At 37.9% G+C, this 56065-nt stretch carries 51 protein-coding genes and 3 pseudogenes; 39 read left to right on the plus strand and 15 right to left on the minus strand.

The genetic code is table 11. The features are described 5' to 3' along the window. Position 1: 1 nt before the first annotated feature. From M5A78_RS25030 to M5A78_RS21070, 10 genes are all read left to right on the plus strand, one after another. Positions 2 to 115, plus strand: coding sequence for an IS3 family transposase (locus M5A78_RS25030; RefSeq protein WP_406603730.1), 114 nt, complete (start codon positions 2 to 4; stop codon positions 113 to 115). A 946-nt stretch (positions 116 to 1061) separates the two neighbouring features. Beyond that, the gene (locus M5A78_RS21030; protein ID WP_248737243.1) at positions 1062 to 1694 is read left to right on the plus strand and encodes a helix-turn-helix transcriptional regulator; all 633 of its coding nucleotides are present in this window, start codon (positions 1062 to 1064) and stop codon (positions 1692 to 1694) included. 23 nt (positions 1695 to 1717) lie between these two features. Next, positions 1718 to 2533, plus strand: a complete 816-nt coding sequence (locus tag M5A78_RS21035; protein WP_248737244.1) for a pyruvate, water dikinase regulatory protein — start codon at positions 1718 to 1720, stop codon at positions 2531 to 2533. Positions 2534 to 2535: 2 nt separating this feature from the next. Beyond that, positions 2536 to 5205 carry a pyruvate, phosphate dikinase gene (gene ppdK / locus M5A78_RS21040; RefSeq protein ID WP_248737245.1) on the plus strand — a complete coding sequence of 890 codons (2670 nt, stop codon included), beginning with the start codon at positions 2536 to 2538 and terminating at the stop codon, positions 5203 to 5205. A gap of 282 nt (positions 5206 to 5487) precedes the next feature. Next, positions 5488 to 5679, plus strand: coding sequence for a YbxH family protein (locus tag M5A78_RS21045; RefSeq protein WP_248737246.1), 192 nt, complete (start codon positions 5488 to 5490; stop codon positions 5677 to 5679). A gap of 78 nt (positions 5680 to 5757) precedes the next feature. Then, complete coding sequence (locus tag M5A78_RS21050; RefSeq protein ID WP_248737247.1) at positions 5758 to 8340, plus strand: helicase-related protein; 2583 nt, start codon at positions 5758 to 5760, stop codon at positions 8338 to 8340. Between the two features lie 107 nt (positions 8341 to 8447). Further along, a complete protein-coding gene (locus M5A78_RS21055; RefSeq protein ID WP_248737248.1) occupies positions 8448 to 8735 on the plus strand; it encodes a hypothetical protein in 288 nt (95 codons plus the stop codon). Positions 8736 to 8835: 100 nt separating this feature from the next. Next, positions 8836 to 10104, plus strand: coding sequence for a LysM peptidoglycan-binding domain-containing protein (locus tag M5A78_RS21060; protein ID WP_248737249.1), 1269 nt, complete (start codon positions 8836 to 8838; stop codon positions 10102 to 10104). Between the two features lie 226 nt (positions 10105 to 10330). Next, positions 10331 to 11791, plus strand: a complete 1461-nt coding sequence (gene dacB / locus M5A78_RS21065; protein ID WP_248737250.1) for a D-alanyl-D-alanine carboxypeptidase/D-alanyl-D-alanine endopeptidase — start codon at positions 10331 to 10333, stop codon at positions 11789 to 11791. A 146-nt stretch (positions 11792 to 11937) separates the two neighbouring features. After that, positions 11938 to 12666, plus strand: a complete 729-nt coding sequence (locus tag M5A78_RS21070) for a CBS domain-containing protein (RefSeq protein WP_248737251.1) — start codon at positions 11938 to 11940, stop codon at positions 12664 to 12666. 39 nt (positions 12667 to 12705) lie between these two features. On the opposite strand, the gene M5A78_RS21075 is transcribed toward M5A78_RS21070, so the two are convergent. Continuing rightward, positions 12706 to 13428 carry a hypothetical protein gene (locus M5A78_RS21075; RefSeq protein ID WP_248737252.1) on the minus strand — a complete coding sequence of 241 codons (723 nt, stop codon included), beginning with the start codon at positions 13426 to 13428 and terminating at the stop codon, positions 12706 to 12708. Between the two features lie 349 nt (positions 13429 to 13777). Here M5A78_RS21075 and M5A78_RS21080 point away from each other — a divergent pair, with 349 nt between their 5' ends. The 5 genes from M5A78_RS21080 to M5A78_RS21100 all read left to right on the plus strand — a co-directional run bounded on the left by M5A78_RS21080 (position 13778) and on the right by M5A78_RS21100 (position 18695). Continuing rightward, positions 13778 to 15208, plus strand: coding sequence for a sensor histidine kinase (locus tag M5A78_RS21080; RefSeq protein ID WP_248737288.1), 1431 nt, complete (start codon positions 13778 to 13780; stop codon positions 15206 to 15208). Then, positions 15198 to 15797 carry an ANTAR domain-containing response regulator gene (locus M5A78_RS21085; RefSeq protein WP_248737253.1) on the plus strand — a complete coding sequence of 200 codons (600 nt, stop codon included), beginning with the start codon at positions 15198 to 15200 and terminating at the stop codon, positions 15795 to 15797. Before M5A78_RS21080 ends, M5A78_RS21085 begins: the two co-directional genes overlap by 11 nt. A gap of 108 nt (positions 15798 to 15905) precedes the next feature. Beyond that, complete coding sequence (locus M5A78_RS21090; protein ID WP_248737254.1) at positions 15906 to 16046, plus strand: hypothetical protein; 141 nt, start codon at positions 15906 to 15908, stop codon at positions 16044 to 16046. 20 nt (positions 16047 to 16066) lie between these two features. Then, a complete protein-coding gene (locus M5A78_RS21095; protein ID WP_248737255.1) occupies positions 16067 to 17602 on the plus strand; it encodes an amino acid permease in 1536 nt (511 codons plus the stop codon). Between the two features lie 370 nt (positions 17603 to 17972). Beyond that, positions 17973 to 18695 carry a DsbA family oxidoreductase gene (locus M5A78_RS21100; RefSeq protein WP_248737256.1) on the plus strand — a complete coding sequence of 241 codons (723 nt, stop codon included), beginning with the start codon at positions 17973 to 17975 and terminating at the stop codon, positions 18693 to 18695. A 147-nt stretch (positions 18696 to 18842) separates the two neighbouring features. Here the strand turns inward: M5A78_RS21100 and M5A78_RS21105 are convergent, their stop codons facing one another. Together M5A78_RS21105 and M5A78_RS25035 are read right to left on the minus strand one after the other, a co-directional pair. Then, on the minus strand, positions 18843 to 19121 hold the full coding sequence (locus M5A78_RS21105) for a hypothetical protein (RefSeq protein WP_248737257.1): 279 nt from the start codon (positions 19119 to 19121) through the stop codon (positions 18843 to 18845). 22 nt (positions 19122 to 19143) lie between these two features. After that, positions 19144 to 19218, minus strand: a pseudogene (locus M5A78_RS25035) (CotG/ExsB N-terminal domain-containing protein); the annotation flags it as partial. Between the two features lie 199 nt (positions 19219 to 19417). On the opposite strand from M5A78_RS25035, the gene M5A78_RS21110 reads away from it, so the two are divergent. Continuing rightward, a complete protein-coding gene (locus tag M5A78_RS21110; protein ID WP_248737258.1) occupies positions 19418 to 20509 on the plus strand; it encodes a CotH kinase family protein in 1092 nt (363 codons plus the stop codon). 358 nt (positions 20510 to 20867) lie between these two features. Here the strand turns inward: M5A78_RS21110 and M5A78_RS21115 are convergent, their stop codons facing one another. After that, on the minus strand, positions 20868 to 21458 hold the full coding sequence (locus M5A78_RS21115; RefSeq protein WP_248737259.1) for a CotG/ExsB N-terminal domain-containing protein: 591 nt from the start codon (positions 21456 to 21458) through the stop codon (positions 20868 to 20870). A 269-nt stretch (positions 21459 to 21727) separates the two neighbouring features. On the opposite strand from M5A78_RS21115, the gene M5A78_RS21120 reads away from it, so the two are divergent. Continuing rightward, positions 21728 to 22192 carry a GNAT family N-acetyltransferase gene (locus M5A78_RS21120; RefSeq protein ID WP_248737260.1) on the plus strand — a complete coding sequence of 155 codons (465 nt, stop codon included), beginning with the start codon at positions 21728 to 21730 and terminating at the stop codon, positions 22190 to 22192. A 281-nt stretch (positions 22193 to 22473) separates the two neighbouring features. Here M5A78_RS21120 and sda read toward each other — a convergent pair whose 3' ends face one another. Continuing rightward, a complete protein-coding gene (gene sda / locus M5A78_RS24750; protein WP_264760476.1) occupies positions 22474 to 22623 on the minus strand; it encodes a sporulation histidine kinase inhibitor Sda in 150 nt (49 codons plus the stop codon). A 210-nt stretch (positions 22624 to 22833) separates the two neighbouring features. Between sda and M5A78_RS21125 the strand changes: the two genes are divergently transcribed. Together M5A78_RS21125 and cyoE are read left to right on the plus strand one after the other, a co-directional pair. Next, positions 22834 to 23358, plus strand: a complete 525-nt coding sequence (locus tag M5A78_RS21125) for a hypothetical protein (protein WP_248737261.1) — start codon at positions 22834 to 22836, stop codon at positions 23356 to 23358. A 198-nt stretch (positions 23359 to 23556) separates the two neighbouring features. After that, positions 23557 to 24498: a heme o synthase gene (cyoE, locus tag M5A78_RS21130; protein ID WP_406603732.1), complete on the plus strand. Its 942-nt coding sequence runs from the start codon at positions 23557 to 23559 to the stop codon at positions 24496 to 24498. A 270-nt stretch (positions 24499 to 24768) separates the two neighbouring features. Here the strand turns inward: cyoE and M5A78_RS21135 are convergent, their stop codons facing one another. Next, positions 24769 to 25077, minus strand: a complete 309-nt coding sequence (locus M5A78_RS21135) for a hypothetical protein (protein ID WP_248737262.1) — start codon at positions 25075 to 25077, stop codon at positions 24769 to 24771. 465 nt (positions 25078 to 25542) lie between these two features. On the opposite strand from M5A78_RS21135, the gene M5A78_RS21140 reads away from it, so the two are divergent. The 7 genes from M5A78_RS21140 to M5A78_RS21170 all read left to right on the plus strand — a co-directional run bounded on the left by M5A78_RS21140 (position 25543) and on the right by M5A78_RS21170 (position 32896). Beyond that, entirely contained in the window at positions 25543 to 26733 is a 1191-nt protein-coding gene (locus M5A78_RS21140; protein ID WP_248737263.1) for a glucose-1-phosphate adenylyltransferase, read from the plus strand. Positions 26734 to 27134: 401 nt separating this feature from the next. Next, the gene (locus tag M5A78_RS21145) at positions 27135 to 28787 is read left to right on the plus strand and encodes a M4 family metallopeptidase (RefSeq protein WP_248737264.1); all 1653 of its coding nucleotides are present in this window, start codon (positions 27135 to 27137) and stop codon (positions 28785 to 28787) included. 169 nt (positions 28788 to 28956) lie between these two features. Then, positions 28957 to 29676 (plus strand): DUF421 domain-containing protein, encoded by a 720-nt coding sequence (locus tag M5A78_RS21150; protein WP_248737265.1) that lies wholly within the window; start codon positions 28957 to 28959, stop codon positions 29674 to 29676. A gap of 229 nt (positions 29677 to 29905) precedes the next feature. Further along, positions 29906 to 30700: an HAD family hydrolase gene (locus M5A78_RS21155; RefSeq protein ID WP_248737266.1), complete on the plus strand. Its 795-nt coding sequence runs from the start codon at positions 29906 to 29908 to the stop codon at positions 30698 to 30700. A 123-nt stretch (positions 30701 to 30823) separates the two neighbouring features. Then, positions 30824 to 31702: a LysR family transcriptional regulator gene (locus M5A78_RS21160; RefSeq protein WP_406603733.1), complete on the plus strand. Its 879-nt coding sequence runs from the start codon at positions 30824 to 30826 to the stop codon at positions 31700 to 31702. Between the two features lie 133 nt (positions 31703 to 31835). Continuing rightward, a complete protein-coding gene (locus M5A78_RS21165) occupies positions 31836 to 32204 on the plus strand; it encodes a CidA/LrgA family holin-like protein (RefSeq protein WP_248737268.1) in 369 nt (122 codons plus the stop codon). Continuing rightward, complete coding sequence (locus M5A78_RS21170; protein WP_248737290.1) at positions 32204 to 32896, plus strand: LrgB family protein; 693 nt, start codon at positions 32204 to 32206, stop codon at positions 32894 to 32896. The genes M5A78_RS21165 and M5A78_RS21170 overlap by 1 nt, the downstream gene beginning before the upstream one ends. Positions 32897 to 33012: 116 nt before the next feature. Here M5A78_RS21170 and M5A78_RS21175 read toward each other — a convergent pair whose 3' ends face one another. Further along, positions 33013 to 33777, minus strand: coding sequence for a polysaccharide deacetylase family protein (locus tag M5A78_RS21175; protein WP_248737269.1), 765 nt, complete (start codon positions 33775 to 33777; stop codon positions 33013 to 33015). Between the two features lie 622 nt (positions 33778 to 34399). On the opposite strand from M5A78_RS21175, the gene M5A78_RS21180 reads away from it, so the two are divergent. The 4 genes from M5A78_RS21180 (at position 34400) to M5A78_RS21195 (ending at position 40310) form a co-directional block, all read left to right on the plus strand. Beyond that, positions 34400 to 35752: a S8 family peptidase gene (locus M5A78_RS21180; protein WP_248737270.1), complete on the plus strand. Its 1353-nt coding sequence runs from the start codon at positions 34400 to 34402 to the stop codon at positions 35750 to 35752. 273 nt (positions 35753 to 36025) lie between these two features. Continuing rightward, a complete protein-coding gene (locus M5A78_RS21185; protein ID WP_248737271.1) occupies positions 36026 to 36994 on the plus strand; it encodes an ABC transporter ATP-binding protein in 969 nt (322 codons plus the stop codon). Further along, on the plus strand, positions 36987 to 38504 hold the full coding sequence (opuFB, locus tag M5A78_RS21190; protein WP_248737272.1) for an osmoprotectant update ABC transporter permease/substrate-binding subunit OpuFB: 1518 nt from the start codon (positions 36987 to 36989) through the stop codon (positions 38502 to 38504). Before M5A78_RS21185 ends, opuFB begins: the two co-directional genes overlap by 8 nt. 441 nt (positions 38505 to 38945) lie before the next feature. Then, positions 38946 to 40310: an Nramp family divalent metal transporter gene (locus tag M5A78_RS21195; protein WP_248737273.1), complete on the plus strand. Its 1365-nt coding sequence runs from the start codon at positions 38946 to 38948 to the stop codon at positions 40308 to 40310. A 75-nt stretch (positions 40311 to 40385) separates the two neighbouring features. Here the strand turns inward: M5A78_RS21195 and M5A78_RS21200 are convergent, their stop codons facing one another. Further along, on the minus strand, positions 40386 to 41213 hold the full coding sequence (locus M5A78_RS21200; RefSeq protein WP_248737274.1) for an HAD family hydrolase: 828 nt from the start codon (positions 41211 to 41213) through the stop codon (positions 40386 to 40388). Between the two features lie 150 nt (positions 41214 to 41363). Here M5A78_RS21200 and M5A78_RS21205 point away from each other — a divergent pair, with 150 nt between their 5' ends. The 4 genes from M5A78_RS21205 to M5A78_RS21220 all read left to right on the plus strand — a co-directional run bounded on the left by M5A78_RS21205 (position 41364) and on the right by M5A78_RS21220 (position 44954). Further along, positions 41364 to 42464 carry a threonine aldolase family protein gene (locus tag M5A78_RS21205; RefSeq protein WP_248737275.1) on the plus strand — a complete coding sequence of 367 codons (1101 nt, stop codon included), beginning with the start codon at positions 41364 to 41366 and terminating at the stop codon, positions 42462 to 42464. 309 nt (positions 42465 to 42773) lie between these two features. Beyond that, positions 42774 to 42974: a cold-shock protein gene (locus M5A78_RS21210; RefSeq protein WP_007083691.1), complete on the plus strand. Its 201-nt coding sequence runs from the start codon at positions 42774 to 42776 to the stop codon at positions 42972 to 42974. A gap of 385 nt (positions 42975 to 43359) precedes the next feature. After that, positions 43360 to 44673 carry a hypothetical protein gene (locus M5A78_RS21215; RefSeq protein WP_248737276.1) on the plus strand — a complete coding sequence of 438 codons (1314 nt, stop codon included), beginning with the start codon at positions 43360 to 43362 and terminating at the stop codon, positions 44671 to 44673. Further along, entirely contained in the window at positions 44670 to 44954 is a 285-nt protein-coding gene (locus tag M5A78_RS21220) for an EscU/YscU/HrcU family type III secretion system export apparatus switch protein (RefSeq protein WP_248737277.1), read from the plus strand. The genes M5A78_RS21215 and M5A78_RS21220 overlap by 4 nt, the downstream gene beginning before the upstream one ends. Before the next feature lie 76 nt (positions 44955 to 45030). Here M5A78_RS21220 and M5A78_RS21225 read toward each other — a convergent pair whose 3' ends face one another. Next, a complete protein-coding gene (locus M5A78_RS21225) occupies positions 45031 to 45714 on the minus strand; it encodes a Dph6-related ATP pyrophosphatase (RefSeq protein WP_248737278.1) in 684 nt (227 codons plus the stop codon). A gap of 169 nt (positions 45715 to 45883) precedes the next feature. On the opposite strand from M5A78_RS21225, the gene M5A78_RS21230 reads away from it, so the two are divergent. After that, on the plus strand, positions 45884 to 46222 hold the full coding sequence (locus M5A78_RS21230) for a hypothetical protein (RefSeq protein WP_248737279.1): 339 nt from the start codon (positions 45884 to 45886) through the stop codon (positions 46220 to 46222). A 236-nt stretch (positions 46223 to 46458) separates the two neighbouring features. Here the strand turns inward: M5A78_RS21230 and M5A78_RS21235 are convergent, their stop codons facing one another. Beyond that, positions 46459 to 47442, minus strand: a complete 984-nt coding sequence (locus M5A78_RS21235) for a ring-cleaving dioxygenase (RefSeq protein WP_248737280.1) — start codon at positions 47440 to 47442, stop codon at positions 46459 to 46461. A gap of 724 nt (positions 47443 to 48166) precedes the next feature. On the opposite strand from M5A78_RS21235, the pseudogene M5A78_RS21240 reads away from it, so the two are divergent. Then, positions 48167 to 48433, plus strand: a pseudogene (locus tag M5A78_RS21240) (formyltetrahydrofolate deformylase); the annotation flags it as partial. A 277-nt stretch (positions 48434 to 48710) separates the two neighbouring features. Next, entirely contained in the window at positions 48711 to 49244 is a 534-nt protein-coding gene (locus M5A78_RS21245; protein WP_248737281.1) for a chloramphenicol phosphotransferase CPT family protein, read from the plus strand. A 224-nt stretch (positions 49245 to 49468) separates the two neighbouring features. Here the strand turns inward: M5A78_RS21245 and M5A78_RS21250 are convergent, their stop codons facing one another. The 5 genes from M5A78_RS21250 to M5A78_RS21270 all read right to left on the minus strand — a co-directional run bounded on the left by M5A78_RS21250 (position 49469) and on the right by M5A78_RS21270 (position 54326). Then, on the minus strand, positions 49469 to 50422 hold the full coding sequence (locus M5A78_RS21250) for a hypothetical protein (protein WP_248737282.1): 954 nt from the start codon (positions 50420 to 50422) through the stop codon (positions 49469 to 49471). A 19-nt stretch (positions 50423 to 50441) separates the two neighbouring features. Then, positions 50442 to 50870 (minus strand): hypothetical protein, encoded by a 429-nt coding sequence (locus M5A78_RS21255; RefSeq protein ID WP_248737283.1) that lies wholly within the window; start codon positions 50868 to 50870, stop codon positions 50442 to 50444. Between the two features lie 256 nt (positions 50871 to 51126). Continuing rightward, the gene (locus M5A78_RS21260; RefSeq protein WP_248737284.1) at positions 51127 to 52188 is read right to left on the minus strand and encodes a hypothetical protein; all 1062 of its coding nucleotides are present in this window, start codon (positions 52186 to 52188) and stop codon (positions 51127 to 51129) included. A gap of 123 nt (positions 52189 to 52311) precedes the next feature. Beyond that, positions 52312 to 53655, minus strand: coding sequence for a HAMP domain-containing sensor histidine kinase (locus M5A78_RS21265; protein WP_248737285.1), 1344 nt, complete (start codon positions 53653 to 53655; stop codon positions 52312 to 52314). Beyond that, positions 53652 to 54326: a response regulator transcription factor gene (locus tag M5A78_RS21270; protein ID WP_248737286.1), complete on the minus strand. Its 675-nt coding sequence runs from the start codon at positions 54324 to 54326 to the stop codon at positions 53652 to 53654. Before M5A78_RS21270 ends, M5A78_RS21265 begins: the two co-directional genes overlap by 4 nt. Positions 54327 to 54774: 448 nt before the next feature. Here M5A78_RS21270 and M5A78_RS21275 point away from each other — a divergent pair. Next, a pseudogene (locus tag M5A78_RS21275) lies at positions 54775 to 55537 on the plus strand (tyrosine-type recombinase/integrase). A 75-nt stretch (positions 55538 to 55612) separates the two neighbouring features. Next, the coding region (locus M5A78_RS21280; protein WP_248737287.1) for a DJ-1/PfpI family protein at positions 55613 to 56065 on the plus strand (453 nt) is incomplete at its 3' end.

Raw genomic sequence — 56065 nt, forward strand, 5'->3', positions numbered from 1 at the left:
AGTGGAGATACGACAAGCGATTGAAGATTATATTTATCACTACAATTACAAACGTATTCAAAAGAAACTAAAACAACGCGCGCCGATTGAATATCGACACGCGTTGGCAGCTTAGCTTTTTATGTTGTCTACTTGACAGGGGTAAGACCACAATAAAACCAAGAACATATTCCATAATGTGCAAACCTCCATGTTTTTTACTAATACCAGATAGTGCAATTATAAATGAAAAATATGGATTTTTTTTAAAGGTTTCACAATTATTATTATTAGCTTAAAAATTTGGAAACAAAATGATAGTTCTGTAAATAAAAAAATAAATGTTTAAGGGTGGAATTGTGAATCAAGTAAAAGGAGAAATAATATCCTACTGTTACATGGTTGAAAGAGGAAAACCAGCAGCATGCATAGCAATTCAAGAAAGACATCTAAAAATGATGTGGTGTCTTTTCTGTTTTTTGGTCCGCGGTCCTTATCATCAAACAAAAATGGACATAAAACTAAATATGCTTTTTCTCTATCGCTCTAGCACTCTAAATCGATTTATTATGATTGAAATTATAAAAATAGGTAAATATAATAGGAACATAAATTGACAGACTGTATGACACAATTTAAAATAATGGTAGATAAATAGCATAATACCAATGGTTCGAGGGATCAGAGATCCAAACACGACTCAAAATCGTGTTGCGCAAGGAGTGTCGGTTCGACCCCGACCATCGGTATCAAAAATATATACTAAAATCCGCGATTTCTCTGCGGTATAAAAAGGATTGTGAGTTTAGTCTTGATGACTGGACCCGCAATCCTTTTTCTCATTTATCCATTAGGGGTTTTGTCTGTGAACAACAGATGATTGTCCATTTATCTTATTTATTAACAATCAAAATAGTTTATTTCCAAAAGGTATAAAAATTGTTTCTTATTTTGTCAAAAAAAAGTATAAATTATTGTTTCGAATTTTATCCAAATGTAATATACTATATACAAATAAGTATAACACATTTATATTGTTTCCTATAAAATATAGACATATAAGTGAAGCGAGGGGGGGAGTAATGATTAAACTAACAAGACGCCAAGATGAAATTCTTCATATTGTAAAACAGAATGGACCAATTACGGGACAAGAAATTGCAGAAAAGCTTTCCTTAACAAGAGCAGCGCTAAGACCAGATCTTGCTATTTTAACTATGTCGGGAAAATTAGATGCAAGACCGCGTGTCGGCTATTTTTTTAATGATAATTATGAAGTCAAACGTCAAGCGGAAAAGTTCCTCCATCAAAAAGTGACGGATTATAAGGCGCACCCAATTGTCGTTGAAAAATCAACCCCCGTCTATGATGCGATTGTCCAGTTGTTTTTAGAGGACGTAGGCACGCTTTACGCTGTGGATTCAGAGGGGCATTTGGCAGGGGTTATTTCAAGGAAGGATTTGCTCAGGGCATCACTTGGAAACAGAAATCTGCAAGAATTGCCAGTAAGTGTCATTATGACGAGAATGCCTAATATTATTACTATTAATTCTGAAGAAACCTTGCTCGAAGCAGCGAAAAAAATGATTCAAAATCACATTGACTCCCTGCCTGTAGTGAAGGAAGTGGACCAACAAAAGAATACATATTTGTTGTTAGGACGGATTACCAAAACAACGATAACGCGGGCATATTTAGAAATCATGGAAAAATAATACGCAGAGGAGTTGCTGCCATTTTGGTATATAAAGAGGTTGTTTACGTTGTATCTGACTCTGTGGGGGAAACAGCTGAGTTTGTCGTTAAAGCAGTGGCAACACAGTTTAACAGCAGCCAGATTGAAATTCGCCGAAATTCCTATGTAGATGACATTGAAGATATTGAAGATATCATTATGTTAGCAAAGAAAGGGAATACGATTATTGCCTATACAATTGTCATTCCTTCTCTAAAGGATTACTTGGACAAAAGGGCATCTGAAGAAAGTATTTTAGCAGTCGATTTGCTTAGTCCATTAATGAATGCTTTTATAACTAGGTTTAATAAGGAGCCGAATCATCAACCAGGTCTTATGAGAAAACTAGATGAAGAATACTTTCGAAAAATCGAAGCGATTGAATTTGCCGTCAAATATGATGATGGCCGCGATCCGAGAGGAATTACAAAGGCCGACATCGTTTTAATCGGTGTTTCTCGGACTTCGAAAACACCGCTTTCGATGTACTTGGCGCACAAGCGGTTCAAGGTAGCCAATGTACCGTTGGTTCCAGAGGTTCCTCCCCCTGATGAATTATTTACTGTTCCTAGGAAAAATTGTATTGGGTTAATCATTTCACCAGATAAATTAAACGAAATTCGTAAGGAGCGCTTAAAGGCATTAGGATTAGCTTCACAAGCGAATTACGCCAGTTTTGAGAGAATTCTAGAAGAATTAGATCATGCTGAAAAAATCATGAAGCGCGTCGGCTGTCCGGTCATTGATGTATCCAATAAAGCTGTAGAAGAGACGGCAGGACTGATTTTAGACATATTGAAAAAAGAGAGGAGTTTTTAATTATGAATAAGTTTGTATATTTATTTCATGAAGGTCATGGAGAAATGAAAGAATTACTTGGGGGAAAAGGAGCTAACTTAGCAGAAATGACGCGAATTGGCCTTCCGGTTCCTTATGGATTTACTATCACAACACAGGCTTGCAATGCATACTATGAAGCTAGCAAAACAATACCAACTTTAGTAGAGAAACAGACATTAGAAGCTCTTGTCCGCTTAGAAGAAAAAATGGGCAAGAAATTAGGCGATCCGCAAAATCCATTGCTAGTTTCTGTTCGTTCCGGATCTGTGTTCTCCATGCCGGGAATGATGGATACGATTTTGAACCTTGGCATGAATGATGAAACCGTAGTAGGAGTGGCAAAATTAACGGATAATCCGCGTTTTGCTTATGATTCTTACCGTCGTTTTATTCAAATGTTCAGTAATGTCGTGCTTGAAATTGATACCTATTATTTCGAGCAATTTTTAGAAGAAACACGTGAACAAAAAGGTTATTCCTCTGATCCGGAAATGAGTGCGGAAGACTGGAAAGAGGTTATTATCGGCTATAAGGATATTATTAAAAAGCATACGAGAAAAGAATTTCCTCAGGATCCGAATGAACAGCTTTTCCTTGCGATTAATGCTGTCTTTAATTCTTGGAATAATCAGCGTGCGATTGTCTACCGCCGACTTAATAAAATACCAGATCATTTAGGAACGGCTGTAAATATCCAAAGCATGGTGTTTGGGAATATGGGAAATGATTCCGGTACAGGTGTCGCTTTTACGAGAAATCCATCGACTGGAGAACATGTCCTATACGGCGAATATTTAATTAACGCCCAAGGGGAAGACGTGGTCGCGGGGATTCGTACACCGCAGCCAATCGCTACTTTAAAAGATGAAATGCCAGGTGTTTACAAGCAATTTACCGATACTTGCAAGCGTCTTGAGCAGCATTATAAAGAAATGCAAGACATTGAGTTCACAGTGGAACGTGGTCAGCTATTCATTCTTCAAACACGTAACGGCAAGCGTACAGCACAAGCGGCGATTCGGATTGCGGTTGAAATGGTCGAAGAAGGACTTATTGATAAAAAGACAGCCTTACTTCGTGTGGATCCAGATCAATTAAATCAGCTCTTGCACCGCCGCATTGACGATTCATTTGAAAAAAGAGTTTTAGCAAAAGGCTTGCCAGCCTCGCCAGGCGCCGCGACAGGTGAAATTGTCTTTGACGCCGATGAAGCAGAAGCTCTTGCAAATGAAGGCAAAAAAGTGATTCTTGTTAGACCGGAAACAACACCAGATGATATCCACGGCATTGTTGCTTCCCAAGGGATATTGACAAGCCGTGGTGGTATGACAAGTCACGCCGCAGTTGTTGCACGTGGTATGGGGAAAGCCTGTATTTGCGGGTGTGAGGCGGTGAAAATAGATTTGAAAGCAAAACAATTTACGGTTGGCACTACCGTCGTCAACTATAGAGATGTCATCACCATTGATGGATCAACTGGTGAAATCATGCTGGGCGAAATTCAAATGATTGATCCAGAGCTTTCGGATGAGTTTCAGCTACTACTTTCTTGGGCAGACCAAGAACGGAAATTAGGTGTCCGTGCTAATGCTGATAACCCAGAAGATGCGAAGAAGGCCTTTGAATTTGGTGCAGGTGGAGTTGGATTGTGCCGGACTGAACATATGTTTATGGATTTAAAAAGGATTCCGATTGTTCAAAAAATGATTCTTGCTGAAAACTATGGTGAGAGAATGGAAGCATTGAACGACCTATTACCAATGCAACAGGGCGATTTTGAAGGAATCTTCGAAGCCATGCAAGGGTTCCCAGTAACCATTCGTTTATTGGACCCGCCGCTTCATGAATTTCTACCAGATAAAGAGGAACTTTTAGTCGAAGTGACGAAGCTTCAAATCACTGACCCTCAATCTGCGGAATTAAAGAAAAAAGAGCAATTGCTCAAAAAGGTTCGCCAATTAGATGAGTTCAACCCAATGCTAGGCCACCGCGGTTGCCGACTTGGCATGATATATCCGGAAATTTATGAAATGCAAGCGAAAGCCATTTTCTATGCTGCTGCAAAATTAGCGGAAAAAGGTATGGAAGTACAGCCAGAAATCATGATTCCGCTTGTAGGCCATGTGAATGAGTTGAAACAAATGCGTCAGTTAGTGATTGATGCAGCCGTTAAGGTTCAGGAAGAAACAGGTAAAGGCATTGAGTACACCATCGGAACTATGATTGAAATTCCACGTGCCGCCTTAACTGCTGACCAAATTGCCGAGGAAGCCGATTTCTTCTCCTTCGGAACGAATGATTTAACACAAACAACTTTCGGCTATAGCCGTGATGATGCTGAGGGTAAATTCCTCCAAGCTTATATCGAAAATAAAGTTCTTCCAGAAAATCCATTTGCTGTACTTGATCAAGAGGGTGTAGGTAAACTAGTAGAAACAGGGGTGAAACTTGGCCGCACGACAAAGCCTTCCTTAAAAACAGGTATTTGCGGCGAACATGGGGGAGAAAAGAGCTCAATTGATTTCTGCTATAGAACGGGTTTGGATTATGTTAGCTGCTCACCTTACCGCGTGCCGCTAGCACGATTGGCTGCAGCCCAAGCAACGATTCGTCATGAACAAAATAAAAAAGAGGTTTATACAACAGCATAAATAAAGGTAGAGGATGTGTGCAGTAGCACCATCCTCTTTATTTAGTTATTTTTAAATTGGGAAAATAAGTATAATCAGCCAAAGTAGATAAAAAATGAGCCAATCAGATCAAAAATTCAGCCATAACTTGTGAAAAGTGAGCCAATCAGATCAAAAAATCAGCCATTACCTTCGAAAAATGAGCCAAATTCAAAAATGCATCCAATTTACAATCGACATAAATCGGATTAGACCGCCATTTACTGCAAATACTATTATAAATCATTCAAAGGGGGACTCATAATGGGGGCAATAGAACGCAACGGTTATCGTTTTGTACCGGAGTATAGTGTCATTCAACAAAACGGAGCGGTCCACATCTACAACAAAGATCAATTTATCGAAGAAATCAAATTTCAGTTTTCAGGCAAGTTTCCGGAGTTAGACCAAATCGAAGAGTTGGTTGATCAATATTGCAATCAACACAATATTTAAAACCGAATACTCGTTCGGTTTTTTGTTTTGTGATAGAATGAATTCAGGAAAATATTTTTTAGAAAAGGAGGGAAATTTATGAGCAAATTAATAGCCATTTACCCTCAAGCAGTAGAACATACAAAAATGAAAGTATTTGAAGATATTGATCGTTATCTTGAAACGAAAGAATCACTACCGTCCTTTGACCAATACTTGGCAGAGCGGGGACATTATGTTGAACAAATTTGGGTGAATGTTTGGTTGAATAAATCGACAAACGATGTTCCTAAAAATGAAAAAAAGCAATTTTTAAGTGAAAAAGGGTATGTTGTCCATGGAATCGATCGAAAATTACTAAATAAACTTTTCCGCGATGAAATGAGGACGTACCAGCCTTTCGATCCAATGGGGTGGATGAAACAAACATTTGCAGTAAGTAATGAACAGTGGGAAAGACGTTATCTAGATGCAAAGGACAATTTTTTAAAGCGGGAAGAACAGAAACACCTTGAAGAACAAAAGCAATCAATCCGAAATGAAATAGAAGAGTCTGCTGTTGAAATGATTGAACAAAATTACGAATGGTTCTACCTAAATGTTAGGCACTTCGTTGCTACGCAATTAAGGGCGGATATCGAAAACAATAGTAAGTTTCAATCAGTTGATGCCTTTGCATTGGAAGTGAAATTGGTCGATGAAGGCCGATTTAATCCTGACACCTATACAACAGTAGCCACTTTTTTTGAAGAACTGACAGGTGATATCCATAAGACCCTGAACTGGGGGAGAAGTTCTTATGAATACCAAACCTATTTCTTTGTCTATGAAAGCTTAATTTCAGATTATTTGTCAGAGCTTTTACCTCAAAAAGTACTTGAGCTGATTCCTTCAAAGCTTAAAGCTGACTTTCAAGAAACCTTTCACGAAAAACTATCCCCTTCCTTTGTAAAAGGAAGTATTGCACAACTATTATACGATGTTGAGGGATATTTTATAGAGGATATTCAGGCGGAATACCTGGCTGACTTAATAAGATTAGCAGACATTCCATTTGAGCAAAAAATACATAAGCAAATTTATGAACAGGATTTCCAGGAGCGAGATCGTAAGCAAAAAGAAGAGCAAGCAGAAATAAAGCGAAAAAGAGATGCGGAAGACCGGATGATGAAGGACATCTTTGGAGCAGAATACGACCCTTCATTAAAACAGCATGTTCGATATGTCCTACACATTGGCGAAACGAATACAGGGAAAACGCACCATGCCTTAGAAAAGATGAAAGCAGCAAATAGCGGCTTGTATTTGGCACCGCTTCGTCTGTTAGCTCTTGAGGTTTATGATAAATTGAATGCTGAGGGGACTCCATGTTCCTTAAAAACTGGTGAGGAAGAAAAATTCGTTGCCAATGCACACCATACTTCCTGCACAGTAGAAATGTTTCATGAAAAAGAATATTATGATGTGGTCGTCATTGACGAAGCACAAATGATCACCGATAAGGACCGCGGCTTTTCCTGGTATAAGGCAATCACGAAAGCTAATGCGGAAGAAGTACATATTATTGGCAGCAAAAATTCAAAATCGATGCTCCTGCAGTTATTGGGAGATTCAAATATTGAAATTCACGAGTACAGCCGTGATACGCCGCTCGAGGTCGAAACGAAAGAGTTCCATATTAAACACATTAAAAAAGGGGATGCTCTGATTTGTTTTTCTAGAAGGCGTGTGCTTGAAACAGCCTCACGACTGCAAAATGACGGTCATTCTGTCAGCATGATTTACGGCAGTATGCCTCCCGAAACAAGAAAAAGGCAGATAGAACAGTTTAATCAAGGCATGACAAAGGTCATTGTCGCGACAGATGCGATAGGAATGGGCTTAAACCTACCGATTCGATGTATTGTTTTTTTAGAAAATGAAAAGTTCGATGGAACCCGCAGGCGTCTGCTTACATCACAAGAAGTGAAGCAAATTGCCGGGCGTGCTGGCCGAAAAGGGAAATATGATATCGGGAAAGTGGCTTTTACTAGCGATATTAAAAAAATGAGGAACTTGCTTCTGCAGGAGGATGAGCCTGTTCATACGTTTGCAATTGCTCCAACGAATTCTGTCTTTGAACGTTTCCAACGCTATTATCGCGACCTTGGTACCTTTTTTGAATTATGGGGAAAATTTGAAAGCCCTGAAGGTACGAAAAAAGCCTCACTTTCAGAGGAGAAGGCCCTTTATCAAAAGATAGTTGGGACGGAAATTGAAGCAAGGCTGTCATTAATGGATCTTTATGGCTTTTTACATCTACCTTTTTCAAAAAACGAGTCGATTTTAACAAAGCAGTGGGAAGAAACAATGTTCGCAATTATCCAAGGAAGAGAGCTCCCTGAACCAATTCTAAAGGACAATAGCTTGGAAGAATTAGAACTCAGCTACAAAGCGATTGGCCTTCATCTCTTATTTCTATACCGGTTAGGAGAGCGAACAGAAACAATTTATTGGGAACGGCTGCGAATGGAAGTTAGTAATCAGGTCCAGGAACGGTTAAAAACGGATATAAAGAAATTCGTTAAAAAATGTAAGACCTGTGGCAAAAAACTGCCATGGGATCATTCGTTTCCAACTTGTGAATCCTGCTACCGGGAAAAGTATAGAAGATACAGGTATGAAGATGATTATGAGTTTTAAGATAATAATTTGCCCGAGCCGGTATAACTTGGATTTGTTGAGGGAATTAAAGAGATTTTATCTTAGTTGAAACGATTTTAAAAGATAATCAGTCAAGGGTATTAATCGTGACCACTCCAAACCAAGAATATAATGTCGTATACGATATAGATGATTTATTGCGACACAGCGATCACCGTTTTGAATGGACAAGAGCTGAGTTTAAGGAAAAGTGCCAGGATTGGTCACGCTCATTTCCATATTCGCGGTTGAGGCATCGTAACGCATTGAAGGAGTTTGCCTTGGGAGTTGAAGCTGTGAATCGCTTTGTTCAACGGGAGCTGTTAGAGCGGCACCATGAATGTGTGTTAGGAGTTTTGGCGTTAGAAGCCGATCCGATTGATCCGAGGTTATAGTGAAGTCGAACGAACTTGCCATTGGTAAGTTCGTTTTTTCTTCTAGTAATAACTTCATGGTTTAAGGTCATATGATGATTATTAAGGAGTGTGAGAGGTTATGGCTGTTCATGTTGTGAAGACTGGCGAAAACTTGTGGACGATTTCTGCTTTGTTTGGAGTACCTATTCAATCCATTGTGGAGCTTAATGGGTTACCTTCAGCGAGTACCCTCGTCCCAGGCCTTGCGTTATATCTTCCTGATACCATGCCGCTACTCCGTTCCTATCAAATAAAACCAGGTGATCATATTTGGAAATTGGCTCAACAATTCAATACTGACATTCCAACAATCTTAGCGGCCAATCCCGGTATTAACCCAAACCAACTTTTTATCGGACAAATCATCGTCATTCCATCCCTATTAAAATTAGAAATGGCCACACTTGGATTTATTGTACCATCGTCTGAGAGTAAGGACCTCGAAACACTTGATAGTCTTGCAGGGCAATTAACTTATTTAGCGATTGTAGCTTATTCGTTTACGGACGATGGATTCGCTTTTAATGAAATTGAGGATACGGCCATTGTGTCTAAATGCAAAGAGTTAAACATCACGCCATTATTAATGATTCGAAATTTTACAGTCAGTGATTTCAGTGCGGATTTGGCAGGGAGGGTGCTGGAAAATCATACCTATCGTGGAAATCTAGTAGCAAGTATTATGAATTTAACCGTTCAGAGAGGATTTGGTGGCGTTAGCATCGACCTTGAATTTATTCCGCCGGCAAGACGCAGCGATTTTATTATATTTTTAACAGATTTAAAGAAAGCATTAGGCGAGCTTATTTTGCATGTAAATGTTCACGCAAAAACAGCCGATATTCCAACCAATCGAATCATCGGTGCCTACGATTATGCCGCGATTGGCAATGTGGCCGATATTGTGGCGGTGATGACGATTGATTACGGTTACCCTGGCGGCCCACCCGATCCGATTGCTCCAATAACCTGGATGCAACAAGTAATTGAATACTCTATCACCCAGATCAATCCTCGTAAACTGCAAATTGCCTTGCCGCTTTATGGATATGACAAAGTAGTTCATACGAATGCTACCCATGCTCTATCGGTTCTTGCCGCCCAGAATAAAGCTATTTCAACTGGTACGGCAATTGAATTCGACAAAACCGCTAGTTCACCCTGGTATCGATACTGGCATGGAGTGGAGGAGCATGTAGTTTGGTTTGAAGATATTCGAAGTTTTATTGAAAAGTATCGGTTAATTGATACTTGTCAATTAGTCGGCACAACCTTTTGGCAAATTAGCCTGCCGGCACCACAGAATTGGGCATATCTCAGTAAAAAGATAACTGTAGTGAAGAAATAGTGAAAAACACACTTTAATAATGGTCTCTTCGTGAGGGATTTTTGGTTTTGTCCAATTTCTTGGGTGTTTTTTCTATTTTTTCTTGTGTTTTCGCTATATCTCAAACGATATTGTTTGATTATTTATGATTTGGAAAATGATGAAAAAGCTTTCAGTGCTGCTATGTAATAATACAATTGTTTTTTTTGGACAAACTCTTAGGAAAAAAGGAAAGGCTTGATAAAGAGTGAATAAAAAAGTGTTAAAATATGCCATTCTATTACTTTTTGTATTTTTCCCCTCCATTCAAGTTAATGCCATTAATGGCCATGAGAAAATGATTCAGCAGCTCAATCAACTAATAAAGAATGATCCAGATTTACAAGGAGCGATTGCAGGAGTGAGCATCCGGACTGCTTCAAGCGGTGAAATTATTTATCAACATCAGGGCGATGTCCGATTACGACCTGCTTCTAATATGAAGCTTTTAACGGCAGCTGCCGCCCTGAATGTCTTGGGTGAGAATTATACCTTCACTACTGAAGTACTTGCAGACTCTGCGGTAAAAGAGAAAACATTAAAAGGGAATCTTTATCTAAAAGGAAAAGGTGACCCGACACTATTAAAATCAGATTTTGATACATTTGCTACTGCCATTAAACAACTAGGTATTAAAAAAATAAAGGGAAATCTTGTTGTGGATGATTCATGGTATGATGATGTCCGTTATTCACTTGACCTACCCTGGAGCGATGAAACGACTTATTACGGTGCGCAGATTTCCGCTTTGACAGCATCACCATCAACGGATTATGATGCAGGTTCCGTGGAGGTCGAGGTCAAACCAGGAAATAGTGTAGGAAACAAGGTTAAAGTAGAAATTACCCCGAAGACCGAATATGTGAAGATAATTAATCATGCGGTAACCGTGGGGGAAAAAGGTAAAAAGGATATCACTATCGAACGTGAACATGCAAAGAATACAATCATTATTGAAGGTACCCTGCCATTGAAATCAAAGGCTAAAAAAGAATGGGTTGGCGTTTGGGAACCAACTCGTTATGCGGCAGCGCTATTTAAGCAATCACTACTAGAACAGGGAATCCGAGTCTCAGGAAAAATAATAATTGGGGTGGTGCCAAATACCGCAAGAACTTTAGCTGCCCATCAATCAATGCCTTTGTCTGAACTGCTTGTCCCGTTTATGAAGCTTAGTAATAATGTCCATGCAGAAGTCCTGATCAAGGAAATGGGGAGAGTTGTTAAAGGGGAAGGCAGCTGGGAAAAAGGGTTAGAGGTGTTGGAAACAGAGGTAACCAAATTCGGGCTTAACACAAAGACAATGGTCCTCCGGGATGGATCTGGCATATCACATGTTGATTTAATCCCAGCCAGCCAAATTTCCCAGCTTTTATTTGCGGTACAAAAGGAAGAGTGGTTTCCTGTTTATTTCTATTCATTACCAGTTGCAGGCGTTAATGGCAAGTTGGAGGGAGGATCTCTGAGAAATCGCATGAGAAATTTAACTGTCCAAGGAAAAGTAAAAGCTAAAACCGGTACTCTCTCGACTGTCACCTCGTTATCCGGCTATGTCAATACGAAAAGTGAGCAAACATTGATATTTTCAATTCTGTTAAATAATATGCTGGATGAAGAGAAAGGGAAAAAGATTGAGGATAAAATGGTGATGGTTTTAGCCAGTCAATAATAACAATGTTGAGGGCAATATCTAAATGGTATGGCTCTTTTTCTGATGTAATGATAATAAGGTTGAAGGGAAAATGCTAAGTTTTGATTTTCCTATTAAAACAAAGGTTATATAATAAAGAAAAGTATTTCAAGTGGGAGAAGAAAATGAAAACAGTCAATAAACATGGACAAGCACTATCTGAACGGTTTGAAGTGGCCTACAATCAAGTACATGATGCGCTTAGGGATATTGTTCAAATCAATGATGATAGATTCGTGGTTCTCGTCAAGGTTGGAGCAAAAAAATACCAGGTGATTGAAACATTTAAGAAAGACCTAGAGCAGTACGCAAGACTTCGAAATGCGATTGTGCATGAAAAAATGGAGGTGGGCTTTTATATTGCAGAACCTAACACAAAGGTCGTCCATCATATTGAAAGAATCGCTAACTTATTAAGCCAGCCTAATTACGCACTATCCATCGCCACTAAAAACGTTGTTTTCTTTGACTATCTAGATAGTATTTTAAAAGTGACCACAGCCATAAAAGAGCATGGCTATTCAAAATTTCCAATTTACAAAAACAAAAAATGTGTCGGGTTACTGACGGCCAGTTCCATTATAAAATGGATGGCGCAAAATATGGAAAGCAGCCTAGTAAATCTATCAGATATCCATGTTTCGGATATGATGGAGTACGAAAAAGAACATTCAATTGAAATTGTTGCTAAAGATATTAATATATTTGAGGTAGAAAATATTTTTGAAAAAGCACATAAAAAGAAACGGAAATTAGAAGGTGTCATTATTACCGAAAATGGGTACAACGATGAGTTTCCGCTAGGGATTATTACTCCGTGGGATCTAATTGAAATTGATTATACGGTTGAGTAAGGAAGAGGAGCATCCTAACTGGATTGCTCCTATTGTAATTTATAAATTGTTATCGAAATCAAACGCGCTTAATTGATCCATGTGGCTGGCAATCATCGCGATAATCGTACTTGCTTCTTCTCGGCTAAAAATAAAATGGGATTCGTCCTTGATTAATTCGTCTTCCGTTGTCCATATACGATTTACCCGTTTGAGGACACCGTCACCGGTCGCTTGAACGACCCCAAATTGATAAGTAATTTCCACTTCATCTTTATGCTTAAAAGCGGTAACCTCTGGTGTTGACCAATCGACATCAATTTCCTCGAAAATGTCGTCGCTGTTGACCTGTGCCGTTTCATAGAACTCTTCTCCGTCAAGTATTTCACAATCTTCTTCATCCTCAAATACTTCAGTTGATTGAAGGTAGACACCGTCATCTGTATAGTCATCATCATCGTTCAAATAATCATGAAGACTATCATGAACTTCCCCGATGATCTCCTCTATGTCTGAAAGGATGATTTTCGCTGTATGACCACTATCAACATCAAAGGTGTCGATGTAAAATTCTTCATTTTGCGGATCAAAGAATAGCGTGCAGAAATAATCGCGATCAAGTTCTTCGGTATCCACATCGGAGATTTCAACATAGAACTCAATCCTTGGATGTTTGGCAGCTCTTTCCATTTTCATTTGACCAACCTGATCATATTCTTCACAAATAGACTCAAGGTGCTCTTGAAGTTCCCCACAAACTCTGTCAAACCATTCTAACGACATCAAACATCCCATCCCTTCATATTGATCGAGGTTATTATTTCCAAGCCAGAGAAAATTTATGATTGGTTTTGGAAGTTTAATCGTGGCAGTATTTGGTTGAAAAGCATCCTCGCTGGAAGATTTTTAATAAAAGTCATAAATGAGAAATTAAAAAATAGAATTTATTATAAAAGTGAATAGAAGTCGGCAATGGTGCCTTGGATGCAGTCTAGTACTGTTGTCAAGGCACTTTTTTGTTTTCTGCGAGGTTAGGAAATGGATGTCAAACATCTCGGCCCATAGTGAATATTGTTTGAATACTTAGAATAAAATGGTACAAACTTGACCACGAAGGAGTGGTACAAACTTGATGTCTAAGATGGTGATGGAACAAACCATGCTGTCAGAGGAAGATGTTAGCATCATCCGGGAAATTTCCAGCAAGCTACAATTATGGGCGGATGTTTCCCAAGCAGATGTGTTTATCGATTGTTTGATTCCTACAAAAGATGCGGCAATTGTTGTAGCAGAGGCGCATCCACAAACAGGAAAGTCGCTTTATCAGCTGCCCGTCAGGGGTGAAATCGCTTTAAGACAAAATGAACCAGGCGTGCTCCACTGCCTACAAACAGGAGAATCTGTTATCGATTCAAGAGGGATTTCACAGGAAAATGTCAATATTCAGCAAAATGTGACACCCATCAAAAATACCAAAAATCAAACCATTGCCGCTCTAATTATGGAGCGAGACATTACTGACATAGTTGAACAGGAAAAGCATGTGGAAGTACTCCTGGAAACAACGGAGCAGCTAAGTGAAACCATATTTCAGCAGGCGATGACCGAAAATAAGATCCCGGCATTAATTCATGAAGGTTTGCTTCTTTTCAATGCCGAGGGTTTGATAACCTATGCTAACCACCGTGCCCATGCTATTTTAATAGAATTTGGTCATTGTAGCCCGCTGATTGGAACGAATGTGAACAAGCTTTGCTTCGGCAGGTTTGCCATGGAACAAATCGAACAGCATGGCGTAGTATCAGAGGAGTTTCAACGAGGGAATCTTTTTGTAAAAATAAATGCCGTTTGTATCCATCGTGGAGAACAAAAAGTTGGAGGAATTCTACTATTGAGGGACCTAACGGAAATGAAAGAAAAAGAGCGAGAAATCAGATTCAAGTCCGCGGTCATAAAAGAGATTCACCACCGGGTGAAGAACAATCTGCAAACCATTGCAAGTCTTTTAAGGCTGCAAATGCGGCGATCAAACTCTGAGGAGGTGGAACGAGTTTTTCGCGAAAGCATCAATCGAATTATGAGCATTTCCATCATTCACGAGGTTTTATCACAGGATGGCTTAGATGAAGTAGATTGCAAGGAAATCTTTGACTACATGTGTAAAGGGATTGTAACTTCAATGAAGGATAACGAGCAATCAATTCGTGTCGTGGTTGAGGGGGATTCCCTATTTCTGAATTCGAGGACTGCCAGCTCTTTGGCATTAATTATCAATGAACTTGTCCAAAATGCTATGAATCACGCCTTTACGGAGGCTTCTACGGGAATAATAATGATTGGGATAAGAAACGCTGACGGAATAGTTGAAATGATCGTCTCAGATAACGGTAGGGGATTCAATTATAATTCTGAAAAAGTAGGAAACCTAGGTTTAGAAATTTGCCATACCTTAATACACGAAGACTTAAATGGATCCATTCAATTCACAAATACGGGAAAAGGAACAAACGTGACCATTAGCTTTCCAATTCCAGAAGGGGAGAAGGAAGAGGATGACCTATAAAATCATGGTAGTGGATGATGATCCCATCACCAGGATGGATTTGCGTGAAATGCTAAAGGATGAGGGGTATCAGGTTGTTAAGGAATGCAAAAACGGAGAAGAAGCAGTTCAACAATGCCTTGCGCTAAAACCCGATTTAATCATTATGGATGTAAAAATGCCAATTTTAAACGGGATAAAAGCAGCAAAAGTTATCCGGAAAAAATTGGACACGGCAATTCTATTATTAACAGCTTACAGTCAGAGGGAGCTGATTGAAGATGCAAAAGAATCAGGCGTAACGGCCTATCTTGTCAAGCCTGTAACTGAGCTTGATTTAATCCCTGCTATCGAAATCGCGATGAGTCAAAAGCAGCAATTTGAGTGTCTTTCAAGAGATTTACAGTTTCTTAAGAAAAAATTGGAAGAGCGCCAGCTGATTGAAAAGGCGAAGGGGAAAATAATGGAGTCACGGGTGATGACTGAGGAGCAGTCCTATCAATGGATGAGAAAATATAGTATGAAAAACCGAATCGCTTTGGTGACAGTAGCAAAATTTATTTTACAGCAACCTGGGGCGATCGGAGACGTCTTTTTAGTCCGGGAGTGAGATAGGTTTGGGCACAGAAGTTAACACAAGAGTTGGCAGTGATTCTGGCACAAGTACATCTAAGTTTATTAGGGAGGAAATGACCTAAATAGAAAGGAGGTTAGTAGAATGGAGGTATTTATCGGCTTTGCTTTAGTAGTGATTACCCTTTGCGTAGGAACTGCCATTGGAATGAATGCAAATAAAAACGTTCGGGCGTTTAAAGAGGAAGAACATGAAATTTTTGTCGATAGGGATGCTAGAAACTAAATAGGAAAGGGGAGAAAGGAATGAAAAGTAAAGACCAACAATTGCTGGAGGATAGGAAGCAGTTAAACCGTTATGGATATGCACAAGAGCTATTGCGTGACATGGGTGGATTCTCAAACTTTGCCATTTCATTTTCAATCATTTCCATTCTAACAGGTGCGGTTTCACTTTATGGTCATGGATTACTTTATGGCGGACCGGGGATGATGGGATTTGGCTGGACGATTGTCGCCTTTTTCGTACTTTTAGTCGCCGCTTCACTCGCAGAACTGGCATCGGCGATTCCAACCGCTGGTGCACTTTACCACTGGGCTGCCACCTTAAAAGGTAGAAGGATTGGCTGGTATACCGCTTGGATTAACCTGATTGGACAAATTGGAATTGTCGCCGGAATTGATTACTCTTGCGCCTTATTTACCGACCCACTTCTAGCAACAGTTTTTGGTTATTCTTCCACTGATACTACGATTCTAATTGTCTTTGGCGTTATTCTCCTATTACACGGTATCCTCAACCACGTTGGTATTAAAATCGTTGCTAAATTAAATGATTTCTCTGCCTGGTATCATATGATAGTCGTCGCTATCTTAGTGGTTAGTTTAGCATTTTTCACAAAAAATGGTTTGCAGCCAATCGATTACTTATTCCAAGTTGGGCAAACATTTTCCGATAAACCATATTTCTTAGCATTCTTAATTGGATTATTACAGGCACAATGGACCTTTACGGGCTATGACGCTTCGGCCCATACAATTGAAGAAACTGTTCATCCACGTGTTCGTGCTCCGTGGGGAATTTACAACTCAGTAGCATTTTCATTCGTATTCGGATTTATCATGCTTTCATTTGTTACCCTTTCGATTCATGATGCCGCTGGCGCGGTTAACTCTGACAATGCCTTTATCTATGTTATCAGCCAGGCATTGGGGGGGACATTTGGTTCTATTGTTCTCTGGCTCGTCACTTTCGCCATGTTCTTCTGTGGTTTGTCATCGATTACGTCATTTTCACGGATGATGTATGCCTTTTCTAGAGATAAAGGCATGCCGTTCAGCCGTCATTGGGCAGAAATCAGCCGCAAATTCCGTACACCGGCAAAAGCAATTTGGTTGGCTGTTATTCTTTCTTTTGCTTTAGCATTAATTGATTACCTTACAAAAATCATGAATCCAAATGCTAGTTATTCAACAATCGCCTTCTTGACTGGGGTTAGTGTGGTTGGATTGTATGTTGCTTATGGAATTCCGATATACCTTAAATTAGAAGCCGAGGCGAAAGGAATCTTTTTACCAAAACATTACGGACCGTGGAGTCTTGGGAGATGGAGTAAGCCGATTAATATTCTCAGCATCATCTGGATTCTCTTTATTTCCATTATGATGGTGATTCCGCCAAATCAAATGGCCGCCTATGCCTTGGGTGGAATGTTAATCCTGTTGATTATCATGGACTTAGGTTATTACAAGAACCACTTCAAAGGTCCGCAAGCTGCCCTTGAAAAATCAATCGAAGAGATTAAAAGATTGGAAGATGAGTTTGAGCATGAAAAGGAATAATTTTAAAAATAAACAAAAGTGCCCGTATTAAAAGTACAGGGCACTTCTTCGATTTTTTTAGAGATTTCCTTATGTAGAAAACGGGACATTCGGCTCAGAATTTAGCGATATGAAGAAAATCAAATAAACCAGAGGACAAAAATAAAAATCAGTCTAATTTAAATTATAAATATAAAACAACAAAGGCGATTATGCCCTTCAAAGAGTATCTGCTTGAAGGACACCTCTATTAATAAGAAAATTATGATAACTAGTTAATTCCAACCTAATTAGAGGTAAAATCAACCATTTTCACCTTGAGCAACATGTAATGATTTTTATCCTCCTTGTGTTACTATAAAAGCTAACCGAAGAAAAACGAGGTGTTGACATGAAAATTGAAGTTTGGTCTGATTATGTTTGTCCCTTTTGTTATATAGGGAAAAGAAGGTTAGAAGAGGCGTTAGAACAATTTCCTAATAAGGATCAAGTGGAGGTTGAATTCAAAAGCTTTGAACTTGATCCAAATTCGCCAAAAAATATTGGTCAAAATATTCATGAGGTTTTAGCAAAAAAATATGGAATGAGTATTGAACAGGCAAGACAAGCGAATCAGGGTGTTGGCCAGCAGGCAGCAACGGTTGGTTTAACCTTTAATTTTGATGAGATGAAACCAACCAATACATTCGATGCACATCGCTTGGCGAAATTTGCTAAAACACAAGGGAAAGAGGCATTGGTTTCTGAAAAACTTCTCCAAGCTTATTTCACAGATTCAAAGCATATAGGCGAGGATAAAACCTTGACAGATATTGCCGAGTCCGCAGGTTTAAATCGTCAAGAAGTATTAAATGTGCTTAATGATAAAAATGCTTATGCCAATGATGTCCGTCAAGATGAATCCCTTGCCCAGCAATACGGTGTTCGCGGTGTTCCTTATTTTGTGATTAATCAAAAATATGCCATTTCCGGTGCCCAACCTACAGAAACCTTTATCGGTGCTCTAAAAAAAGTATGGCAGGAAGAGTCTGCTTCCCCAGTACTACAGGATCTTTCAACCAATGAGGATGCAAGCTGTGCAGATGGGAACTGTATCATTCCAGAAAAAAAATAGGATTGACGATATCATAAATGTCACAAATAGGAGAACAATCCTTGAGAAAATAAAAATGGGAAAGGAAGCATACGTTTCCTTTCCCATTTTTCCTATTAATAGTGTATTGGAACATTTTTTGTGAATGATTAAGATGTTATTTTCCTTTCAATCTAAAATAGGACTGATTACTGCCATCCCAACATTTTTTAATTTGCCAATTGCCTTGAATCGTGGTTTGGCAGCGTCTTTGACTGCATGTATTCCTTCTTGTTGATCGACGTCTAGAAGTGTTCCTTCTAGAAGTCCGTTGTCGAGAAGTCCGTTGTCGAGAAGTTCTTTGTCTAATAGTCCTTTGTCTAGAAGTCCTTTGTCTAAAAGTCCGTTGTCTGGAAGTTCTTTGTCTAGAAGTCCTTTGTCTGGAAGTTCTTCTTCGCGAGTTACCACGATTCTGACCAGGGTCTCTGAACATGAAATCCCCGAAACCGCCGCGTCTCACTTCTTCTGCTGCATTTTGAATATTTTCTGCTGAAAATTCACTCATTTTTGCACCTCCTTTTGATGTAGAAAAGGGAGCACGAAAACTGTTAAACCATGCGTCTATAAAACTCACTCTTCTTTTACCAATTTACGTTTGTTTGAATGCTTTTGTATAAGACATAAGCCTAATAAAAGAAAAAATGCTATTTTGGGGTTACCTCCTTCTTTTTTCTTACATACGAATAAACAAGGAGGGATATAAAATGGACGAGGCTGAAAAATTACCCCAATATAAGCTTTTTATTAAACCCTTTGACTTAAAAGAGCTTAGAAGAGATATTTGGATAAACGATCCGATTCCTGCTCAGTTAACGGTGGGGGGAAAAAGGCTTGAAATTGATTTAAGTTATCGCGGATCCCATATCCGAGATTTTTCGAAAAAGTCTTATCAAATTTCTTTCTATAAACCATTAAAATTCAAAGGTGCAAAACAAATTCATCTTAACGCCGAATTCAAGGATCCGTCCATGATAAGAAATAAGCTGTCATTTGATTTTTTTTCAGAATTAGGTGTCTTAGCGCCGCAAACACACCATATTTTTTTAACGCAAAACGGTAAAGTAGAAGGGGTCTATTTGGAAATCGAATCAGTTGATGAGAATTTTTTGAAAAAGAGAAACCTACCTAATGGCAGCATTTTTTATGCAGTTGATGGTGACGCAAACTTCTCTCTCATGAGTGATTTAGATAAGGAAACAAAAAAATCACTCGAATTAGGCTATGAAAGAAAATGTGGGAGTAAATTAGATGATTATTACTTACAGGAATTGATCTATAAAATCAATACGATTTCAAATAGTGAATTTGAAAAGGAAATTTCAAAATTTGTCGATGTCGAAAAGTACCTACGTTGGATTGCAGGAATTATATTTACATCAAACTATGATGGGTTCGTGCATAATTATGCACTTTACAGGAATAGGGAAACGGGCTTATTTGAAGTTATCCCGTGGGATTACGATGCCACATGGGGAAGGGATGTAAACGGTAAACGAATGGAAGCAAATTATGTCCCTATTGATGGTTTTAATACCTTAACAGCAAGGCTGTTAGACGTGGATCGTTTTCGAAAGCAATATCGAAGCCTGCTCGTGAGCACTTTGAACCATCAATTCACAGTTGAATTTATGATTCCAAGGGTTGAGAAACTACTTCAATTGATTCGGCCGTATGTCAAACAGGACCCATACAAAAAGCAAAATATGGATGACTTTGACAAGGAGTTAGCTGTTATCACAGAGTATATTGAGGAAAGAAGAAAGTACCTGCAGAGGAAATTAACAAAATTAGAATAGAAATCAATAGATAGTGAAAATCTGAAAGGACAGCTTAGGTCCTTTTTATTTTTATTAAATCTATCCTAAGTTTCAACTCCCCACCTAATCATCGAAATGAATTGAATAGGAGTGGTACACCCACATAATAATGGGTGTGTGAGCAGAGCTAAGTTTTACCCCATTCAAAGTGATACATGTATATTTTTCATTAAGGCAAAATAAATGGATTCATATTGAGTCGCTCTGCCCCGTTTACACATAAATGAACAATTCACGCAATAAAAAAAGGATTTTACCTTTTTTTAAATTGAATTTACTGCAAAAAAGATGCCAATTGGCATCTTTTCAATTATTCCACTGTTCTCTCGAAAGAGAATTAGCTCCTTTTTGGCCACCAGATGTTATTTTCACGATAATATCCTTCCATTTGGAAATCATCATCTGGTGTTGTGCTCCATCCCCAGTTTCCTTGTCCAACATTGTTCCGGCGTGATGTTTTGCGCTGTCTTGAAGTCACGATGACGGAAGGATGTCGGTTTCTAGAAGTGTTATGTCTGGAAGTCACGATGACGGAAGGATGTCGGTTTCTAGAAGTGTTATGTCTGGAAGTCACGATGACGGAAGGATGTTGGTTTCTAGAAGTATTATGTCTGGAAGTCACGATGACAGAAGTATGTCGGTTTCTAGCAGTATTATGTCTGGAAGTCAAAATAACGGAAGTTGGAAGGTTTCTAGAAGTATTTCTTCTAGAGGTATTCCTATGGGATGTATTTTCAGGTTCTAGAGTTCGAAGTCTCGAAGTAAATCTTCCTGCAGACCTGCGAGGATGTGGAGGTTTTCGTCTGGAATGTTTATTTTGATGTGATATACGCGTTAAACCTGGATCCCTAAACATGAAGTCACCATGCCCAGAATTTTTTACTTCTTCTGCCGCATTTTGAATATCATCTGGAGTAAAATTGCTCAATATTTTCACCTCTTTTTCTTTTAAAAGGGAAGAGCAAAACCGATAAAACCATATTTGTCTCCGCACTTCCACCTCTCCTAATAATCTACGTTGGCAAGGTTTTCTTTGTATAGGGAAATTGTTTATTAGTGAAAAAAAGTTTTTCCGATAGTGCCATACATAAAGGGTAAAACCTTTTATTGTTTATTAGTACAAAAACATGCTGGAATAATGGCTTTTGGGTGTTATAGTTAATACATAGAAATATCAATATAGGAGGTGGGAATTAAGTGATTACATTAAAACCAATGAGCCAAGAGGAGTTTCAGCAATATATTAGTAATGCAATTGAAGACTATGCAAAAGACAAAGTTATTTCTGGAAATTGGAGCGAAGATGAAGCAATTAACCTGTCAAGGAAAGAATTTACTCGACTATTACCAAAAGATGATAAATCCGAGTATAATTACTTATTTTCTATCTTTCACGACCAACACCTAGTTGGAATGATTTGGATTGCACAAAAATCACCTACAAATAATGTTGAAGGTTTTATTTATGATTTTATTATCTTTGAGCAATATCAAGGGCTAGGATATGGTAAGAAAGCAATGAAAGAAACTGAAATTATTGCTAAAAAATTAGGAATGAAGAAAATTGGACTTCATGTTTTTGGTCATAACAAAATTGCACGTGGATTATATGAAAAGTTGGGCTATGAAATTACGAATATAACGATGGTAAAATCAATTTAAAAAGCTATTGCAAAGTGCATAAAGGGAATTTCATATTCAACAGATGACTTCCTTTGTATAAATTTAGATAGAAAATGATCAAACTTTTTATAAAAGAAGGATCCAATAGAATATTTTAAGAGTGTGTTTTGATCAAACTTTTATCAATACACACTCTTTCTCTTTGTTCGTTTATAAAGGTTATTAGTATTAATTATCAAAATTTATTCTTAAGTGCTTTTTGGAACAAGTAAAAATAACCACCCTTTATCAAAATGGGTGTTTATTTTTGCTTGTAATATTTAGTCATTCATTAAATTTCGTTGATTAATCTCCATTAGGAGTATGTCAATAAAGTCAGAACAAAGGTTGAGCCGTATGGCATCATGATAAGCATCAATCAAAAGATTATCTTGTAATAACTGCAGCGATTTCAAAGCGATTCCCCTCATTTATCGTTATCTAGAAATATTTTAAAATAAAGAACAGACTTTTGGGGGTATAACGATGAATATTCACAAAAAAATCATATAAATATAAAAATTTCATTCACTGTGACTTTTACACTAGAGCTATTATTATTTTTAATATATAGGGAAAAGCTAAGGAGGATGCAAAACATTTTTGAGTTAAATTTCATAATTTTTGCAAAAAGGTGTAATATGAAAGAAAGAAAAGTTGCTCCATTAGTTTCGGCAAAGATTTACAAATCTAATCGAAGGAAGATGGAGAAAGTGAATAAAGTAAACAAATTAAAGGTTTTATCCTACTGTACCGGTACGTTATTGGCATTTGTTGGTGTAGGGGCAGTTAGCGCTGGATGGGGGTTAATTATGGAACCGAGCGGAAAAGCTCTGGGTTTACCGCTTGATTTTTTGGGAAATTCTCCATTTGCTGACTACTTAATCCCAGGAATAGCTTTGTTTTCTATTAATGGAATTGCTAGTTTAATTGGCGCATTTTTAGCATTTAGAACCCACCGGTTTATTGGAATGACAACGTTAGTACTCGGAATTGCCATGATAATCTGGATTTCGGTTCAAGTGTATTGGATTGGCTGGCAAAGCTGGCTGCAGCCAACATTTTTGGGAGTTGGTCTTGTTGAAATAAGCCTAGGATTTTTGTTTATCGATCAGTACATCGACCAAGGATTATTTAAGCACCGTCACGGACACCACGTTCATTGAGCAGTTTTTTATAAATTATTCCCATTAAAGCCCGCCACTTCTGGTGGGCTTCATTATTTAAAAGTAAGGAGCCTTTCTATTAGAAGGGCTTTTTGAGTTTTTCTGTAGGGGTTAGGTAATAATTATGTTAAAATAAAAAAGTGAAAAACATTATCATTGTAAAAAATTTTAGAATCAAATCCGAGGAGAGGATATTAATTGAATAAAGAGGGAATACCTTCTCCACTGAAGGATGGGTTAGATGCATTTTCGAAGGAGAAAAATACTTCTACCCTAATAACAGATTTAAAAGCACTTTTTAAGGCCAATGTTTTACTCGCAAATGTGCTGCCAGTCTTTACAGGTTACTGGCTATCACTAGCCTTTTCCAATACTTCGTTTAGCGCAAACTGGAGTTTATTTTTGTTAACGATGATTGGTGGTACGATGGTTATAGCTGGGGCACTCATTATTAATAACTGGTACGATGTTGATATTGATACGGTGATGGATCGTACGAAAAATCGCCCTACCGTAACGGGGAATATTTCCTTAAAGGTCGTTTTAACAATGGGAATTGCCTTTTCCTTATTTGGCTTTATCCTGCTGCTCTTTACAACCATTGAAGCTGCCATTTGGGCATTCGTAGGATGGTTTACCTATGTGATTTTGTATACGATGTGGTCAAAAAGAAGATATACACTTAATACAGTTATTGGAAGTGTTTCTGGTGCGGTTTCACCTTTAATTGGCTGGACCGCAATCCAATCTGGTTTTCATTTGGTCCCCGTTGTGTTGTTTCTTATATTGTTTATTTTTCAAATGCCACATACATTTGCCATCGCAATGCGGAAAAATAATGAATATAAAGCTGCAGGGGTAGCGATGCTTCCGGTTGTACACGGATTTGCTATGACGAAACGACAAATTTTTGTCTATGTTGCCTGTTTACTGCCATTGCCGTTTTATTTAGTATCGCTTGGGACAACTTTTATTGTTATTGCCACCTTGTTAAATATCACCTGGTTAGCTTTGGGTATATACGGATTTTTTACGAAAAATGATCAAAAATGGGCGCGCGTGATTTTTATTTATTCAGTCAATTATATTACGATTTTGTTTCTTTTGATGGTTATTGTAACTTTACCATTATTTGGTTAGCGAGATTAATTTTTGTGACTAGAGAGGGTCAGTCTTTTAGTACTTTTTGTGCATAAGAGACTGACCCTTTTTGGGTCTCTGGACCCAGTGTAAAAATCAAGCTCAATTATGGACTGTCAAGAACATCGAGTGAACAGTTCCTTGTATCAGAGTATAATCGTCGTTCAGATCGCCCTATTAGACGAAGTAAGTAAATCTATTTTGTATCAAAAAAAGGGAACGGTGTCAAGCACTATTCCCTATTTTCGAATTTGAGAGGAATAAACAGGATTATCGTTTCAACCGTTTTAGTACATGCTCTTCAAAATCTTCGTGATTTATATCCAATCCCAAAATTTCATTCCTGAAGGTTTTGAACCGTCCATTATTCACTTCTAGGGTAAAATACCCCCGCTCACTTAACAGGTTAATATCTCCAATGATTTTTTTTCTTTGTACAGGATCAAACAAATGAACTAAATTAGGATTGCTAGGATGTGGTTTAAACATGCAGCCTTGTTCCACGCATATTCTTACAATGTTGCGTACCTTTGGATGAGCGATACTATCAATTTTCTTGCTTACTCCAATACTGACCATAAGTTTATTCTCCTTTCCCATCATAAAACGATATGCGAAGACAGAAGAAAATATGAAAACCCGTAACTTCTGTACCTTTTATTATTTTCTTGATTAATATTCGATATTTTGCTTTTCGCGATGAGCACGGGAAATACATCGGCACGATGGAATTAACGCAAAATATTGATCCAATCAAAGCCATTGACGGGGAAAAACGATTTTTATCATAGGGAAAGAAAGCGCCTGGCGCCATTTAAAAAGTGGAATATGCCAGGCGCTTTTTTTTCTAAAAATGCGACACTAACAGCCATTTCCAGCCTTAAGACCATCGGTAAGTGTCGATAAAAAAGCAGTTCATTTTCACAAAGATGTAACAACTCGAAAGAAAAAATGGAAAAAACAGGAGATAATAAAAGTGTAAACAAAATTCAAAAAAACGAGTGCAATGTATTTGATGTTATTCAATTAAAAGGAGGATGGCAAATGAAAAATCGAAAATGGGTCGCCATGCTGCTGGCTGGTGGAAAGGGGACAAGATTAAACCAACTGACAAAAACGATTGTTAAGCCAGCCGTGCCATTTGGCGGGAAATATCGAATCATAGATTTTGCCTTAAGTAACTGTAAAAATTCAGGAGTCGAGACAGTGGGGATTTTAACACAGTATAAACCTCTAGCCTTGCATTCCCATCTTGGCAATATCAGCTATTGGAACTTTTACAATCGATATGGCAGTTTAACAGTTCTTCCACCCTATCAACGGGAAAACACGGGTGTCGAATGGTATGAGGGAACTTCACATGCAGTGTTTCAAAATATTGAATTTATCGAGCAGCATCAACCAGATTATGTTCTGATTCTTTCAGGCGATCAAATCTATAAAATGGATTATTCGGTGATGCTTCAGCAGCATATCGAAACAAATGCAGATTGTACTATTGCCGTTGTCGAAGTTTCCTGGGAAGAGGCGCATCGATTTGGAATCGTAGTAATAGATGAAACCACCTATAAAATTAAGGATTTTGAAGAAAAACCTGTAAAACCAACCTCGAATTTGGCTTCTATGGGCATTTATATTTTTAAATGGGCGATTTTAAAGAAGTATTTAATCCAGGAAGAGCAGAAAGAATTTACCCATCGAGATTTTGGGCTGGATATTATTCCATCCATGCTAACCGATGGATTATCGCTATACGCCTACTATTTCAATCGGTATTGGAAGGATGTCGGAACCGTCCACAGTTTTTGGGAGGCAAACTTGGACCTATTAGATAAGCAGAAAAACATTTTCCTGCAAAATACGGAATGGAGAATTCATACAGTGGAAAATAGTGATCCACCACTATATTTAGATGAAAATGCAAAGGTGCATCAAAGTATATTAAGCGATGGCTGTCAAATTTCCGGTACAATTGAACAGTCTGTTTTGTTTAAAGGTGTTAAGGTAGGAAAAGGAGCTCATATTAAAAACGCGGTTATTTTGCCTCACACGATCATAGAAGAAAATGTGTGGATTGAGAATGCTGTAGTCGGTAGCAAATCAGTAATAAAGAAAGGGGTGATCATGGTCTCAAAGACTCCCAAAGTAAACCTAAGAGTGGTTGGAAATCATGAAATTGTTGATCCATCGACTGAAGAAAATCAAATTAACAACATTGTGACATCAGTATTGTAAAGAAACAGAAATAAGTTCATGAAGAAAAATGAGAGCATCATTTACCATCCAAAAATTGGCTGGTGATTGGTGCTCTTAATTATTATTAATAAAATTTATTTTTTCTAATCACTTAGACCTAGTAAAATACGTTGACAACTTGTATATTTCGCATCTCTCCCCCGAAAAAAGACTTATTTCTTTCTCCTCCTAAATTTCGACATAAATTAGTTCTATTGAATTATTACGAGAATCGAAATTTATTGAATAATCACCATCTATCCTTCATTTTTCATAGAAACAGAGTATTTCATAGAAATTCAGTCCTAGTAAAAATGAATTAAAAGATAAATCAAACTATTCATGCAATTACGAACGAATAAACATATACTAATTTTGATTAATCAAAAGGGGGTAATATTTTGAAGAACAAACTTATTGCACCAATTGTTTTATCTACTGTACTTCTTGCAGGGAGCATTCCATTTAGTAATGTTCTAGCGAAACAGCCAGAGGAAGCTGCAGCCATTTCTGTAACAAAAAAATGGAATGAAAAGGCGAATGTTCCAATCTTTGTTCGTGAGAAACAGTTAGAAAAACGGAATGCTACAAATGCTAGCGATGCTCTTAACTATTTGGAAGAAAAGAAGGATCAACTAGGAATCAAGAATCCAAAAGCAGAGTTTCAAGAGAAAAATACGAAAAAAGATAATCTTAGAATGACGCATGTTCGTTTTAATCAAAAGAAAAATGGTGTACCAGTAGAAGGTGCTGAAGTAATCGTCCATTACAATGAAAATAATCAGATTGTTGCGGTCAACGGTTCCGTTAACACCGATTTAGATAATTTAAACCTAAATACAAAACCTGAAGTAAACAGTGAGAATGCGTTGGCGGTGGCAAAAAAATCTGTAGACGCTCCAGCCCAATTACAATACGACCCAACGACGGAACTGGTCGTCTATCCATTCGAGGGAGAGCATAGTTTAGCCTATAAAGTAAATGTTAATTTTCATGGGAAAGAACCCGGAAATTGGTTTGTTTTTGTCGATGCCCATACAGGTAAAGTCATTGACCAATATAATGCGATAATGGATGCTGATGAAATCAACACACAAACTGGGAATGGTACAGGTGTACTAGGGGCACATAGACTTCTACATATCTCTCAAAAGAAAAATCCAAATGAGGGTACCGTTTTTCAATTAGCAGATTATGCTCATAATAACTTAGGTGGAATTTTTACCTATGATGCACCAACAGGTTCCTTATTTACAAGTAATAGTGCTTCCTTTAAAAAGGATTACGACAGGGCTGCAGTCGATGCTCATTATAATTCAGAAAAAGTCTTTCACTATTACCTTGATGAACACGGCCGAAACTCACTAGATGATAAAGGGATGGCCATCAATTCTTATGTTCACTATGGAACGAACTACAACAACGCTTTTTGGGATGGCCGTCAAATGACCTATGGCGATGGGGATGGATCATACATGATTTCTCTTTCTGCTGGCCTTGATGTAGCTGCCCATGAAATGACCCATGGTGTTACGACAAATACAGCAAATTTACAATATCGTTTTCAGCCTGGAGCGTTAAACGAAGCATTTTCGGATATTTTTGGTGCTCTAATTGATGATGCAAATTGGGAAATTGGAGAAGATATTATGGGACCTGGTGCTAAAGCGGATGGCAGAGAGTCGTTGCGCAGCTTAAGTGACCCAAGTAAATATCGAGTAGGAGCAGCCTATGTCGCATATGGGAATGGAAAGGGTAAATATCCTTCTCATATGAATGAGTTTTACGATCTTCCACGAAATTTAGATAATGGAGGCGTTCATATTAATTCCTCGATCATCAACCATGCTGCATACCTTACAGCACAGGATATTGGTCGTGAAAAATTAGGCAAAATCTACTACCGCGCATTAACAACTTATTTAACACCAACATCTGATTTTAGTGCGGCTCGTAAGGCTATTATACAATCAGCTGTAGACCTTTATGGAGAAGGAAGTTCAGAAGTGGCCGCAGCTGCAAACGGATTTAATAAAGTAGGAATTTTAGAGTAATGAAGTATCAATAATAACTTCCCGAAGCAAATAAAAAATAGCATGGAGAGAGGTAACAATTTCTCACCATGCTATTTTTTTTTATGAGATGTGTAATCTAAAAAATATTTCCTCATATTCATTTCTAGTTTGGTTCATATTACATGATGTAAGCAATTTAGACTAAAGGATGAATAAGTTGGAACATATTTTAATTCCTATATTTCGCACATGTATTTCTTTCTTCATCTTAATGATTGTGTCGTTATGGATTGGGAAACAAGTAAACTCCCATAACAATCATTATAATTTTGCTATGGCTGTTACGATTGGTTCTTTTATTGCCAACATGGGATTTGACACGAATCTGAAATTTATCCCAATATTGGCCGCTTTCCTTGCCCTTATTTCTGTGTACTTTCTTTCTTCCATTATTGCAACAAATAGCAGACGTTTCCGATTGTGGATATCGGGAGAACCGACGGTTATTATGGAGAATGGGAAAATTTTAGACGGAAATATGAAAAAAATTAGGTATTCATTAGATGACTTAAATCAGCAGCTTCGAGAGCATGGTATATTTGATCTAATTGAGGTGGAATATGCTTTATTAGAAGTAAGTGGAAAATTATCGGTTCTAAAAAAAACAAAATATCAAAATGTGGTCAAAAAGGATATTTATCCAACCAATTTACAATCAAATATCCAGCTGCCAATTGAACTAATTATGGACGGAAGGGCAGTTGATAAGAATTTAAACTCGAAATATTCAAAACCATGGCTTCACCATGAATTAATGGTTAGAAATTTGCAAATGAAAGATATACAATATGCAGTTATTTCGTCATCTGGCTCATTATTTATTGACCTATTTGAGGATCATGTAAATTCTCCATTAGATACAGAATAGTTTCTTTAGTAAAGCAGTAAAACCTTCATGATTATTAAAAATTGCCCCAATATTAGGGACAATTTTAAAAGTGGAGGGTGTATCTTTCCCTTCCTTGATTATAAAAAAATAAATCTACTATAATAAAATTATGTTAACTTAATCAATTTCAATTATAAGGTAAGGAAATAAAATTTTCTGTTTTAAATTATAAAATATTAAAAAAATCATTATTAAAGAGGGGCTCATAATGATAAAAGCTATTTTTTTTGATTTAGATGATACACTCCTTTGGGATCAAAAAAGCATTAAGGAAGCCTTCGCGGCAACATGTAAATTTGCAGAAGATCGGTGTGGAGTAGACCCTGTTCAACTGGAAGAAGCTGTTAAAGATGCCGCAAGAAACCTATACTCCTCCTATGAAACTTACGCCTTTACGCAAATGATTGGAATTAATCCGTTTGAAGGATTGTGGGGTAATTTCTCTGATGACCATGATGAATTTAAGAAAATGAAAGAAATCGTTCCCGGCTATCGAAAAGAAGCTTGGACAGCGGGACTAAAGATGATGGGCGTGGATGATCCAAACTTTGGCTACGAATTAGCGGAACGGTTTCCACAAGAACGAAGGAACCTGCCGTTTGTGTACGAGGAATCTTATATAACATTGGATACACTAAAAGAAAATTATCAACTTCTTCTTTTAACAAATGGATCACCAGACTTACAAAAAACGAAACTAGGCATTTCACCCGAGCTGGTCCCATATTTTGACCAAATTGTCATTTCAGGTGACTTTGGTAGCGGGAAGCCGGATCCTGCGATTTTCGAACATGCATTGTCTCTCATGTCATTGAAAAAAGAGGAAGTTATTATGGTCGGAGACAATTTAATGACAGATATTCTTGGTGCTATTCGTGCTGGAATCAAATCGGTTTGGATAAACCGTAACGAGAAAGAGCGTAACGAAGTGATTCCTACATATGAAATTCAGCATTTGGAAGAGCTTTATCAAATTTTAGAGGTGTTAAAGGCAGAGGATTAAAGAAGGTTTGCTACCAGTGACGCTTTAACTAATTGCTTACAATCGTCAATATCCTCGATTACGACTATATTCACATTTTTTTATCCGATTTCGGTAGTCAATCTATTTACAGAGGTGTTTGCTTTGGAATTACGTCAATTAAGACTATTTATGGAAGTGGCTAAGCAAAAAAGTATTACAAAAGCTGCTGAGAATATGCATCTTTCACAGCCAGCTTTGAGCAAATCAATCATCGCACTAGAAGAAGAGCTCGGGATGACCTTGATTATTCGTACCAATAAGACAAGTGATCTGACAGATACCGGGAAGGTTGTCCTCGAATATGCCCAGAAAATGAATGCCTTGCAAGATGAAATGAAAACCACGTTAAATGATATGACTAACTTGACAAGAGGTCAGATCAACATTGGGCTACCACCATTCATCGGTAGTTTATTTTTCCCAAGGGTAATGGCTAAATTTCATCACGCATACCCGAATATCGAATTGAATATTACAGAGTATGGCGGCGCAAGAGTGGTAAAGAGTGTCGAGGAAGGGGAATTTGAGCTAGGTGTTGCTGTGCTGCCGCTTGATGAACAGCAATTTGATATCTATCCCATCGTGGAAGAAGAGATGAAGCTGCTTGTTTATAAGAACCATCGCTTGGCTTCTCGTAAAGAAGTTGAAATAGAAGATCTAACAGATGAAGAATTTATTTTTTATCATGATGAATTTGCCTTAAATCAAATGATGAGGGATCATTTCATTGCTGCTGGTTTCGAGCCGAAAATTTTATTTAAAAGCTCCCAGTGGGACTTGATGTCGGAGATGGTGGCTGCCAATCTGGGAATTACGATTCTACCCCAGTCCATTTGTAATCGTGTCTTCACCAAGGACATTAAAATTATTGATCTGAGGCCTGCCATCATGTGGCGTTTGGCAGTCCTCACTAAGAAAGACCGCTATCTTTCCATTGCTGGGAAAACCTTTATAGATTTTATTCTAAAAGAACCATTATAACTTTTAGTTATTGAAATCATTCCGAATATGTATTTTACGAATGGATAAAACCGTCGTATTATATACCATATAATTAGAAAACGAAAAGGGAGTATAAGTGCTCCTTTTTCACATTTAGGAAGGATTTTTCACAATGAAAGTTTGGGTAATAATCATACAAGTCTTATTCATCCATGTATTTCTATTTCTTGGTGCAGCAATAAAAGCAGTAATACCACTCCCAATCCCTGCCTCCATGTTCGGATTATGCCTTCTGTTTCTAGCACTCTACTTGAAAATCATCAAACTGGAATGGGTGGAAAAAGGTGCCGTTTGGCTAATGGCGGAGCTGTTACTTTTCTTTATCCCATCGGCTGTAGGTATTATTAATTATGATGAAATCATCAGTCTCCAAGGTGCAGAAATCATCGTATTGATTGGAATCAGTACCGTTGTTGTGATGGGGATAACTGCCCTGATCGCGGAAAAAATAACCGTCAGGAAAAGGAGTGAGCAGCATTGATGATGATTTTGGTTACAGTTATCACGTATTTAATTTATCAATTTGCCAAAAAGGCATATGCAAAATGGTCGATGCCGTTTTTTCATCCTCTATTGCTAGCACCCATCCTGTTAATTGCCCTAATTCTACTCGTACATGTGTCTGCTAACCAATACCTTGCGGATTCCAAATGGCTTACACATATGTTAGGACCAGCTACGGTTGCTTTTGCAGTACCCATTTACAAAAACTTATCGATTGTCAAAAAATATCTCGGTACGATTATTATCAGTATCACTTCAGGAACTCTGGTGGCCATTTTTTCAACTTTTGGCTTGTCGAAATTATTCCATTTGAAATATGATTTTATCACTTCAATCCTCCCAAGGTCGATTACGACCCCGATTGCCGTAGAGGTTTCAAAAGAAATTGGCGGCCTACCTACGTTGACGACAGTTTTCGTTATTTTAACAGGAGTGATTGGTGGTGTTGTCGGTCCAATAGTCATAAAATCACTTTCTATTCAAACGCCTATCGCCAAAGGACTCGCACTTGGTATGGGTGCACACGGTGCCGGCACCAATAAAGCATTGGAATTTGGAGAACAGGAAGCGACCTTTTCCTCTTTGGCGATGATTTTCGCTGCATGGATTACCTTACTTTGGGGAGCGCTTTTGATTCCACCCCTGATGAATATTCATCTTTTATTTTAACTACAGATGCCTGTCCTTATAAAAGAGTCGATTGGCAGGGCCAGGCCTAGGATTTTTATCATTTCTTCTGACGCTACGAAAAACACACCTATTACGGGTCGTTACGGGCATTTTAATTAATGAAATGGATCAAATGGCTCTGGAAATTGAGTGTTTGAACGATAGAGCATTTCCGATACAGTTACACATTTATAACCGTTCTTGTACAAAAAATCCAAAACGGTATCTAATGCAACAACTGTTTGACAGGCCTGAGAAAATTCGCTTCCATGCCAATCGTGGAGTAGAATGATATTCCCTGGTCTAACTTCTTCTGTAATATCTCTACAAATCCGGCTGGCAGCTGGATTTTGCCAATCTTTTGGATCTTTATTCCATGACCAGAGAATAACTAGTTTGCCGTTTTTAACTGCTGTATTAATAATTAAATCATTGTATAGACCTCCTACAGGGCGGTAGAGAGTAGGTTTATATCCTATGATTGACTGTATAAGTTTATCTGTTTCCTCTAATTCAGCTGTTAAAGTTGCGGCAGTAATATTTCTATCATAAATATGATTATATGTATGATTAGCAATTTCATGTCCTTCTTTTACTTCTCTTCGTAAAATTTCAGGAAATCTTTTTACTTTATTCCCTGCTACAAAAAAAGTGGCTTTTGCATTATATTTAGCCAATATATTGAGGATTTGAGGGGTGAAAACGGGGTGAGGTCCATCATCAAATGTGATGGCAACCATTTTTTCTTTTGTATTTATATCCCATATGACATGTCCTGTTTTTTCATACGTGGCACGACTTTTTGTCGAAGCGGATACAGGCATTTGATTGTAACAAAAAGTGATGGATAAAAGGAGAAGAAATAATAATATTTTTTTCACGAATAATACACTCCTCCAGATTAACAAGTAAAGTTAGTTTATGTAGTAATCATTTTATTATTAATGAAGTTCAAAAACTGGAAATAGGGGAGCTATCATCAAGAAAATAAATTACGGCTATTTTTGGTACAGTACTATTTTCATGTACTGGTGATACAAAATAGAGTGGCTGAAAAGGAGCGTCTTCAATAATGACGCTCCTTTTTGCTTCTGGTTGGTGCTATTTTCATCCCTTTATTTGTTTTTTTAACATGTCAAAACGGAGCAAGAATACCATGAGAAAAAACAAAATAGGAACAAACTTTGGGCATTATTACAACTAAATGGTGACCTGTACCATGCGATTAGCGTTGTTCATTTAATTAATATTCTGACATCGAGCAATCAATTGAGGAAAAAGAAGGATAATCTCGACAAAATTTGCAGTAGTTTCCTCTCATTTTTAGTAAAAGTATATTTAAGAATTCCTATTTTTTCATTAGTTATGGAATAAAATGTATTTTTCATCTTTCAAAAGTAGTATATGCATTTTTCCTTCGTTTTCTATTGTCGATAAATGATCATGTTGTGTTTGAGAATTTGCAATATAATGAAAATTGAAAAATAAAAAGGAGGTCTCTTTATGACAATTAAAAAAGGTTTTTTAGGTGGTGCACTTAGCCTAACGTTATGTGCATCTACAATTTTTGCTAGTGGAGCAGGTATTGGACATGCTCAATCAGTTGAAAAGAAATACATAGTGGTTTTTAAGGATGAGGCTAAACTGCCATCAGGTTATGAGGATTTACTTAAAAAAGCTGGTGGCCAGGTTCAAAATAGGCTGGAAAAACTAGGAGCTGTTGAAGTATCATCCAACAATCCAAATTTCCTAAAGGAAGTTAAAAACTCTTCGATTGTGTCAGAAGCTGGAGAAGAAAACAAAATTTATGCTGAGGCACCATCTGTGGAAGCAACGTTCTCCTATGAGGATGCCGCTTCTGTTAAGCCAGATTTATACGAGCAGCTTCAATGGGATATTAAACAAGTAACCAATAATGGGGAATCATGGACACTTCCCGGGGGTACAGGAAAGCCAGTATCAGGGGAAAATATTGTGGTTGCTGTTATCGATACAGGTATTGACTATACCCATCCAGATTTAAAAGCAAATTATGCATATGGGAAATCATTTGTTCCGGGCCAGCCGGATCCTAAGGACGAAAATGGTCATGGCACACATGTAGCAGGTTCAATCGCGGCAAAAGGAAGAACAATGGGGGTTGGACCTGATCTAAAAGTTGCTTCCTATCGTGTCTTTGGTCCTACAGGAGATGCATCAACTGCTAATATCGCTGAAGCATTAATGACAGCTGCTGATGATAATGTCGATGTAGTGAATATGTCATTAGGAGGCTACGATTGGTACCAAGACCCGGAATTTGCGACCAAGGATGTTGTTGCAGATGTGCAAATGTTTAATCGAGCCATAAATTATGCAATCAAAAAAGGAGTTACAGTTGTTGGATCAGCTGGGAATAACGGCGTTGATATAAGCAGTCCCGGAAAACTTTCCGGTGATAATAATGGTGCAACACACAGAAGCCCGAGCAATCAGAACTTGATTAGGGTTTCAGCAGGTGGAAAATTGAAGAATCTGGCATTCTACTCAAACTATGGAGTAGGAAAAATTGATGTAATGGCTCCAGGAGGAGATTTGGGCCCCAACTATAATCCTGAAACAAATGAGGGAAGAGATAACTCTTACCTATGCTTGGCTACAGTACCTGGCGGGTGGGGCTATAAAGCAGGTACTTCCATGGCGGCTCCAAAAGTTGCCGCACTTGCCGGCGTCATTATTGCTCAACATGGGAAAGATAAACTTAATCCTGCCCAGGTAAAACACATCATTTTGAACTCTGCCGAGGATGTTTTCCAACCAGGAAATGATGAAAAGTCCGGTAAGGGATTAATAAATGCAGTTAGCGCATTGAAATAATATTAATAAACAAAGCTATCGGGGTTTCCGATAGCTTTGTTTATTATATAAAACCGAAAAGCTTTCTATTTAAGTATTGAATATATTTGTTCAAACTTCGAGTATGTGAAACAATTTTGTGAAGCTAGAAAATTTAGGGCACAGCCACCTAATTAATTTTAAAATGCGTTTTCTTTTACTCAACGACTCATTCCCTGTTATCTTAATGAGAGGAGTAATATTCCTGTTAAGGGTGATGAATTCCAGCTAAATATGGGAATAAGGAGTGAGAGAATGATCCGCTTTGAAAGGGTAACAAAGCGATACCAAGACGGTACCACTGCTATCAAGTCCATTGATTTGGAAATTAACGAAGGGGAGTTTTTTGTTATTATTGGTCCTAGCGGCTGCGGGAAAACAACGCTGCTCAAAATGATGAACCGGCTAATCGAATTATCTGATGGTACCATATTTGTCTATGGTAAAAAAATTAGTGATTACGACATCCACGAGCTCCGCTGGAACATGGGATATGTCCTTCAGCAAATTGCACTATTTCCCCATATGACGATAGAAGAAAATATTGCGATTGTCCCTGAGTTGAAAAAATGGAGTAATGAGAAAATTCGGCAGCGAACCGATAAATTGTTGGAAATGGTAGGACTGCCTCCTGAAAAATATCGAGGCCGAAAACCAAAGGAACTTTCTGGTGGCGAGCAGCAGAGGGTCGGCGTGATACGGGCGCTAGCCTCAGATCCAGGGATTATGTTAATGGACGAACCATTCAGTGCGCTTGACCCAATTAGCAGGGAAAAGCTACAGGATGACATTCTTGAAGTGCAGCGAAAAATTAATAAAACGATTGTTTTCGTTACTCATGATATGCAGGAAGCGATCAAGCTTGGAGATCGAATTTGCCTCATGAAGGATGGAGAAATTGTTCAAGTGGGGACACCTAAAGAAATTGTTGAAAGTCCGGTTAATGAATTTGTTCGGGATTTTGTCGGGGCACAATCAGTTACATTAAAGGAGAATATCCGTTTAGAACACATCATCGATCAATTTATAACCAGCAATAGCTCATCACCTTCTTCCGTAACAATTCCGGCATCGGCTACATTAAGAGAAGGGCTAATGTTGTTAACGGAGCATGAACAATTGTCCGTGGAAAAAGATGGTCAAATCATCGGTATCATAACAAGGCAAACCGCATTACAATTTATGGCGGAAGGTTTACAGGAAAGAGGTGACGGCAATGGATAATTTTGCAGATGTATTTAAAGAAAGACAATCACAATTGTGGAGCGCCTTGCTCGAGCATATTGAACTCTCCCTGATTGCCTTATTCTTTGCCATACTTATTGCTATTCCCCTCGGTATTTATTTAACAAAAAAGCAAAAAATTGCCGAAGGGATTATCGGCATTACCGCCATCCTGCAAACGATTCCGTCCTTAGCACTTTTGGGGCTTTTAATTCCTTTGTTCGGCATCGGAAAAGTACCTGCCGTCATTGCCTTAGTAATTTATGCATTGCTTCCAATCCTTAGAAATACATATACCGGTATCAAAGAGGTAGATCCCTCACTTATTGAAGCAGCAAGAGCGATGGGGATGAATAGAAGACAAAGATTATTAAAGGTAGAACTGCCCCTCGCCACTCCTGTTATCATGGCCGGAATACGAACGGCTATGGTTCTAATTGTCGGGACAGCTACGTTGGCGGCTCTCATTGGTGCTGGGGGATTAGGAGACATTATCCTTCTTGGGATTGACAGAAACAATTCAGCACTTATTATTCTGGGTGCTATTCCAGCAGCTGCTCTTGCCATTCTTATTGATATTTTCTTGCGACAATTTGAACGAATATCTTTCAAAAAGACCTTGATTACTTTTGTCGTAATGGGAGCTGCAGCAATCTTAATTATCGCTATTCCGTCCATTACAAACCATGACCAGAAAAATATTGTCATTGGTGGAAAACTTGGTTCAGAGCCGGAAATATTGATCAATATGTATAAACTGCTAATTGAGGAAGATACAAGTTTAAATGTAGAACTAAAACCCGGTCTTGGGAAAACTTCGTTTGTTTTCAATGCTTTAAAGTCAGGCAGTATTGATGTGTATCCTGAATTTACCGGAACGGCCATTTCGGAATTTTTAAAAGAAACGGCTGTCAGTACGGACAGAAAACAAGTGTATGACCAAGCACGGTCTGGTATGTTAAATAAATATGAGATGGAAATGTTGGAACCAATGAGTTACAACAACACGTATGCATTGGCTGTCCCAAAGCCATTGGCTGAAAGGGAGGCTTTACCGACGATTTCTGATTTGCAGAAAATGAGCAGCAGCATAAAGGCTGGTTTTACCTTAGAGTTTGCCGATCGTGAGGATGGTTATCGCGGGATTCAAAAACTATATGGAATCACATTTGCTAACATCAAAACGATGGAACCGAAACTGCGTTATAATGCCATTAAATCAGGGGATATTGATTTAGTCGATGCGTATTCAACAGATAGTGAATTAAGACAATATAATCTCTATGTTTTAGCTGACGATAAGCATCTTTTTCCTCCTTATCAAGGTGCACCGTTATTAAGGAAGGAAACCGTGCAAAAATATCCGGAAATCAAAGCCGCCTTAAATAAGCTTGCTGGAAAAATAACAGACGATCAAATGCGCGAGATGAATTATCAAGTAAATGTAAACGGTACAAGCGCAAATGAAGTTGCTAAGCAATTTTTACAAAAAGAAGGATTAATTAAATAAAAAATAGACCAATCACTGGCGCAAACAAAAAGTGCCTGACACCTCCCATAAAATCGGATGGTGTTAGGCACTTTTTGTTGGTTATGACCGGTGAGCCTGATAAGACCGCTATTTCAGACGGAAATGAGCTAAAAGATGCTAACATCGACTTAAGCAAAACTTATACGAATACATTCAGTGAAAAAGTGAAATAAAAAAGTGTCAGGCACCGTCCAAAAATCTGGATGGTGCCTGACACTTTTTTATTTCTGATGTTTCTTTTGCAACAAAAAGTTGCGCGTGAGCAAAAAATATTTACAAGTACAAGAAACCATGTTAATATTCTTACATACAAATAAATAAATTAATAGATAAATTAATAAATGAGAGCACTTTATTACTTAAAAAGTTGCACTAAGGAAAATAATTAAACTACGCGCCAGTTTAAGGGGGGGATGATTAATGAGTATTCAAGCTCAAAGAAAACATGTGACGGAAGAGCAAGTGTGGTTAAAACAGAGCTCTAATGTGAGTTTAGAAGAGGTAAATAACACGGTGAGGGTTCCAACTAAAGGCGGTTTTTGGCGAAAACTTTTGGCGTATGCGGGCCCTGGATCATTAGTGGCGGTTGGATATGTCGATCCAGGTAACTGGGCGACATCCATTGCAGGTGGTGCACGATTCGGATACACACTGTTAATTGTCATTCTCCTTTCTAATTTAATTGCTATGCTGCTTCAAGCGTTGGCATCCAAGCTTGGTATCGTAACGGGAAGAGACCTTGCACAAGCAACAAGAGATGCAACTGGAAAGAAAACAGGCTTTTTTCTCTGGATATTAACGGAACTGGCCATTATTGCAACCGATTTAGCAGAGGTCATTGGTTCTGCAATTGCGTTAAATTTATTATTCGGGATTCCTTTATTATTAGGTATTGCGATTACTACCCTGGATGTGTTGCTCCTACTTTACTTGCAAAAGAAAAGCTTCCGTATAATTGAATCTATTGTCATAGTGTTAATGGTTACTATTTTCATTGTATTTGCCTTTGAAGTAATCATATCAAAACCAGAAATTTCGGCGTTGTTTGGTGGATTTGTACCGAAAATGGAAATTGTCACTAATCCAAGCATGCTCTTTATCTCTCTAGGGATTTTAGGGGCAACAGTCATGCCGCATAATTTATATTTGCATTCTTCCATTGTTCAATCAAGACAATACAAAAGAACAATTGAAGGAAAAAGAGAGGCAATAAAATTTTCATTAATTGATTCCACATTTTCATTAACGGGTGCTTTCTTCATCAATTCAGCAATCTTAATTCTTGGAGCGGCAGCCTTTTATGGGACAAATTTAGATGTGTCTGAAATTGAAGCGGCCTATGCATTATTAAGTCCAACTTTAGGAGTAGGGATTGCAAGTACTTTATTTGCAGTTGCCTTACTTGCCTCGGGGCAAAATGCAACGATTACTGGAACGATAAGCGGTCAAATCGTTATGGAAGGATTCATACATTTACGAATTTCACCTTGGCTTCGCCGCTTAATTACCCGATTATTAGCAGTTATTCCTGCCTTTATTGTGACTTGGATTGGGGGATCTAGAGGAACTGGTGAACTACTGTTGTGGAGTCAAGTTGTTTTAAGCCTGGCACTCCCATTTGCAGTCATCCCTTTAGTATTATTTACAAGTGATAAAAGGAAAATGGGGGAATTTGCTAACAAATTACCAGTAAAAATATTGGCATGGATATGTACGGTTGTAATTGTTTTATTGAATATCTTTTTAATCGGTTATATTGTGGTTACTGGTCAAGATATAGGGTAATAAAGAAAAAAGATCTTCCGAATCGGAGGATCTTTTTTCGATTCAATGCCTGACACCTGTAAGCAATCTTCACCATTAAATAATTGATATTTTCTCACCGGAATCAAGTAAGTGTAACAGATGATGAACAGCATAGGCAAAACCATCTTCATCATTTGTCTTTGTGATAATATCAGCTTTTTGTTGAACATGGAGCGGGGCATTTCCCATCGCGACTGAAGTAGTGGCTACTTCAAATTGGGCGAGATCATTGCCACCGTCACCAAATGCAATAATTTCATCAAAGGATAGATCCATCATCTGCTGGAAACGTAATAATGCCTTTCCTTTATGCGCTTCGCTTGAAGTAATCTCCACATTATTAGCGAAGGAAGAAGCCATTGAAATATCAAATTTACCAGCTAAGGACGCTTTCACTTCTTCAATTTTTTCTAATTGGTTATAGTGTACTAGAGCAATTAGCTTATAGATTTTTAGATTGTCTTTTTCGAGAATTTCATCATAATTGTATTCTTGAAAAAGGACATCGAGCTCTTCTTTACTTTTATCATGTAATGGAGGCAAGGTGGAAGGATAGCCGCCATAATTTGTATATACTAAAATTCCTACACCCAATTCTTTTAGCAGCGTGAAGATTTCTTTATAGGCTGAAACGGTTAACGTAGCTTCATAGATTATTTCTCTTGATTTTGAGTATAGAACAGAACCATTGATACAAAAAATAGGAAACTCCATATTTTGTACGGCTTTTAATTTTATCACATCAGCATATGCCCGGCCTGTGTTTAAAATAAGATAATGGCCTTGCTCTTGTAATTCGTTTAGGGCTTTTACATTTTCTTCGGATATTTCATGTTGAGAGTTTAATAAGGTACCGTCTAAATCGATTGAAATACATTTCATTTTTTGTCCTAATTCCTTTCATTCTTTCATATGACTACTATATCAGATTTTTTTATGGAAAGAGATTTTTAAGCATTCAACTGTTATAGTAGAAATAAGAATTGTTGCAATAGAAAATTAATATTCACGCAAAGTAGGGAGCGGCATAAATTGAACGATAATAATAGTTTAGTAGAAGCATTTAAACAAACAAAGTATAAGGTAGCGGGCCATGGCACGAGAAACATTCAAATCCTAAAAGAAGCTTTGAAGGATATAGATGGAAAACAGGAAAGTGATGTTTATGGTAAAGGTAAAATTATCGAAGATTTCCAAGAGAAGATGGCGAAGTATTTAGGGAAAGAAGCTGCCGTATTTTTCCCAAGCGGAACGATGGCTCAGCAAATTGCTTTACGAATCTGGTGTGATAAAAAGGGCTTAAAAAAAGTAGCGTATCATCCATTGTGTCATTTAGAAATTCATGAAGAAGATGGGTTAAAAGAATTACATCAGATCGAACCAATCTTATTAGCTGATAAAAACAGTTTAATACAACTGGAAGATGTTGTGAGGATGGAGGAGAATATTGCCTGTTTATTACTGGAATTACCTCAACGTGAGATCGGCGGACAACTACCCGAGTACAAAACACTTGAAGATATTTCAACTTATTGTCATGAAAAAGGGATTAAATTACATTTAGACGGAGCTAGACTTTTTGAAATCCTCCCCTATTATGAAAAATCTGCGGCTGAAATCTGTGATTTATTTGATAGCGTGTATGTTTCCTTTTACAAAGGAATTGGTGGGATTGCAGGGGCTATTTTGGCAGGTAATCAATCCTTTACAAATGAATCAAAGGTATGGAAAAGGCGTCATGGTGGAGATTTAATCAGCCTTTATCCATATATCCTCAGTGCTGATTATTTTTTCGATCAGAGGGTGGAGAAGATGAAGAAGTATTATGAAGAAGCGAAAGATCTTGCCGGATTATTTAATCAATGTCATGGTGTTTCAACCCAGCCTTCGGAACCAGTCTCCAATATGTTTCATGTCCATTTCGCTGCACCAAAAGAGGAGATGGAAGTGATTTTATCAGGAATCTATCAGGAAACCGGCATTGGCTTAACAAGTAACATTAAGGGAATAAGTAAAACCACGTGCTATTTTGAATTAAGTATCGGGGAAATGTATGCTCAAACTCCAAAGGAAGAGGTAAAGAACGTCATTCATCTACTTGATCAGAAAATACGGGGTATCTCAAATATATAGTAAGTGTCGGGCACCATTTGAGCTTTCAGTGGAGTTTAGCTTTTGTTAGGGATGGGAAGGGTTGAACCCACAAATCTATGGTAAATTCATCAAAGCAACGAGAGAGTAGGAAAAGAAAATTCCACCGTATTTTTGCAAATTGCCGAGTTTTCCAAAATACCTATTTGCATTACTGGAGATTCTCTGTTATAGTTAGTAAGAATTATTTTTGTTTGTCGGTAGGATTATGAAGTGTTAAACTTTTTGTCTGGAAGAACTAAGCAAGGATAGTAACACAATGTGTGCAAAGCACACGAGGAGGAAACAACAATGGAACAAGGTAAAGTAAAATGGTTTAATGCAGAAAAAGGATTCGGATTCATCGAACGCGAAGCAGGAGACGATGTATTCGTACACTTCTCAGCTATCCAAAGCGAAGGTTTCAAATCTCTAGACGAAGGTCAAGCAGTTACTTTTGAAGTAGAACAAGGCCAACGCGGACCTCAAGCTACTAACGTTCGTAAAGCGTAATAAAACCCAAAATAGATAAAAAGACTCTCTTGCAGAGTCTTTTTTTTTGTCAAAATTAAAATAAAAGAGCCCCACTCAGCAAACGAGTAGGGCGAGCTAATAAAAATGTAAAGTAAATGGTAGACAAAGTATAGCACATATTCATAGGAATCACTAATCCTTTTATTAGGAGATAATTGTCTATTCTTCTAAGAAAAAAATGTAATTAATGATTAAAGCTATTTTGAAGGAAACCGATATATATTAAGAGGAAACAGACCTTGCATCTGCGGTTTGGGACAAAACAACATTTTGAGGAAATCACCTCGCTAGGCATATTTCTATACCATAGATCCTCAATATCATCCATAAAAAAATGTGGCAGTTAGTTTAAGGAGCTAGAAAAATGAATCCAGTTCATATGATACAATCCTTGCTTAATGTTGAAAATCTTCCAAAAGATTCTTTGTTTTCTTTAAGACAAGGCCAATTGATTTACGGTAAAGTACAGAAATTCTTTCAAAATAATACGGCATTAATCCAGTTAGGAAATGTAAAATTATATGCGCAATTAAAGGCATCACTTTCGGCTGGAAATAGTTATTGGTTTGAAGTCCAGTCTAATGACGGTGCTGAAATTCACTTAAAAGTAGTAGAAGGAATTGGACAAAATACAAGCCAGCAATCCATACATTCATTATTAAAACACTTTCAACTTCCTGAAACGAAAATCAATCTACAATTCGTCCAGTTTTTACTATCAAAAAATCTTCCCATTACAAAAGGACATCTCGTTGAAACCCAGAACTGGATAAATAAGAAAACGGATTTCCCCAAAGCCACAGCGGCTATTGAATATATGATAAAAAAGGATTTACCGTTTACAAAGCAAATCTTTCAATCTCTAGTAGCTGTTCAGGAATCCAAATCCTTTACTAGTCAATTAGAACAATTAGGTAGGTTTTTAGAAGACCCCAAATTTTATTCATTAAAGTCGACACAACCATTAAAACAAATGATTGGTAATATATTGGAGAATAGTTCAATAAATCAAGTTTTCTCATCAATTGACGATCAGCTACCCTCTGGTACAGAAGTGAAAAAAATGCTTGAATCCATGATTCACTCTTTAGGTCTTGAATATGATAAAGAAGTGGAGGTATGGTCAAAAGTTAAACAAGAATCATTTGAGTCACTAGATTCCTTAAAGCCTCTGTTATTAAAGGCGATGAGCGAGTTAGGAAACAGTGGAAGGGAGCTAGAGCCAATTATAAATAGATTAACAGGAATGCAATTAATCTCTCAAGAGACAAATGGTCCCATGCTACAAATATTGATGCAGTTACCAATCCTATTGGGGGAAAAAAAATCTGATGTTACCCTTCAATGGAGCGGTCGTAAAACTAGTAACGGACAAATTGATCCAAATTATTGCCGAATTTTATTTTATTTAGAGTTACAGAGCATTCAACACACTGTGATTGATATGCATATTCAAAATAAACTGATTCATATTACAGTCATCAACGATACCAAGGAAATTGAAACCATTATTACTACTCTAAAACCTTCATTAAAAGAAAAACTAGATGAACTTGGTTACAATCTGTCCTTTATAAAAGTTATTCCCCCTTATGAAAAAGACAAGTTAGACGAAGATCAAATGAATTCCTCTATTTTGTTAAAGGATGGTTACCAGGAGGTAGATATAAAAATATGAGTGGAAAAAATAAGACTAAACAAATACAAGCTGTTGCACTTTCTTATGAAGCAAGTAAGCAGATGGCACCCAAAGTAGTGGCTAAAGGAAAAGGCAATGTAGCCAATAATATTATCGAAAAAGCAAAAAAACATCAAGTTCCCATTCAAGAAGATCCTTCTTTGGTTGAGTTACTAAGTCAACTTCAAATAAATGAGGCAATCCCCGAACAGCTGTACGATGCAGTAGCGGAGGTTTTTGCCTTTATTTACAGTGTTGATCACCAGCATTCAAAGAGTTAATGGATGAAAATAAAAATCAGGTAGAGAAAAGATTTCATCTACCTAATTGAAAGCTAAGTGATCGACAATGAAAACGCTACTTAACACTCGCTACAAGACGATAACTCTTAAATTCTAGTTTCTTTGTTGTTTCAAGTTGAATTAATTCTCCCTGATCCAATTGAATCCTTTTTGAAAATAGCGGCCCATCATATACAAAGGTATGATACTCACCTGATTCTCCCATTGGACAAATAGCAGTCTTTTTTGCATCATGTAAAAATGATTCATCTATGATTCTACCGAGCCAAGATTCATCTAATACATCTTCTCGTACACGAACAACGATTGCTTCATAGCCAGAGCGGACGAAGTTTTCTAATAATTGTAAGGATGCTTCCTTTTTCGTCCAAAGGGGATAGATTGCCTCAACCTCTGCACTGATAGCAACTTTTTCACCCCATTCTCGGTGTTCATCTAAATATAGGTCTCCAAAGGCGATTCCTGTAATCATATCTTGATTTTTCAAGGTTTGTATTGCTTTGACAAATTGATCTGTATAGTGTTCATAGGAGCATTCAATAAAATAAACGGGTATGGAGAGTGCTTCTCCCTGTAATTTAATCATTTCTGTTCGTTCTCCATGACCAAATGTCCGACCAAGTTCTTTGGGTACGGTTGTAATTAAGGAAACAATCTCATACCCATTTTGAATTAAAGTATCCAATGCTATACAACAATCTTTTCCACCGCTCCAAGATAAAGCAATTCGTTTTTTCAAGATTAATCATCCTTTTTAAACATATTATTATTAAAAGTAATAGTTTAATTTTACCACAAAAGGTGATAGATCCTGAACTTGATACCTCATATATAAGATAAACAAGAATTCTGTGCTATTTAGCAAGAATATCAAGCCATATTACTAAATCCATATTTGGGAGGATTTTATGACCTTTGAAGAATTGAAAAAAAATAAGCCAACAATCCAATGGATTGAGGATGATGAAGATGGTGAATTTTTTACTGAAGAAAATATAAGTGCAACAAATGTGGTTCTTGACTCTTACATTAACAACTTAGAGAAACTAGGAGCAAAACCGACCGAAGCGGAAATAATGAAAGTTGTTAAAGAAGTAGTTGTTAGAATAAATGAATTAAATGACAAATATGATTATTTTATCGAAACAATGGAGCGAGAAGACCTGTACGAGTTTATCGATACTGCGGCAAAGATTGCAGGCTTAGAATCCGAGGAAGACATAACAGAAGAGTGGAGAGAATGGTAAACAAAAAGGAGCGAATTTCGCTCCTTTTTTGATGGCTATTTTATGTGTTATTTCATATAGCACTGTCTAACTAAAATGTCTTCTTTTTTTACTGTTATTTGTTATTTTGTACTTCTGAAACGAGCCCGTTAATCAAAGCTCTGATTTACATTATCTTGGAATGATATGCAATAATTTTTAAAATAATATTTCAAGCTTTGATCAATAATGCCAAGCATATTAGCTGCTTTTGAAAATTAATGATATTCTTTCACAAATTCTTTTGTACTTCTAACTGTATCAATAGGGCGAACAAATTTTTCGATTTGACTACGTTTTGCTTCTAAAAATGGAGGTAAAGATAATTTTTCGCCAAGTGTTTCATACGGTTCATCTCCCATAAAACCGGGGCCATCTGTGGCAAATTCAAATAAGATTTGTGGAGCAACTCTAACGTATAAGGACCCGAAAAAGAACCGGTCTACAAAACCAGAGGTTCCAAATCCGAAACCTTCTATTCGGTTCATCCATTCTTCCAAAACAGTGCGGTCTTCTACACGGAAGGCAGCATGGTGTACGGTCCCAAAACCTTGTTGAGATGGTGGCAGAATCGCATTGTATTCGACAACCACTTGAGCACCATTTCCGCCTTCACCTACTTCAAATAAATGAAAAGATCCTACTTGTTCGATTTCATTAAATAGTAGAACTTTTTCCATCATTTCTTTAAAGTAATCAAAGTTCGCCACTCGAACAAAGAGTGGTCCTAATCCAGTAATAGCATATTCTAATGGGATTGGACCCTTTTGCCATGGTGTACCGCTAGCGACACCTTCATTGTTTTCATCTGAAATCAATTGATATTGTTGGTCATCGAAATCCACAAAAGATAGAGTTTTTTTGCCAAATTGTTCTTTGATTCCGGTATGCTTTACTTCTAAACGATTAAATCGTTTTACCCAATACTCTATAGCGGCATCACTTGGTACGCGAAAAGAAGTTTTTGAAATCTCATTTGTCCCATGTACTCCTTTAGGAGTGCCAGGGAAATCAAAGAATGTCATATCTGTACCAGGGCCGCCTGTATCATCAGCAAAAAATAAATGATAAGTTTGGATGTCATCTTGATTGACCGTTTTCTTTACTAAGCGCATCCCTAACACATAAGTGAAAAATTCATAATTCTTTTCTGCACTACTCGTAATAGCTGTGACATGGTGAATACCTTTTAATCCGTTCATTTTATACCCTCCAATGATACTCCAATTGTGCGCATCTATATTATTCCACTTTGAGCAGTTTCACCACTCAAGAGATAGGCATCCATTATTTTTTAGTAGCAAGACTCGAACTAGTTAATAAATAATGGATTTTGTTAAGGTTTTTATCTTTAATTAAAATATCTTCAATTCGAGATAAATAATACCATGTTTATTTTTTTCTGTCAATGTTTTTGAGGGGGAAAAACCTCTTTAATGAGATATACTAGCAGATTTCCCAGCGATGGTTGTTGATTCCAGTGGAATTTGGTTGAGGTTCGCTTTTCTTTAGAAAAAAGAGGTGGAAGTAGATGATAAAGTGGTTAAAATTGGGGCATCGTCATCACTTGTCTATAACTGGAAAAATTTAATTCCCAAAAAAAAATTCCGTTCTTTAGCGGGTAAAGATATAGTAGATAAAATATACAAAATATTTTTAATACTCTTTCTATAGTTGGAGAGTATTCTCATTTAACAGTAAATAATGTTATCTGTTCATAGAATAACAAATATTAAAAATAAAATATTTATTGAACATGACCAATTAATTCCGAATGTAGATATCGTTTTCCGTTCAAGGATAATAAATGACACCAGAGTATCTAGAAACAGGAGGGCAATGGGGAGAGGCATGGTCAAGATGAAACAATAAATATTGGAAAGTTACATATTTTGTACACAGAATGAATGACAAAGGACCTTTTATATGAACTCGTATATTAACGATCAAATCAAACAATTAAACAACGTAATCAAATCCGTGGGCTTCTTATAGTCAGTTGTCCAGACCAGCCAGGAATTGTATCAGCTATCTCTCAATCTTTATTTTCGCATAATGCCAATAACATTGAGTCTAATCAGTATTCAACCACCCCCGAGGGAGTGGATTTTTACTCCAGTTTATAAAGTGAAAAAAACGGCAATTTTTGTATCAAAAGAATTGCACTGTCTGCAGGAGCTTTTATGGGAGTGGTAAATGTGGCTTTGAAATAAAGTTTGATAATTTATAACAAAGTACGATAATTTTAAAAAAAGATTGATCATTTATAATAAAGTTTGATAAAAACCCTGTATGAATAGGGTTTTTCTTTTGATACTAAAACTCCAGGTGTTTTGTTCAATTAAAGGGCTATATTCTGGAATAACTCATTGTAAAAGTGATGGTAATTTGACATAATTGTCATTAAGTAAAGGGTAGCATAGCGATATAAGACGTCCTTAAGCTTATGTTCCAAAGAGAGGTTAAAGGTATGGTAGACGTAATTATTCTGAATGGTGGATCGAGTTCCGGGAAAACTACTATCGCAAAGTGTCTCCAGAATTCATTGCCAACGTCATGGCTAAGGTTCAGTATCGACGATTTAATCGACGCCATGCCCGATGCAATGTTGAAAGCAGACAGCGGAATTAAATTCGGTGACGATGGGTCTATCAGTCCAGGTACGGAATTTCGCACATTAGGGTCCGCATGGATGCACGGTATTGGCGAGATGGTCCGTAGAGGAGCCCGAGTAATTATCGAAGATGTCTTCATTAGTGGAGTAGAAGCTTGTAATCGCTGGGAAGCTTCCTTGGAAGGGTTGCAGGTGCTGTGGGTTGGTGTTTTCTGTGATCCCACCGTTGCGTCTGCTCGTGAGAGCGAACGAGCGGACCGCGTTGCAGGAATGGCAGTTTCACAAGCGACTACGGTTCACGTTGGCATACATTATGACATTAAAGTCGACACAACAAAGACATCGCCAGAAGAATGTGCCCGAATTATCGGGCAAAGAATCAACCCATGAGAGCCTACGTGGTGTTTTTAAGCAAAACGGGTGCATTTCTGCAATATCGCTCAATCACAGATGTACAGAACGGTCTTCCGCAATCGGGCACAATTCCAGAATAAGAATGAACTCTTTCTTTTAGTAAAGGGCCACTGATCTGTTCAATCAAAATTAAGGAGTTGTATAAGTTGAGCAATAACAAGTAACAGGGCCCGTAAAGGGTCAACAGGTCCCCGGCACATTCATGAATGTTTGCGTTTTTGAGTCATACCTGATTGGGTTCTTTTTTGATAAATCCAAGTAGCTCCACCTATCGAGAGACCTAGAAACAACCATCCAATATATACCACAGCGACTATCCAGGCACTACCATCGAGAGGCACTGGACCCTCAAGACCAAACAACTGCATGAGGGATCCAAAAAGGGCCAGAAGACCCATAGGAGCTGTTAAACATGCAGCCGTCCAACCTCCAGTGATTAATACCCAGCGGGGAAAAATTTGCCCCCATTTTTGAACAAGGGATAAGGAAAGTAATGCGCATGCACCAAATACCACAATTTCTCCATAAGCGGCATGATTTCCAAACCTTTGTCCGCCGCCTAGATCTCCGCCGAGCGACCAGTAAATTTTGAGTAAGGGATAGGGGAATGATAATGCAAAAGCTGTATAGCCAAGCCGCTTATTTGATCTTATTTTCGATGGTACATGGTCAACTGAAAAAGACGGATCAAGGGAGACACGCTGGAAGTGAACGGTAGATGAAGCAAGAAATATTGCCGCTATGAGGCTAATCGCTCGGGTCCCAAAACCTATACAGTCAACAATGGGCGGTAAACCAGGAATTCCGAGAACGGCCGCTGTACGAAGCACATCAAAAACAATCCCTGCAGAGGACCAGATCAGTAAGAGGCAGGAGCCCCACGCAAGGATGAGTACCATTACACGTGCTAAGGGTTGCTGGCGACGCCATCCAATCATCATCAGTACTACGATTACCCCACAAACCGTGGTAAATGCCGTAACTCCTAAGGGTGCAAATCCCTTAGTATAGTCGACTCTATCGAAAAAAAACAGCTGAAATGAAACAGATACCAGAGTTAGTGTACACGCCACCATTGCAGCCCACATTCGAAAAGACAATCCAGTTTCTTTAATCACATCTTCCCTAATAATATTCCGATTGTTAGAATCCATATTAAGAAATACATCCCCTTTATGAGAGTTTAAAAATGATATAGAATACACAAAACACCGTTAGTAGAAAAACGGAAATTAAATAGATGACCATGCTCCGCCTAAATGCAGAAAGCGAAATGCCGGAAGCTTGCGCATAATGGGAAGCTGTTAACCCGGACAAAATGTCCATGATAATAAACCATGGCTCATAAAACAAAAGATCCCATAACGCCAGGCTGTGGACATCAAGTGAAATCCAGCCAGTGAAATGAATGGTAATAACATCTGCTAGAAGAAGGACTTTTGTAATGATCCCGCTGATTCCATGTGCAATTAAATAAGCAGTACAGGAAAGAGTAGGGATTAATATAATGAGACGGTGGAAGTGTCTTCCTCCAATTAACGGCACCCATGCCGGAACTACCCTTCCCCATGGCTTGGCAAGAGCAATTAAAATGAACCCCACAGGTCATGATTAAGACGCCTGCAAAGTAACTTGCCATGTACATCCCTTTAGGATCTTCCACTTGTCCCGGAATACCTAAAGTTCCACCGGCGGCTTGATAAAATCGGACAAAAACGGCATACATTACTGCCCAAATGCAACCGAGGTAAGCTGGCCATACCGCATTCTTCGTCAAACGTTCAAAGGCATTCAACCTTTCAGTTTGAGCTTCCACATTATTTGTTTTTTCGTTCATGTTCACATGATCCTCCTCATATTAATCTTTTCCACAATTGGAACATCGACCACGCCGACGATAATAGTAGGCGATCGCAGCTAGCCCAAGAGCCACTCCCCATGGCACCCAAAAAATCATAGGTCCCATAGCTCCCCAGCCCTGACTGAGTAAAATATTGTCCATCGGCACAAGTTGAAGTGCCATGGCGAAGATACCAAATGTAAAGACAAAACCGGCTGCGGTTACAGCTATGGCAACAATAGAAGCAGGAATCACTGCAAGCATGATGGGTACTCTTTTTCCACCAATGAATGGGAACCAGCGAGGAAAGACTTCACCCCATTTTTGGATCAAACCAAGTGTAAGGATACCCCCGACTATACAAACAGATCCAAAAACCCATTCCGTCATATGTGCCATCGGATTAGCGCTCGAGAAATCCCTAAGGAATTGCGGATCAACCCCTAAAGGGATATCGAGTGCCCACGAGAAGCGTATAAAGGCATAAGGAATGGGTGCAAACACTGCGATAATGGTCAACCATCTCCCCCAACGAATCAATGCAGGTGTTTCTCCGTCATCGGTCCGCCCGCAATATTCACATGCATGACGAGTTTTCCTTTGGTAAACAACAGCGGCCATCATCCAAAAAAGCGCGCCAATAATACAAATGATTTGGTTCAACATTTGCCAGTTGAAGTCGAATTTAAATAAAAAAGCGTAAGCCATAGCAGCAATTAATTTGGTATCCGGAATAAAGAGGAGCAGAGCAACAGAGAACCCCCATGAATAGGCAATAGCAAACCACCGAGAAAAAGCCATATTTTGTGTTTTTTGCATGACAAGACCTATTCCAATGCCCATGAGACATAGAGTGACAAAAACAATAGAGCCAACTTTTGCTGGAAGATAGGTAACCATAGCGGCGAACAATCCCATACCGTCATTGTTAAAAGGATATCCAGCTCCACCCCATAACCAATAAAGATGTAATGCTCCATACAGTACCGACCATAACATGGCAGCATAACCAATCCATGAGGGCCAACGGTACCATTTTGTTTTCGCCTCTTTATTCAGTAAAGGCGATGTGAGTTTCAACGTAATCATCCTTTCTTTTTTTATTCAATTCAAATATCCTCACTTTCATCCTAATCAGTAAAGGTTAAAATGAAGGTGAGGTTTCGTTTAAATTTTGTTTAATTCGGGGTTTTCTTTTTTTAATTATTTTTTTTCGTACAGATAGATTTCCGTGCCCTTTGGTGAACTTGTTATTGTCCATCCTAATTGCATTTCCTGAAGCATTAGTGACACGATGGAGAGGCCGATGCCGGCCCCCTTTTTGTCTGTTGTTACATCCAAGCCGGGGCCTCTGTCTTCAATCAGAATGGCTGTTTTCCCTTCATAATCCACGATTCGGACACCGACATACCGCCCCGATTTAGCGTGTCTCATCACGTTTTGGTAGAGATTATCTAGGATGCGCATGAACCATTGGGGATCGATATTCCAGATCATAGCCTTTTCGGGCAGATTAACATCTACTTTAAAGCCTTCTTTCTCAAATACCGGATACCATCCTGCCATTGATTCCCGAATGAACCGAATAATATCTGTTTCTTTTCTTTGCAATGTGTATTTTCGGGCTGATAATAGCGTGTAGGAAAGGAGATTTTCAAGCAGATGGCTTAAAAGATCTACCTTGTTTTCAATTAAATGGAGTGAATCTTTCCCTTTGGACGATAAAGGTTCTTTTTGTAATGAATAGGCATGCCCACGAATGGTTGTGAGAGGTGTTCGTAAATCGTGGGATATATTGGCAATCAACTGTTTTCGCAGCGCTTCTTCTTCTTGTTCGTGTTGCCTGCTTTTTATCAGTTCATCCACCATATAATTAAACGCTTTGCCCAATTCACTGATTTCGTCTTTTTTATCGACAACTATCTTTTCGGGAATCCCGTTTTCCTTCGTTTCCGTCATGGCAGTTTGGAGATGAACGAGCCGTTTCCGTATCTTGAAGAAAAATAACCAAGAGACAAATAGAAAGAGACCAAATACGAGAAAACCATATATCGCCAAGAACTTGTCATCTATAAAGGAAAGGGTCGGAAGTTTTGTAACGGAGGGCGGTATTTGGAAAACCATAAATCCGTTGCTCTGGTCTCTGCCAATATAAGACACAAAGGTAATGGGATCTCCATCACTTTGATTCATAAACTCAATACTGTTCTCTAAGGTCCATTGAGACGGAATATTCTTTTGTTTAGAAAGTACTAGTTTGGTTTTGCCCGCCCCGTCCACCCAGAACATCGAAGCGAGCGGATATTGATCCTTTAATGTGTGGAGCTTCTGATCTATCTGTTCTGGAGTGGCTCTGTCCAACTTTGCCGCTTCATGATGCCACATTTGCTTTAATTTGTTCGTATCAATATACTGAGCTTTTTGTTGAACATCCTTGTCCAGAAAATAGGAGGGTATATAATAGGCAGGTAAAACAAACGGCCATAAGATAAGTGCTACCATAATGATTAGTAAATATCTCGCCAACAGAGAATGTCGAAATCTCATTGCTTCACCCTATATCCGATTCCCCGGATGGTTTCAATAATTTGCGGCTGGCTCGGATTTTCCTCTATTTTTTCGCATAAATGGCGAATGTGGACCATCAACGTTTTATCTCCAGCTATATAGGGATTTTCCCATACCGCTTCGTAGATTTGTTCTTTTGTCAGAATTTTGTTCGGATGACGAAGCAAATAGGTGAAAATTTGAAATTGCTTTGGTGTTAGGACGATTTCTTTCTTCGATCTTGTATCGACAATGTGGTTTTGGTCTAAATAAATGCGAAGATGTGAAAGTTGAATGAGCGGTGGTGACATCTTTCCAAACCGTCTTAACAGCACTTCCACACGTGCCGCCAATTCATCGGGATGAAATGGTTTCGTCACATAATCGTCGGCAAAATGAAGACCTTGCAATTTATCGTCAATAGAGGTTCTAGCAGAAAGCATAAGAATCGGTGTAACTGGATATTCTTTTTTTAACCGCTGGCCGATGGAGAATCCATCCAATCCAGGAAGCATGATGTCAAGGATGACTAGGTCGATGCCCTCCATATGATTGGGCGCACGATCCCCCGTGGTAAGACAGGTCACATGATAGCCCCGCCTAGTTAAATCTTCGCTGACCCAAGCACTGATTTCCTTATCGTCTTCAATGTATAAAAGTTTATTTTTCATTTTCCCCACCCAATGGCTTTTTTTATAAAGGATTAAGTAGACGATTATAACCTCATCCGGCACAAATAAAGAAATTTTCTTTTTAAAAATTTTTCGTCCACCATTTTCGTCGATTTTATCTATACGTAATCCATTCCACTCTTAAGTTGGATTTTCCTTCTTCGTTGACTAACACGCTCTTTAGTGAATTGCAAAAACACTGTTTCGAGTGTTACTAAATTAGAATGAAGGTCATTCTTATAAATAGCAGTATGAAAAAAAGGCAATTCAACAATCGGGCGCTTTCCGAAATACGAAAAGCGTTTTTATTTCGTCCTCCGAGGGTTATAAAGACTATCTAGAAAAAAATTCTCTTAGATTGTTGAATACCTTTAGTATGAAAAAGATTCTTTTTGGGCATGATAGAAATCAAGATTAATTGGTTCATAACCTGGGAGAGTGAAGTGCAATGTTATTATCTGAAGTTTGGGAGAAGTATCAACTTGATAAGAAGATTGAGGGATATTCAGCTCTAACATTGAAAACCTATTGCTTTCAATACAATTTATTATTAAGATTCTTTGGGGATATAGATATGGGTGAATTTACTACAGAGAAACTCAAAAGCTATTTAATTGAGGCTGGTGAACATTTAAATGCGTCTAGTCTAGGACATCGAGTTAGTTGTATTCGATCACTATTTAAATGGGCATATGATGAAGGGGTCATTTCTAAGAATTCAGCTGCTAAATTGAAAGAACCAAAGTTGGGTAAAAGAATCCCAAAATTTCTTTCAGAGCTCGAAATAGAACATCTCAGGGAAGCGTGCCATAATACCATGGAAAACGTAATATTTGAATTTATTTATTCTACCGGTTGTCGCATTGGAGAAGTCGAAAAACTTCTCTACGAATTCCGTTATTGTACATGGAAAAGGCGATAAGGAAAGAGAAGTCTACTTCAATACTCGCTGCTCCTTGTGGTTGAAAAGATACTTAGACGAACGGGACGATGAGGATCCATGCTTGTGCCAAAATTGGTTTTTAGGACATTATTTACAAGAACGGACTTCAAATCAAGCAGTTTTTCTTCTTGAAAAAGATATGATACATACATATGTACCTTATTTACTTTTACCGTACGGTAAATCTATTAAAGTTATTGAGCCAATAAGTCTTAAGAAAAGACTTATTGAAGTTCTGTCGGAATTAATAAAATATCATCAAGTATGATAACTTCCCTGACGTTATATGTCAGGGAAGTTATATTATAATAGGCTATATCAATTGTGATTGGAGTGTTATTGGATGCAAACAAAAAAAGTTTATCTTTATGTTTTTAATACAATGTCAGACTGGGAATATGGATATTTAATTGCTGAACTAAACTCAGGAAGATATTTCAAAAAAGATTTAGCACCTTTAAAAGTAGTTACAGTAGGAGCCAATAAAGAAATTATTACTACGATGGGAGGACTGAGCATAAAACCAGATATTTCCCTTGATGAATGTACTCTTAAGAGTAAAGATCTTTTAGTTTTACCTGGAGGGAATACTTGGGGAGAAGATATTCATCAACCTATCTTGAAAAAAATTGGCGAAGCTTTAAAGCTTGGCACTATTGTTGCTGCAATTTGTGATGCAACTGAGGGATTAGCGAATATTGGATACCTAGATTCTAGAAAGCATACAAGCAATAACTTAGAGTATATTAAAATGGTCTGTCCTAATTATAAAGGAGAAAAATTTCATGAGATGGGA

This window comes from Neobacillus rhizosphaerae (assembly GCF_937468385.1).
In the GTDB taxonomy this organism is placed as follows: Bacteria; Bacillota; Bacilli; order Bacillales; family Cytobacillaceae; genus Neobacillus; species Neobacillus rhizosphaerae.

Coding starts and splice junctions, on each gene's coding strand:
- M5A78_RS21235 (WP_248737280.1), bottom strand. CDS start 47,442: ATGAACGGATTAAAAGGTATTCACCATGTCACAGCTATTACGAGTAGT.
- opuFB (WP_248737272.1), top strand. CDS start 36,987: ATGGATAATTTTGCAGATGTATTTAAAGAAAGACAATCACAATTGTGG.
- M5A78_RS21245 (WP_248737281.1), top strand. CDS start 48,711: ATGGTAGACGTAATTATTCTGAATGGTGGATCGAGTTCCGGGAAAACT.
- M5A78_RS21070 (WP_248737251.1), top strand. CDS start 11,938: ATGAAAACAGTCAATAAACATGGACAAGCACTATCTGAACGGTTTGAA.
- M5A78_RS21085 (WP_248737253.1), top strand. CDS start 15,198: ATGACCTATAAAATCATGGTAGTGGATGATGATCCCATCACCAGGATG.
- M5A78_RS21150 (WP_248737265.1), top strand. CDS start 28,957: ATGAATAAGTTGGAACATATTTTAATTCCTATATTTCGCACATGTATT.
- M5A78_RS21140 (WP_248737263.1), top strand. CDS start 25,543: ATGAAAAATCGAAAATGGGTCGCCATGCTGCTGGCTGGTGGAAAGGGG.
- M5A78_RS21125 (WP_248737261.1), top strand. CDS start 22,834: ATGAAAGAAAGAAAAGTTGCTCCATTAGTTTCGGCAAAGATTTACAAA.
- sda (WP_264760476.1), bottom strand. CDS start 22,623: ATGAGGGGAATCGCTTTGAAATCGCTGCAGTTATTACAAGATAATCTT.
- M5A78_RS21270 (WP_248737286.1), bottom strand. CDS start 54,326: ATGAAAAATAAACTTTTATACATTGAAGACGATAAGGAAATCAGTGCT.
- M5A78_RS21135 (WP_248737262.1), bottom strand. CDS start 25,077: ATGGTCAGTATTGGAGTAAGCAAGAAAATTGATAGTATCGCTCATCCA.
- M5A78_RS21210 (WP_007083691.1), top strand. CDS start 42,774: ATGGAACAAGGTAAAGTAAAATGGTTTAATGCAGAAAAAGGATTCGGA.
- M5A78_RS21180 (WP_248737270.1), top strand. CDS start 34,400: ATGACAATTAAAAAAGGTTTTTTAGGTGGTGCACTTAGCCTAACGTTA.
- M5A78_RS21185 (WP_248737271.1), top strand. CDS start 36,026: ATGATCCGCTTTGAAAGGGTAACAAAGCGATACCAAGACGGTACCACT.
- M5A78_RS21265 (WP_248737285.1), bottom strand. CDS start 53,655: ATGAGATTTCGACATTCTCTGTTGGCGAGATATTTACTAATCATTATG.
- M5A78_RS21165 (WP_248737268.1), top strand. CDS start 31,836: ATGAAAGTTTGGGTAATAATCATACAAGTCTTATTCATCCATGTATTT.
- M5A78_RS21110 (WP_248737258.1), top strand. CDS start 19,418: ATGGACGAGGCTGAAAAATTACCCCAATATAAGCTTTTTATTAAACCC.
- M5A78_RS21250 (WP_248737282.1), bottom strand. CDS start 50,422: ATGGATTCTAACAATCGGAATATTATTAGGGAAGATGTGATTAAAGAA.
- M5A78_RS21100 (WP_248737256.1), top strand. CDS start 17,973: ATGAAAATTGAAGTTTGGTCTGATTATGTTTGTCCCTTTTGTTATATA.
- M5A78_RS21060 (WP_248737249.1), top strand. CDS start 8,836: ATGGCTGTTCATGTTGTGAAGACTGGCGAAAACTTGTGGACGATTTCT.
- M5A78_RS21090 (WP_248737254.1), top strand. CDS start 15,906: ATGGAGGTATTTATCGGCTTTGCTTTAGTAGTGATTACCCTTTGCGTA.
- ppdK (WP_248737245.1), top strand. CDS start 2,536: ATGAATAAGTTTGTATATTTATTTCATGAAGGTCATGGAGAAATGAAA.
- M5A78_RS21045 (WP_248737246.1), top strand. CDS start 5,488: ATGGGGGCAATAGAACGCAACGGTTATCGTTTTGTACCGGAGTATAGT.
- M5A78_RS21170 (WP_248737290.1), top strand. CDS start 32,204: ATGATGATTTTGGTTACAGTTATCACGTATTTAATTTATCAATTTGCC.
- M5A78_RS21230 (WP_248737279.1), top strand. CDS start 45,884: ATGACCTTTGAAGAATTGAAAAAAAATAAGCCAACAATCCAATGGATT.
- M5A78_RS21050 (WP_248737247.1), top strand. CDS start 5,758: ATGAGCAAATTAATAGCCATTTACCCTCAAGCAGTAGAACATACAAAA.
- M5A78_RS21080 (WP_248737288.1), top strand. CDS start 13,778: ATGTCTAAGATGGTGATGGAACAAACCATGCTGTCAGAGGAAGATGTT.
- M5A78_RS21195 (WP_248737273.1), top strand. CDS start 38,946: ATGAGTATTCAAGCTCAAAGAAAACATGTGACGGAAGAGCAAGTGTGG.
- M5A78_RS21095 (WP_248737255.1), top strand. CDS start 16,067: ATGAAAAGTAAAGACCAACAATTGCTGGAGGATAGGAAGCAGTTAAAC.
- M5A78_RS21030 (WP_248737243.1), top strand. CDS start 1,062: ATGATTAAACTAACAAGACGCCAAGATGAAATTCTTCATATTGTAAAA.
- M5A78_RS21200 (WP_248737274.1), bottom strand. CDS start 41,213: ATGAAATGTATTTCAATCGATTTAGACGGTACCTTATTAAACTCTCAA.
- M5A78_RS21155 (WP_248737266.1), top strand. CDS start 29,906: ATGATAAAAGCTATTTTTTTTGATTTAGATGATACACTCCTTTGGGAT.
- M5A78_RS21075 (WP_248737252.1), bottom strand. CDS start 13,428: ATGTCGTTAGAATGGTTTGACAGAGTTTGTGGGGAACTTCAAGAGCAC.
- M5A78_RS21220 (WP_248737277.1), top strand. CDS start 44,670: ATGAGTGGAAAAAATAAGACTAAACAAATACAAGCTGTTGCACTTTCT.
- M5A78_RS21215 (WP_248737276.1), top strand. CDS start 43,360: ATGAATCCAGTTCATATGATACAATCCTTGCTTAATGTTGAAAATCTT.